The organism is Lederbergia citrisecunda (assembly GCF_018343695.1).
GTDB classification, from domain to species: Bacteria; Bacillota; Bacilli; order Bacillales; family Bacillaceae_C; genus Lederbergia; species Lederbergia citrisecunda.
Genome location: NZ_JAGYPJ010000001.1, coordinates 2,195,152 through 2,252,822 on the forward strand (window position 1 = coordinate 2,195,152; position 57,671 = coordinate 2,252,822).

At 36.8% G+C, this 57,671-nt stretch carries 56 protein-coding genes and 2 riboswitches (2 of these 58 only partly in view); of the genes, 21 read left to right on the plus strand and 35 right to left on the minus strand.

Annotated features, from left to right (window positions below):
- On the minus strand, nucleotides 1–559 hold the 5' portion of the coding sequence (locus KHA93_RS11055; RefSeq protein WP_213110771.1) for a DinB family protein. It extends 146 nt beyond the left edge of the window; 559 of the gene's 705 nt are visible here — the first part of the coding sequence; the start codon lies at nucleotides 557–559; the stop codon falls past the left edge of the window.
- 387 nt (nucleotides 560–946) lie between these two features.
- On the opposite strand from KHA93_RS11055, the gene KHA93_RS11060 reads away from it, so the two are divergent.
- Nucleotides 947–1,459: a GNAT family N-acetyltransferase gene (locus KHA93_RS11060; RefSeq protein ID WP_213110772.1), complete on the plus strand. Its 513-nt coding sequence runs from the start codon at nucleotides 947–949 to the stop codon at nucleotides 1,457–1,459.
- 250 nt (nucleotides 1,460–1,709) lie between these two features.
- On the opposite strand, the gene KHA93_RS23500 is transcribed toward KHA93_RS11060, so the two are convergent.
- The 3 genes from KHA93_RS23500 to KHA93_RS11070 form a co-directional block, all read right to left on the minus strand.
- Nucleotides 1,710–1,838: a hypothetical protein gene (locus KHA93_RS23500; protein ID WP_267917279.1), complete on the minus strand. Its 129-nt coding sequence runs from the start codon at nucleotides 1,836–1,838 to the stop codon at nucleotides 1,710–1,712.
- A gap of 62 nt (nucleotides 1,839–1,900) precedes the next feature.
- On the minus strand, nucleotides 1,901–2,095 hold the full coding sequence (locus KHA93_RS11065; RefSeq protein WP_213110773.1) for an EamA family transporter: 195 nt from the start codon (nucleotides 2,093–2,095) through the stop codon (nucleotides 1,901–1,903).
- 178 nt (nucleotides 2,096–2,273) lie between these two features.
- Nucleotides 2,274–2,711, minus strand: coding sequence for a DUF86 domain-containing protein (locus KHA93_RS11070; protein ID WP_213110774.1), 438 nt, complete (start codon nucleotides 2,709–2,711; stop codon nucleotides 2,274–2,276).
- Nucleotides 2,712–2,844: 133 nt separating this feature from the next.
- On the opposite strand from KHA93_RS11070, the gene KHA93_RS11075 reads away from it, so the two are divergent.
- The gene (locus tag KHA93_RS11075; RefSeq protein ID WP_213110775.1) at nucleotides 2,845–3,159 is read left to right on the plus strand and encodes a cytosolic protein; all 315 of its coding nucleotides are present in this window, start codon (nucleotides 2,845–2,847) and stop codon (nucleotides 3,157–3,159) included.
- A 370-nt stretch (nucleotides 3,160–3,529) separates the two neighbouring features.
- On the opposite strand, the gene KHA93_RS11080 is transcribed toward KHA93_RS11075, so the two are convergent.
- Nucleotides 3,530–3,805, minus strand: a complete 276-nt coding sequence (locus KHA93_RS11080; protein WP_213110776.1) for a YutD family protein — start codon at nucleotides 3,803–3,805, stop codon at nucleotides 3,530–3,532.
- A gap of 110 nt (nucleotides 3,806–3,915) precedes the next feature.
- Between KHA93_RS11080 and KHA93_RS11085 the strand changes: the two genes are divergently transcribed.
- Together KHA93_RS11085 and KHA93_RS11090 are read left to right on the plus strand one after the other, a co-directional pair.
- Nucleotides 3,916–4,593 (plus strand): YhcN/YlaJ family sporulation lipoprotein, encoded by a 678-nt coding sequence (locus tag KHA93_RS11085; protein WP_233711128.1) that lies wholly within the window; start codon nucleotides 3,916–3,918, stop codon nucleotides 4,591–4,593.
- Between the two features lie 69 nt (nucleotides 4,594–4,662).
- Nucleotides 4,663–5,640, plus strand: a complete 978-nt coding sequence (locus tag KHA93_RS11090) for a M23 family metallopeptidase (protein WP_213110777.1) — start codon at nucleotides 4,663–4,665, stop codon at nucleotides 5,638–5,640.
- A gap of 222 nt (nucleotides 5,641–5,862) precedes the next feature.
- Here the strand turns inward: KHA93_RS11090 and KHA93_RS11095 are convergent, their stop codons facing one another.
- The 8 genes from KHA93_RS11095 to KHA93_RS11130 form a co-directional block, all read right to left on the minus strand.
- Nucleotides 5,863–5,979 (minus strand): methionine/alanine import family NSS transporter small subunit, encoded by a 117-nt coding sequence (locus KHA93_RS11095; RefSeq protein WP_213110778.1) that lies wholly within the window; start codon nucleotides 5,977–5,979, stop codon nucleotides 5,863–5,865.
- Nucleotides 5,979–7,499: a sodium-dependent transporter gene (locus KHA93_RS11100; RefSeq protein ID WP_213110779.1), complete on the minus strand. Its 1,521-nt coding sequence runs from the start codon at nucleotides 7,497–7,499 to the stop codon at nucleotides 5,979–5,981. Before KHA93_RS11100 ends, KHA93_RS11095 begins: the two co-directional genes overlap by 1 nt.
- A 229-nt stretch (nucleotides 7,500–7,728) precedes the next feature.
- On the minus strand, nucleotides 7,729–9,297 hold the full coding sequence (locus KHA93_RS11105; RefSeq protein WP_213110780.1) for a Na+/H+ antiporter NhaC family protein: 1,569 nt from the start codon (nucleotides 9,295–9,297) through the stop codon (nucleotides 7,729–7,731).
- Nucleotides 9,298–9,370: 73 nt separating this feature from the next.
- Nucleotides 9,371–9,556: riboswitch (Lysine riboswitch) on the minus strand.
- A gap of 69 nt (nucleotides 9,557–9,625) precedes the next feature.
- Entirely contained in the window at nucleotides 9,626–10,375 is a 750-nt protein-coding gene (gene yunB / locus KHA93_RS11110) for a sporulation protein YunB (protein ID WP_213110781.1), read from the minus strand.
- Nucleotides 10,376–10,552: 177 nt separating this feature from the next.
- Complete coding sequence (locus tag KHA93_RS11115) at nucleotides 10,553–10,855, minus strand: YunC family protein (RefSeq protein ID WP_213110782.1); 303 nt, start codon at nucleotides 10,853–10,855, stop codon at nucleotides 10,553–10,555.
- 66 nt (nucleotides 10,856–10,921) lie between these two features.
- Nucleotides 10,922–12,283: a bifunctional metallophosphatase/5'-nucleotidase gene (locus KHA93_RS11120; RefSeq protein ID WP_213110783.1), complete on the minus strand. Its 1,362-nt coding sequence runs from the start codon at nucleotides 12,281–12,283 to the stop codon at nucleotides 10,922–10,924.
- Nucleotides 12,284–12,634: 351 nt separating this feature from the next.
- Complete coding sequence (locus tag KHA93_RS11125) at nucleotides 12,635–13,480, minus strand: DUF72 domain-containing protein (RefSeq protein ID WP_213110784.1); 846 nt, start codon at nucleotides 13,478–13,480, stop codon at nucleotides 12,635–12,637.
- Nucleotides 13,481–13,609: 129 nt separating this feature from the next.
- Nucleotides 13,610–17,692, minus strand: coding sequence for a carbohydrate binding domain-containing protein (locus KHA93_RS11130; protein WP_213110785.1), 4,083 nt, complete (start codon nucleotides 17,690–17,692; stop codon nucleotides 13,610–13,612).
- A 282-nt stretch (nucleotides 17,693–17,974) separates the two neighbouring features.
- Here KHA93_RS11130 and KHA93_RS11135 point away from each other — a divergent pair, with 282 nt between their 5' ends.
- The 5 genes from KHA93_RS11135 to KHA93_RS11155 all read left to right on the plus strand — a co-directional run bounded on the left by KHA93_RS11135 (nucleotide 17,975) and on the right by KHA93_RS11155 (nucleotide 21,921).
- Nucleotides 17,975–19,021: an ABC transporter ATP-binding protein gene (locus KHA93_RS11135; protein WP_213110786.1), complete on the plus strand. Its 1,047-nt coding sequence runs from the start codon at nucleotides 17,975–17,977 to the stop codon at nucleotides 19,019–19,021.
- The gene (locus KHA93_RS11140; RefSeq protein ID WP_213110787.1) at nucleotides 19,002–19,799 is read left to right on the plus strand and encodes an ABC transporter permease; all 798 of its coding nucleotides are present in this window, start codon (nucleotides 19,002–19,004) and stop codon (nucleotides 19,797–19,799) included. Before KHA93_RS11135 ends, KHA93_RS11140 begins: the two co-directional genes overlap by 20 nt.
- 12 nt (nucleotides 19,800–19,811) lie before the next feature.
- Nucleotides 19,812–20,609 carry an ABC transporter permease gene (locus KHA93_RS11145; protein WP_213110788.1) on the plus strand — a complete coding sequence of 266 codons (798 nt, stop codon included), beginning with the start codon at nucleotides 19,812–19,814 and terminating at the stop codon, nucleotides 20,607–20,609.
- 103 nt (nucleotides 20,610–20,712) lie between these two features.
- Nucleotides 20,713–20,808, plus strand: coding sequence for a putative holin-like toxin (locus tag KHA93_RS23505; protein WP_349772279.1), 96 nt, complete (start codon nucleotides 20,713–20,715; stop codon nucleotides 20,806–20,808).
- Nucleotides 20,809–21,402: 594 nt separating this feature from the next.
- Nucleotides 21,403–21,921, plus strand: coding sequence for a GrpB family protein (locus tag KHA93_RS11155; protein WP_213110789.1), 519 nt, complete (start codon nucleotides 21,403–21,405; stop codon nucleotides 21,919–21,921).
- A 171-nt stretch (nucleotides 21,922–22,092) separates the two neighbouring features.
- Here KHA93_RS11155 and sufB read toward each other — a convergent pair whose 3' ends face one another.
- From sufB to KHA93_RS11240, 18 genes are all read right to left on the minus strand, one after another.
- Nucleotides 22,093–23,490 (minus strand): Fe-S cluster assembly protein SufB, encoded by a 1,398-nt coding sequence (sufB, locus tag KHA93_RS11160; protein ID WP_213110790.1) that lies wholly within the window; start codon nucleotides 23,488–23,490, stop codon nucleotides 22,093–22,095.
- Between the two features lie 22 nt (nucleotides 23,491–23,512).
- Entirely contained in the window at nucleotides 23,513–23,947 is a 435-nt protein-coding gene (gene sufU, locus KHA93_RS11165) for a Fe-S cluster assembly sulfur transfer protein SufU (protein WP_213110791.1), read from the minus strand.
- Nucleotides 23,937–25,166, minus strand: coding sequence for a cysteine desulfurase (locus KHA93_RS11170; protein ID WP_213110792.1), 1,230 nt, complete (start codon nucleotides 25,164–25,166; stop codon nucleotides 23,937–23,939). The genes sufU and KHA93_RS11170 overlap by 11 nt, the downstream gene beginning before the upstream one ends.
- The gene (gene sufD / locus KHA93_RS11175) at nucleotides 25,166–26,476 is read right to left on the minus strand and encodes a Fe-S cluster assembly protein SufD (protein WP_213110793.1); all 1,311 of its coding nucleotides are present in this window, start codon (nucleotides 26,474–26,476) and stop codon (nucleotides 25,166–25,168) included. The genes KHA93_RS11170 and sufD overlap by 1 nt, the downstream gene beginning before the upstream one ends.
- 17 nt (nucleotides 26,477–26,493) lie before the next feature.
- Nucleotides 26,494–27,279, minus strand: coding sequence for a Fe-S cluster assembly ATPase SufC (sufC, locus tag KHA93_RS11180; RefSeq protein ID WP_213112885.1), 786 nt, complete (start codon nucleotides 27,277–27,279; stop codon nucleotides 26,494–26,496).
- A gap of 204 nt (nucleotides 27,280–27,483) precedes the next feature.
- Entirely contained in the window at nucleotides 27,484–27,636 is a 153-nt protein-coding gene (locus KHA93_RS23945) for a YuzK family famiily protein (RefSeq protein ID WP_490710549.1), read from the minus strand.
- A 310-nt stretch (nucleotides 27,637–27,946) separates the two neighbouring features.
- Entirely contained in the window at nucleotides 27,947–28,480 is a 534-nt protein-coding gene (locus tag KHA93_RS11185) for a hypothetical protein (protein WP_213110794.1), read from the minus strand.
- Between the two features lie 203 nt (nucleotides 28,481–28,683).
- The gene (locus KHA93_RS11190) at nucleotides 28,684–29,343 is read right to left on the minus strand and encodes a methionine ABC transporter permease (RefSeq protein WP_213110795.1); all 660 of its coding nucleotides are present in this window, start codon (nucleotides 29,341–29,343) and stop codon (nucleotides 28,684–28,686) included.
- Complete coding sequence (locus tag KHA93_RS11195) at nucleotides 29,333–30,361, minus strand: methionine ABC transporter ATP-binding protein (protein ID WP_213110796.1); 1,029 nt, start codon at nucleotides 30,359–30,361, stop codon at nucleotides 29,333–29,335. Before KHA93_RS11195 ends, KHA93_RS11190 begins: the two co-directional genes overlap by 11 nt.
- Before the next feature lie 135 nt (nucleotides 30,362–30,496).
- Nucleotides 30,497–31,324, minus strand: coding sequence for a MetQ/NlpA family ABC transporter substrate-binding protein (locus KHA93_RS11200; protein WP_213110797.1), 828 nt, complete (start codon nucleotides 31,322–31,324; stop codon nucleotides 30,497–30,499).
- A gap of 69 nt (nucleotides 31,325–31,393) precedes the next feature.
- On the minus strand, nucleotides 31,394–32,533 hold the full coding sequence (gene solA / locus KHA93_RS11205; RefSeq protein WP_213110798.1) for an N-methyl-L-tryptophan oxidase: 1,140 nt from the start codon (nucleotides 32,531–32,533) through the stop codon (nucleotides 31,394–31,396).
- 104 nt (nucleotides 32,534–32,637) lie between these two features.
- Nucleotides 32,638–32,744: riboswitch (SAM riboswitch) on the minus strand.
- Nucleotides 32,745–32,866: 122 nt separating this feature from the next.
- Nucleotides 32,867–33,175 carry a thioredoxin family protein gene (locus tag KHA93_RS11210; RefSeq protein WP_213110799.1) on the minus strand — a complete coding sequence of 103 codons (309 nt, stop codon included), beginning with the start codon at nucleotides 33,173–33,175 and terminating at the stop codon, nucleotides 32,867–32,869.
- A gap of 71 nt (nucleotides 33,176–33,246) precedes the next feature.
- Nucleotides 33,247–33,630 carry a glycine cleavage system protein GcvH gene (gcvH, locus tag KHA93_RS11215; RefSeq protein ID WP_213110800.1) on the minus strand — a complete coding sequence of 128 codons (384 nt, stop codon included), beginning with the start codon at nucleotides 33,628–33,630 and terminating at the stop codon, nucleotides 33,247–33,249.
- Nucleotides 33,631–33,702: 72 nt separating this feature from the next.
- Nucleotides 33,703–34,062: an arsenate reductase family protein gene (locus KHA93_RS11220; RefSeq protein WP_213110801.1), complete on the minus strand. Its 360-nt coding sequence runs from the start codon at nucleotides 34,060–34,062 to the stop codon at nucleotides 33,703–33,705.
- Between the two features lie 143 nt (nucleotides 34,063–34,205).
- A complete protein-coding gene (locus tag KHA93_RS11225; RefSeq protein WP_213110802.1) occupies nucleotides 34,206–35,990 on the minus strand; it encodes an acyl-CoA dehydrogenase FadE in 1,785 nt (594 codons plus the stop codon).
- 21 nt (nucleotides 35,991–36,011) lie between these two features.
- Nucleotides 36,012–37,187 carry an acetyl-CoA C-acetyltransferase gene (locus KHA93_RS11230; RefSeq protein ID WP_213110803.1) on the minus strand — a complete coding sequence of 392 codons (1,176 nt, stop codon included), beginning with the start codon at nucleotides 37,185–37,187 and terminating at the stop codon, nucleotides 36,012–36,014.
- 20 nt (nucleotides 37,188–37,207) lie between these two features.
- Entirely contained in the window at nucleotides 37,208–39,592 is a 2,385-nt protein-coding gene (locus KHA93_RS11235) for a 3-hydroxyacyl-CoA dehydrogenase/enoyl-CoA hydratase family protein (protein WP_213110804.1), read from the minus strand.
- A gap of 132 nt (nucleotides 39,593–39,724) precedes the next feature.
- Nucleotides 39,725–40,642 carry a proline dehydrogenase family protein gene (locus KHA93_RS11240; protein ID WP_213110805.1) on the minus strand — a complete coding sequence of 306 codons (918 nt, stop codon included), beginning with the start codon at nucleotides 40,640–40,642 and terminating at the stop codon, nucleotides 39,725–39,727.
- Nucleotides 40,643–40,767: 125 nt separating this feature from the next.
- Here KHA93_RS11240 and KHA93_RS11245 point away from each other — a divergent pair, with 125 nt between their 5' ends.
- The 5 genes from KHA93_RS11245 to KHA93_RS11265 all read left to right on the plus strand — a co-directional run bounded on the left by KHA93_RS11245 (nucleotide 40,768) and on the right by KHA93_RS11265 (nucleotide 45,285).
- Nucleotides 40,768–41,067, plus strand: coding sequence for a hypothetical protein (locus tag KHA93_RS11245; protein ID WP_213110806.1), 300 nt, complete (start codon nucleotides 40,768–40,770; stop codon nucleotides 41,065–41,067).
- 15 nt (nucleotides 41,068–41,082) lie between these two features.
- A complete protein-coding gene (locus KHA93_RS11250; protein WP_213110807.1) occupies nucleotides 41,083–41,418 on the plus strand; it encodes a spore coat protein in 336 nt (111 codons plus the stop codon).
- 193 nt (nucleotides 41,419–41,611) lie between these two features.
- Nucleotides 41,612–43,123: a spore germination protein gene (locus tag KHA93_RS11255; RefSeq protein ID WP_213110808.1), complete on the plus strand. Its 1,512-nt coding sequence runs from the start codon at nucleotides 41,612–41,614 to the stop codon at nucleotides 43,121–43,123.
- A gap of 21 nt (nucleotides 43,124–43,144) precedes the next feature.
- Nucleotides 43,145–44,227, plus strand: a complete 1,083-nt coding sequence (locus KHA93_RS11260; RefSeq protein WP_213110809.1) for a GerAB/ArcD/ProY family transporter — start codon at nucleotides 43,145–43,147, stop codon at nucleotides 44,225–44,227.
- Nucleotides 44,224–45,285, plus strand: coding sequence for a Ger(x)C family spore germination protein (locus KHA93_RS11265; protein ID WP_213110810.1), 1,062 nt, complete (start codon nucleotides 44,224–44,226; stop codon nucleotides 45,283–45,285). The genes KHA93_RS11260 and KHA93_RS11265 overlap by 4 nt, the downstream gene beginning before the upstream one ends.
- 22 nt (nucleotides 45,286–45,307) lie before the next feature.
- Here the strand turns inward: KHA93_RS11265 and KHA93_RS11270 are convergent, their stop codons facing one another.
- A complete protein-coding gene (locus tag KHA93_RS11270) occupies nucleotides 45,308–46,474 on the minus strand; it encodes an FtsW/RodA/SpoVE family cell cycle protein (protein ID WP_213110811.1) in 1,167 nt (388 codons plus the stop codon).
- A gap of 212 nt (nucleotides 46,475–46,686) precedes the next feature.
- Between KHA93_RS11270 and KHA93_RS11275 the strand changes: the two genes are divergently transcribed.
- From KHA93_RS11275 to opp4C, 7 genes are all read left to right on the plus strand, one after another.
- Complete coding sequence (locus KHA93_RS11275) at nucleotides 46,687–47,004, plus strand: thioredoxin family protein (protein ID WP_213110812.1); 318 nt, start codon at nucleotides 46,687–46,689, stop codon at nucleotides 47,002–47,004.
- A gap of 385 nt (nucleotides 47,005–47,389) precedes the next feature.
- Complete coding sequence (locus tag KHA93_RS11280) at nucleotides 47,390–47,536, plus strand: lmo0937 family membrane protein (RefSeq protein ID WP_213110813.1); 147 nt, start codon at nucleotides 47,390–47,392, stop codon at nucleotides 47,534–47,536.
- Nucleotides 47,537–47,974: 438 nt separating this feature from the next.
- Complete coding sequence (locus tag KHA93_RS11285) at nucleotides 47,975–48,958, plus strand: ABC transporter ATP-binding protein (protein WP_213110814.1); 984 nt, start codon at nucleotides 47,975–47,977, stop codon at nucleotides 48,956–48,958.
- Entirely contained in the window at nucleotides 48,955–49,983 is a 1,029-nt protein-coding gene (locus KHA93_RS11290) for an ABC transporter ATP-binding protein (RefSeq protein ID WP_213110815.1), read from the plus strand. Before KHA93_RS11285 ends, KHA93_RS11290 begins: the two co-directional genes overlap by 4 nt.
- Nucleotides 49,984–50,075: 92 nt before the next feature.
- Complete coding sequence (locus tag KHA93_RS11295; protein ID WP_213110816.1) at nucleotides 50,076–51,749, plus strand: peptide-binding protein; 1,674 nt, start codon at nucleotides 50,076–50,078, stop codon at nucleotides 51,747–51,749.
- Between the two features lie 131 nt (nucleotides 51,750–51,880).
- The gene (locus KHA93_RS11300) at nucleotides 51,881–52,831 is read left to right on the plus strand and encodes an ABC transporter permease (protein ID WP_213110817.1); all 951 of its coding nucleotides are present in this window, start codon (nucleotides 51,881–51,883) and stop codon (nucleotides 52,829–52,831) included.
- 12 nt (nucleotides 52,832–52,843) lie between these two features.
- Nucleotides 52,844–53,743 (plus strand): oligopeptide ABC transporter permease, encoded by a 900-nt coding sequence (gene opp4C, locus KHA93_RS11305; RefSeq protein WP_213110818.1) that lies wholly within the window; start codon nucleotides 52,844–52,846, stop codon nucleotides 53,741–53,743.
- A 117-nt stretch (nucleotides 53,744–53,860) separates the two neighbouring features.
- Here the strand turns inward: opp4C and KHA93_RS11310 are convergent, their stop codons facing one another.
- The 3 genes from KHA93_RS11310 to KHA93_RS11320 all read right to left on the minus strand — a co-directional run.
- Nucleotides 53,861–54,430 carry a DUF7010 family protein gene (locus tag KHA93_RS11310; protein ID WP_213110819.1) on the minus strand — a complete coding sequence of 190 codons (570 nt, stop codon included), beginning with the start codon at nucleotides 54,428–54,430 and terminating at the stop codon, nucleotides 53,861–53,863.
- A gap of 127 nt (nucleotides 54,431–54,557) precedes the next feature.
- Complete coding sequence (locus KHA93_RS11315) at nucleotides 54,558–56,381, minus strand: ABC transporter ATP-binding protein (RefSeq protein WP_233711511.1); 1,824 nt, start codon at nucleotides 56,379–56,381, stop codon at nucleotides 54,558–54,560.
- Between the two features lie 17 nt (nucleotides 56,382–56,398).
- Nucleotides 56,399–57,671, minus strand: the 3' portion of a protein-coding gene (locus tag KHA93_RS11320) for an ABC transporter ATP-binding protein (RefSeq protein ID WP_213110821.1). Its footprint extends 446 nt past the window's final position; the window shows 1,273 of its 1,719 coding nt (coding positions 447–1,719); the start codon falls outside the window, past its right edge — the gene reads right to left on this strand; its stop codon occupies nucleotides 56,399–56,401.

The window sequence follows — 57,671 nt, forward strand, 5'->3', positions numbered from 1 at the left end:
TTTGAGAAACAGCATTTTCTTCAAATAGTCGTTTTATTCTATTTTGTTCAACTTTTCCCTTGAATTGCCCAGGTTGCAAAGAAGATACAACTTGACGAGTTCTTTTACCAACCGCTGTTCTATAGGCTTTTAAGGAATTAATATCGATTTTTGAACTCATTAAGGCAATCTCCTTTTCGCTCATATCATTGCCTGAATGGGTAAATCCTATATTCATTTTTTCGAGCCAATTCTCAGCAAAAAGAACTTGTTGTTCATTAGAAAGTAAAATATTCATAGTCATATCTTCAATTCGGGTAATATGCCATAAATGCCAAGCAATCGAATTTTTTGTATCAGGATTTGGTACTGGATACTGTCTAAAGGTGGTTTCATCCAAATTCTTCAACATTTCATCTTCCAGTGTTACTAAAGGAGTTTCACTGATAGAGGATGAATGTAACAAAGAATGCTGAGATAAAAATAATTGAATTGCTCGTGTGTGTTCAGCACGTTTTAATATAATCTCTGATAAAATCTTATGATTTTCATTCCAAGTCTTTCGTAGTTTTATATCCATTAAAATCAACCCCAATATTGTTCTTTATACATTCTTCGATTCAATCGCTTCCAAATCCTTCTTTCAAAATATTATTCTGTAACCTGCTCCGTTCAAAATAAGAGAACTCGATCCCTTTGTGGGAAAATACTCGTTAGTCAATCTATAATCTAGCTTAATAAGCATTCTGGCCAGCATGATAAGAAATATGGCATAATTGATCGTCAACACTTATTCTTGATTGAATCTGAGAGTTCTTCAAAGTATTCTTTTCTCCAATTAGAAATGCTTCTTTACAACACATTTCACTATCAATCGTTAAACTCCTTCTTCCTCTTTTGGATAGAAGCAGGAAAAAATGCACTTTTCTCGAATATATCTTTTTGGACATAAGACAGGAGGAACTATATGAACATTAAAACAGAACGATTACTCATTAGAAACTTTGAACCTAATGATTGGAAGTCTCTTTATGAGTACACTTCAAATCCTGAAGTAATGCACTACCTTCCAGAAGCTGTGTTTTCTGAGGAGGACGCCAAAAACTTCATCGAAAAAAACATTGGTGAAAGGGCTGAAAAATTTCCTGTTGTTCTTCTTGAGGAAGATAAGTTGATTGGACATATTGTCTTTTTTAAATATTTTGGAGAACACACTTATGAAATTGGCTGGGTATTTAACCCTGAATATTATAATAAAGGATATGCATCTGAAGCTGCGTATGCAGTGTTGAAATACGGATTTGAAACAATGAAACTACATCGCATAATAGCTACTTGCCAGCCTGAAAACACAGGTTCTTACAGAGTCATGGAAAAAATCGGTATGCGCAGGGAAGGATTTTTTAAAAAATGTATCCCTCATGGACATGAGTGGTGGGATGAATATTATTATGCCATTTTGGCTGAGGAATGGGTTTAAGGAAGGAGTTCAATTCACTAATGAATTGAACTCCTTCTTTATATTTATTCATTATAAATATTATCCATTAAAAGGAATTCCGTCTTCACTCACATACTCCGTTTGTATTATGAGGTCTATTATATAAAGGATTTATTATGAATTTCTTAATTGGCTGAATTACTAAAAACTTTGATGCAACACTAGTGATTTAATATACAAAAAGCCAAACGCACTTTCCTATGAAGCACGTTTGGCTACATGAAACATTCTATTGCTCAGAATTCTGCCGGTTTCTCGGCTGGATTGCTTTTTCCAATTCTTCCGCAGCAATTGTTCGTTTTACATTGTCACTATTCGGTTTTCCTTTTTGGCTATAGCCCTTGTCTCGTTTGCTCAATGTTAACTTCTCCCTTCTAATTGGATTCACCTAGTAAGATGGATTAAGAAGTCCAAGCTTATTCATTTACTTATTAGACAACACTCGCTCATAGTTTTTTTAACTCTCGTGATTGGCTTGTATAGTAAGACTGATCCCATTGCAATAGTGACAAAAGGTTCTAAATTAGATAAAATAGACGCTTTTGCCGCATCTACATGTCGTATATTTTGATTCCAAATAAGCATAGCTATCTCATGTACAACAACGGCTGTCATTATGATTATTATGTCGAGAGTGTACCCAGAATATAAAGACTAATTACGATATTTTCCTACCTAAATTTTGTCCAACCTTCTAATAAATGAACAAAAAGAAACAGTCCAAATCATATTCAAATTGGACTGCTAATTAGTGCATTATTAAATAAATTAAATAAGTTAACCGTTCTTCCTTTTAGTTTTTAAAAGCTGATACTGGACCAAGTTCATTCGTTAAATACTCACGAACATTGTTAGGAAAGGTTTGAAGTTTATTAATTGAAGATGATACTACATTTTTTAAAGAGTCATGGTCGACATTTATATATTGTTGGACGAGCATTTTCCGAAATGAAATAAATTCCTTAAGCACAAGTGACAATTCCTCACTTACCACTTTTTCATCCGTCAAAATATCTACAATATCCTCATAACTGCCCGGATCCCTCATAATAAATCCATCAATCATAGCATTTCCAGTATCGAGGATTGCCTCAATGATTGTATGTACTCCCCGCTCTAAAGCACTTTTTTCAATTTGAGATTCCCAACTATTATTATTTTGAATCAGCTCTATTTGTTTTTCCATAAAAAGTAATGTTCCTTCAATTTTTTCCCTATCTACAAAATACATAGGCTGATGCCTCCACTCGATTTAATCATCATTATCTTAACAAACTTCATGGCATATCGTCCAATAAGGAAAAATTTGATACGGATTTAATGATCGTAACAGGATATTATATAAATTAAAAAGGAGGAGTAACATGGATAATGACCGTACTAAAACTAATAACCAAGATAAACATGACCCTCCGTATACAGACGTTTCTAACGTTGTGACTGGAAGAAATTATATTATTCCTGAAGACCTTCCTGAAGGAGCTTACGGGGCTCCAAGGGGTAAAGATACACCAGTAGAAAACAAATCGACCCCTTGGGAAAAAGGACAACGTTCTTATAGTGCATTTAACTATGAGTTTAAATCCATGCATGAAGATAACCCACGTAAAGCACCGGGTGCTCATAATACACATGACAACCCTGAAAGTGAAACACAACCTCCATATGAAGATAGTTAGTATAAAACAGGTGTCCCAGACAATTCCGGGACACCTGTAATGGTTTAGAAAATACGAAGGTAATATGTTTAATTACAAAAGTTTGCCTCGTTCAGCGTGATCGACTAGCTAACTGCTTGTCCTCATCCTTACGATAAGTTACGGCCGAATAAGGAATCTCGACTAAAACCGCCACGTCCTGTAGCGACGTCGATGGACAGGCGCTTTCGCTTTTCTTTGTCTAGCTCCAACGCCTATCGACTAGCAAACTTCTTGTCCTTCTCCCTACGATAAGTCAACATCGATTCGCCTTGACAGGCTCACCGTGTTTCCTTTATCTCAGTCAAAGGCACCGAAGTTTGTACGTCGATGGGCAGGCGTTTACGCTTTTCTATTTATCCATTTTTTTTAAGACGAAATAGGAACAGCCAAAATTGCAGTACTCATATAAATACTCTGGTAAAGTCCCAATTTTTGTATCAAATGATGCTTTTTGATTTTGATCAGAAAAAAAACCTTTTAGCCTTAGCTGTCCGTATCCCCAGTCTCCAACAATGTAATCATATTTCGATAAAACATCACTAAAGCGAGCACGAAAAGCTTCTTCATTATACCCGTCTTTATATTCATTGACTAACTCATATTGACAGTTATTGATAATAATCATTTTTCCCTCCGAGTTTCAAATAGTTATATAAATTATAGCTTAATCCCCAACAATTACTAAGAAAAAAATATAATTTCCTGCACATTCTATTAAAAGAGGAGGTGTATGAAATGAAATACAAATTCATTCCAGTTATTTTTATAAGCATGATGTTAGTTGGCTGCGGAGTAAATAATAAAAGAACTGCCGAAGATAATCAACTTTACAATAAAAGTGGAAACTCCATTAATGTTGCTCAACATGGTGAAAACTATAATCGAAATCAGCAGGATAATGATTTATTCGGATATGTACGCCAGGTCAAAAGCCCGTTACCTGTTGGAGAAAGTCACAGCACAAAGCCAATACAAGGAATTAATCGAGAGCAAACAGCTGATGATATAGCAAGAATATTAGTCATGCTGCCAGGTATTGAGGACGCAAGTGTTCTTGTAACAGACCAAGAAGTTTTGATTGCCTATTTAACAAATGAAAAACGTAGTGACGAACGCTTTGAAATTGCAGACCAAGTGAAAAAGACAGCGATGAATGTTGTCCCTCGCTGGTACCATGTCTACGTAACCGATGATCCTAATTTACGGCAAAATGTCGAAAATATTGCTTCCATGAATGCCCGTTCAACCAGTAAAGATAAAACAGTACGTGATACGGTCAAATTAATGTTAGAGCGTTCTCCACAAGGAAGAAATTTAAATAATGGTGAAAATCCAAATGGCGAAGCGATAGGTGAAAAAAATCATCATTTAGATCGTACAAATTACAGGCAGCAGTTTGAAAATAAGAAATAATATATGGATGCTTGGCCTGATTATCATATGGCCAAGCTTCATTAATTGTTTTGAAAAGAGGTAAATTCGATGAAAAAACTCTTTCCAGTCATTTTTCTGTTCTTTTTCCTACCTTTTCATACTGTAGAAGCTAAGGAATTATCTCAAAAAGAAATTTACGATAAGAGAATGCAATTATATAAAAAGACCGAAGCTGCTACCAGTGTTCCATGGTATTATATTGCCGCAATTGATCAGTTTGAGCGTAGTATCCGATACGTAAGAAAAGATTTACCAAAGCCCGATGATATAACTGGATATTATGTATCACCTGAAAATTGGGTTGGACCCTTAAATCCAGATATAAAGGATACTAACCCTATCACTATCACATTTTTTAACGGACTCGGACTCGATGGAAATGGAGATGGGAAGGTAAACCGAACGAATGGAGAAGACCTTTTATATACGTTAGCCAACTATTTGTCCCAGTACGGGGTCAACGATCGAGCATTCCGTATTGCTGTCTGGGAGTATTATAAACGGGACCAAAACGTCAGATCAATCATGACGAATGCTAAAATTTATCGTAAATTTAATCGAATAGACCTAGATGAAAAAGCATTCCCGGTTCCTAAAGGTAACAATCATACGTATAAAAATACTTGGGGAGATCGAAGAGGATGGGGTGGCAGAAGAATCCATGAAGGAACGGATATTTTTGCAGGATATGGAACTCCAGTTAGAGCTGTCGCATTTGGAGTAGTTGAGCTAAAAGGATGGAATAAATACGGAGGTTGGAGGGTTGGTATCCGCGATTTAAATAATACGTACCATTACTATGCACATTTAAATGGCTTCTCAAAAAATTTAAAAATAGGTGATATTGTGTCTCCAGGTCAAATAATCGGGAGTGTTGGTAGCTCTGGATATGGGCCACCAGGAACATCTGGAAAATTCCCACCCCACTTACATTTTGGTATGTATAAAGACAATGGTCTTAATGAATGGCCATTTGATCCATATCCACATTTAAAATTGTGGGAACGAGAAGAACGATCTAAATAAAAAAAAACGTAAGCGCCTGCTCATCGACATAGAATCCAACAGAACGTGATGCCATAGTCGCCGTTCCTCTTTTTGACTTTGACAGAAGTTAAAAAAATGTAATGAGGCCACCTATGTAAATGAATGTTCACTTATCATAGGAGAAGTTTTAAACCAATATGTACTGTAACTACACATAAATAAGTAAAGCTTCGGGTTTTTGATTACCCGAAGCTTTATAAATTAGAACTTTCTTTTTGCTTCTCTTGCTTTAGAAATTGCAAGAGCAATACTTGCAGCTAAACCTCCCCAAATAATGACGACTCCAATAATCATCATGGTAATTGCGCTACCTGTCATTATGAAACCTCCTTCTTCTCTTCGAAAGCAGGTTGTTCAAGGGCATGCCCTTTCCACGGCTTCAAGGTAATCAAGACACCAACTAGAATCGCTCCAACTGCGACTGTCCAACCATATTTGAATAGGAATTCACGTGGGTAATCACCGCCACCGTATTCACTAGTTAAGTTTTGACGTAAGTTATCAAACATCATATATCCTAGTACAACCGGTGTGATGATGGAAAGACTAATTCTCCACCATGCCCCTAGTCTAATATCGGATACTGAATCAGCGTGAGCTTGAAGTGGTTTAAGTTGCTTCGCAAACCAAGCAATGAAAATAACTTCAAATAACCCCGCCATCGCTACACCGAATTGGTTAATAAAATAATCCGCAACATCCAGAAGATTCAGACCATTTTGGGTAGAAAATGTTAGAGAAACAATTGCCGTTACCCCACCGCCAAATATAACGGCTTTTGTCCGACTAATATTAAATTTCTCTTGTATACCAGCAATATACGTTTCGACAATAGAAATGAGGGACGTTAAACCTGCTAGTGTTAAGGAAACGAAGAACAGTATACCGAATATCTCGTTAAATGCCGGCAGTTGATTGATAATGGTCGGGAAAATAGAAAATGCTAGAATAACTCCGCCTTTTACAACCTCATTCACTGGTACACCTTGCTGGGCAGCCATAAAACCTAATGCAGCAAATACACCAAATCCCGCAAGTAATTCAAATCCTGAGTTCGCAAAGCCTGTAACAAAAGCACTATTCGTAATATCGGACTTCTTCGGCAAATAACTTGAATAAGTAATCATAATTGCAAAACCAATTGATAAACTGAAGAAGATTTGTCCATATGCCGCTACCCAAACTTTTCCATCCAAGATTGTGGACCAGTCAGGTTTAAAGAATTGATTTAAACCTTCCATTGCACCATCAAGAGTGACTGCTCGTATACAGATAATTAAAAATAAAACTACAAGTAAAGGAATCATAATTTTATTTCCCATTTCAATTCCTTTTTTGACACCGGCAAAAAGAATCCCAAGTACAATCAGCCACACAAGAATAAGAGGGAATAGTACTCCCGGAACGAAACTTCCCATCGTGTCAGTACCGCCAACTTTTAAGTAATTTCCAATTAAAAATTGAGTTGTATCCGTTCCCCATTCAAGCTTAAACGAAAAATACGTGTAGGCTAGCGCCCAGGCAATGATGACTGCATAGTATGTGGCAATGACAAAGGAAATACAGATTTGCCACCAACCAATCCATTCTCCGCCTTTTTTTATTCTTGCCAACGACAAAGGTGAAGAACCCCTATACTTATGCCCAATTGCGAACTCTAGAATCAATAGCGGGATACCAGCCGTAAGCAATGCGAATAAATACGGAAGAAAGAACGCTCCTCCTCCATTATCATAAGCCACCGCTGGAAAACGCCAAATATTTCCGAGTCCAATCGCAGAACCAACAGCCGCAAAAATAAAACCGGCTCTCGAACCGAACTGCGCGCGATTCTCCATTTAATTTCCCCTTTCCCTTCCCATTCGGAAGATTTTATTTTTTCAGACTATTTATGATTCTAAAAATATTATAACGAGATAAGCCCAACTTGTCAAAACCTAAAATATTTAGGTTTTATCAGGTTTTATCAGCTTTTGTCAAATTTTCTTTCTACAATATCTCCATCAAAATTATTATATTACTATAATAAAAAAGGATGAGTAACCTTTATTTACTCATCCCTCCAAATTATTGTTGGAAACTTAATTTCTTATTTCTACTTAAAAAAATAAACAATACAATTAACAAAATCATAATTGTAATCAAACCTAAAATCGTACTATCTGATATCCCTATCACTAAATATCCAACCGCAGTTATCCCTCCAGATACTAACGCATATGGAAGCTGGGTCATGACATGGTCCATGTGATTGCAAGCTGCACCAGTCGAAGAAAGTATCGTCGTATCTGAAATAGGAGAACAATGATCACCCATAACAGCACCTGCTAAAACAGCTGCAAGTGCAGGTAATAGTAGTGACATATCTGTCACAGAAACAATTTGGCCAGCAATAGGAAGCAATATTCCAAATGATCCCCATGAAGTTCCCGTGGCAAAAGCCATCCCTGCCGCCCCAATAAATAAAATGAATGGCAGATAGGCAGGATTCATTTGTGACTTCTCAACTAAGCTTCCTAGATACAAACCTGTGCCTAATTCATCAATTAACATTATAATCGCCCAAGCAAATAATAATATTAAGACTGCTGGCATCATTGACTTAATCCCAACCTTAATTCCTTTGAAAAGAAGTCTACCTTCAACCGAGCGATACATAAAATATTGTCGGAAAAATAAACCGATCGTGGTAAACAATCCTAATAAACCACCGATTACAAGCGCTTCAGACACATCAGCATTTCCAAATATCTCTATTAATGTTACTTTGCCTTCAGTTGCACCTACACCGCTCCAAATAATTGCTCCTAATGTACCAACAAAAAGCGCAATAATCGGCCATATTAAGTCGCCGACTTTCCCTTTATCGCTAACCGGTAAATCTTCCCTCACTTCACCTTGTATCTTTTTATTCGGATCATATGGTATCCCTGATGAAATCGCCCGCTCTTCATGTATTTTCATACTTCCAAAATCAATATTTCTCCACGCAATGATAAAAACCATCGCCAAAGTCGTCCATACATACAAGTTCATCGGAATCATTCTGATAAAAGCAGTAAAAGCGGAAATATCTGTCACTTGATGATTTATTAAAACTGTACCAATGATCCCAATGATAAATGCACCCCAACTGGAGATCGGTGAAACAACACATACTGGTGCTGAAGTAGAATCAATGATATACGCGAGCTTCGCTCTAGATACTCGATGACGATCTGTAATGGGACGAGCAACTTGCCCGACAGCAAGTGCATTAAAATAATCATCAATAAAAATAATGATTCCAAAAATCGCAGCAAGGATTTGAGCTCCCGCACGATTTTTCACCTTTGTCATCGCCCATTCTCCAAAGGCCCTGCTTCCTCCACAAATATTGATAAGAGCCGTAATCACACCTAGTAAAAACAAGAATAATAGAATATATAAATTCCAAGTATTTAAAGATCCATCTTCAATAAAAATTCCTTTTACCGCACTCCATAATATAGCCGTACCTTCAGAAACATTGCCTTTTGACAACAGCAATGCCGAAACTACTATTCCGGCTCCTAATGAGAGCAGCACTCTTTTTGTAATGATTACCATTACTATCGCTAAGATAGGCGGTAGCAAAGATAAAATTGAATTCTCCATAAAATCCTCCCCAAAATAAAAAGAGCAATGATAGAGACCTATCATTACTCTTGTAATGTAAAGTTCCTCCATCGCGATCTGTAGCTCCCCATACTTTGTTTTATTTACTAAGTATGAGAGTGTTACTCTTCTTCAAAGCAACACCAGCGAAAACTCTTTGACAAAAAATCCTCGCTTCGGCAAAAGAACCTTTCGAAATGTGATCATTGTTGTCATCCTTACACATTCTACTCATCTCTTTTGCGCCTCTACCTCATCCGATTTTGATAAGGTTATTTAGTTAAAAACACCTTTTTTACTATAACATTTCCCCATTCCATTGACAATGTTAATTAGGATTTGTCGGAAATTGGATGGATGGGTTTGTAGTTCCATTTCCATTATAAAAATCAGGTACGTCCAGTGGAAATAGCCCGATTGCAAGTGGAACCTCTTGTTTAACAATTGTTTTTTCGGTTCCAAAAGGAATAATAATTTGGACACTTACTTCAATCGGAATAAAGACGGTTACAAATATATTATTGATTGGATATTGCTCTACCTTAGATTCAACACTCGAACGGACACTTCCTACTGCAGTAAACCTAATTGGAATTCTCGGCCCTAAGTTCCCTAATAGAGCATTTTTGGTCGCTTGCCCTAATGGAAAGGAGTATACAATTCCCTCTCCTTCACTTGATTTACCATAATCAATTTGTATGCCTGTTTCCGCCTGTAGCGCTTCCAGATTACCTTTTTCAGCCTGCTTTAAATTTTTTTGAATTGCCCTCGATAAATCTGCCTGTGTTTGGTTAATAATATCTGTTTTATATTTTACCGCTCCACTCGGCAAGATTTCTGCAATATCATTAATATCTTTTACATTCGGTAAAATCTCCTCAACAGCTTTACTGATGACCATCGGCGCAATTTTATTTGTTTGCGATTCCGCATAGGTTATTAATGTTGGTTTTATCCCAATATTTACAATCCAAAGCCCTAATGCAGTGGAAAATATGAAAAACATAAATGATAAAAGCATAACGTAACGAAACGGCAAAGGGCCACGCCGTATCTTTCTAACTCGAAATACAGCCAAAAAAAATCCCCCCTTAAAGCAAATGTATGCTAAAGTGGGGCAAGTTAGGGCAGGTTTTTTTTGGAAAAGCGAATGCACCTTACCTTATTACGGAAAAACGGGAAATCGCTTATCTACGATACTCCCGTCCATAACTTTTACAAATGAACTAAACATAAAATTCATTTGGACTAGATGTTAAACCATTTTCAATAATGCTTCCGTACCAATCATACCTACATGAATCCCTAATTTTTCTGCAGCTCGCGTTACTGATTCCAATGGTGCATTCATTAATTGTTCGATCGTTTTTACGCCAACAGCCCTACCAGCAATTATTTCACGATGACCTAATCGATCATTTAACAAAGCCACGTCGAGTGCTCCACACATGATATAGCCTTTATCATTTGATATTGTCAGTAACGTTGTCTTTGGCAGTAAAACAGATGTAGCAATAAACGTATGTCCTTCTATTGTCAAAGGTTCCAGAGAAACCATTTCATCCACTCCTCCCAATACTCATATGTATGAATGGAGGTAGAAATAGTTTACTGTGGATATCGGTCAATCATTCATTCGTTTTAATTTCCATTCCATAATATCGCGAAGAAATTCGGGCATAAAATAGTTCTTCACTTCAGAGCGTCTTATTTCCGGAAAAAACTTTCCAAACGTAAACATATCGGTTGTTCCAAGTGTATACGTTTTTTCAGGATCGATCGGGAATCCCTTGATCAAAACCTGTTGTTCTTTCTTATCTACTACAACTCCATAATGAACGAACGCCCCCATAACAGATCCCCTGAAACCTAATCCAATTACTCCAAGATCTATCCATTCTTCATCTTCCGCATGAAAGAGAACTTCTTTTAACTCTGCACCTGTCAGTTCAACTGTACACGGGTTGATAGGATGTGGCAGCATTTGATGAATATCGTATTTCGTCACATCTCCTATTTGAAGAGACGTAAGAATTAATCCTGAATTAATAAGAGTACAATCCGGATTACACCATTCATGGATAGCCTCACAAAGGAGATTGGCCAATGGCGAAGGTTTATCCCATGAGTATTCTAGAGAATTATGTAGCTGTGTCACTGTTTCATCCAATTGCTTTTTCCCGATATTTTCAAGTTCTTGTACAAATCTTTGTTCATCTTTTTCAGATGGAAGGGATGCAGTTTCAAAAAGCCTAGGCAGGATCTTTACAGGTTTTTTTATTAAATCAACCTCTATATACCCGATAAAACGGCCATATTTCCCAGCCGCCGCCATCATTGTATTATGAGCCTTTTGCCCCTCATGAAAAAAGTGATGAGTATGAGCACCAATTATTAAATCGATTTGAGGGAATAACTCCGCCATTTTTTCATCATCATGGATTCCTAAATGAGAAAGAACGATGATCATATCTGTTTCATCTTTCAATCTATTTAGCTGTATTTCAAGTTCTGTGAAAGGCTCCGTAAGCTCCCAGCCAAGTAAATGATAAAGTTTTTGATAATAAGTAGTAACCGCAGTAACACCAATTTTTTGGCCGTGCTTCGTTTCATAAATAACATATGGGTGCACCCAATCAGGTCTTTTGTATTCGGGAAGATATAAATTCGCCACTACCACATCAAAATTCGCTTCTTGATATAGAGAATCTAGATCGTGGAAAGGAAGTGTAATTCCTTCATTATTTCCGATCGTTATGGCGGTATATTGGCTTTCATTTAGTAATGCTGTATTTCCTTTCCCCATTGAGCCTTCTGTAAATGGGTGCCAGCGATCCATAAAATCTCCGCAATCGAAAATAAATACATCTTCCCCTTTTGATTCGTGGAAAACTTTTCTCTTTGCCAAGAAGGATTGGATTTTTGGCCAGTTTTCAAAATGGCTATGGAGGTCATTTGTATGATAAATGTGAATTTTTTCTTTCACGGATACACTTCCTAACGATTCCTTAAAAATTCCAATCTATTTGGTTTCTATTATAAATGTGGGTATTTGGGAACCAAATTCGTGATTATTAAATTTCCCAACGCATCTTTGTGTGAATCATCATCATTTGGAATACGGATTTTGACTTTAACTCGAACACTTGCGAGAAGGAATTGTGACATCATCCTGGTTTCGTTCTCGAATCAAACTCTTGCGAGTACGAATTGTGACATTTTCCCGTTTTCCTTCTCGAATAAAGACTCTTGCGAGTACGAATTGTGCCATTTTCCTGTTTTCCTTCTCGAATCAGAATCATTTTTTTCTATAGTTATTATAAAAAGTACTGCAAATTTAAAATAAATCAAGCTGCTTTGATGCCAATCCCGTATACTCAATTCCAAGTAGCTCTATAAACTGTTTAGCGTTATCCGCTGCGTCACCGCCAGAGTTATTGTTGAAAAGAACATATAAATCTTTCGTTTCTTTTTGTAATTGAACAATCCATTTTTTCCATTCTAGCAGTTCTTCCTTATTATAGCGATATAAATAACGTACTTCTCTCCAATTATTCCCATTAGGCTTCATCCAAGCGGCAACATTACGACCATGGAAACGGACTAAGGTTTTTTCCTTTTTTGTAGCATGCAATATCGTCGGGACTGAACCCAAACCAACTTGTGGTTCGTCACAAATGCTATGGATCCATCCCTCTTCCTCCATAAATCGAAGTGTACTTTCTTTGTATTGGGGGTAAAACCATGTTTGATTGCGGAATTCCAGAGCAATTGGAATATCCTGCATTTTATCCCGGCAATATCGTAAGTAAGAAACATTTTCTTTTGTGCAGTCAAACCAAGGAGGGAATTGAAACAATACCATTGCCAATTTTCCACTATCTAAAAATGGTTTGATTGATAAAAGGAATGCTTCAAACATTTCATCTTTATTGGCAAAAGGAATCTCGCCCCTTTGATGACCAGTCATACCTTGGTAAGCTTTCACAACGAATCGAAAGCCATCAGGTGTATCATGGACCCATTTTGTACTATTTTTTTCAGGTTGAATCGCATAAAAGGAAGTATCCACTTCAACAGTTGGAAAATGGGCCGCATATTCCTTTAACTTATCACGTGCTGAAATTCCGTGGCTGTAAAGTGTATCGTGGTCTCCCCATCCAGTTACGCCAACATAAATCATGCGCTCACCAACTTTATTTAAAAAGTGATATTAAAAATGTATCAAACTTTTTGATATAAATGAAGGAATATGGGCTGCACTAAGGCCTATCAACGTAAAAAGACGGCTACGAGAGCCGCCTTCTATCCATTATTTCTTTTTATTAGATGGATCTTGAGCAAAAACCGCAAAGGAACTAAAATGATTTGTATTAACTACAACTCGTCCATCTTGATAGTTTCCTCCGAGTTTTGTCCAATTATCTTTTCCGCTCTTGGAAGAGTAAACACTGAGCTCGACGTTCTCTTTATCCACCTTTAAGGACAACGTGACATTTAGGTCACCAAACTCAGACATCGTATGACCGCCTTGCTTCAATTCCAAATTGTAGACTGAACTTACAGCCCCAATAACCGTTTTTTCTTTCTTTATACTTATTTCTACTTTTCCTTTTTCATTTTTAAATATTTGTGATGGAATGGACAGCATTACATCATTGTTCAAATTCACTTGAACCTTTGCTGATTTTTCTTTTAAAAGCTCTACTTGCCGCTCACTAAGACGAACAAACGTATTGTCCTTATTGTTAGCTATGTTGACAGCAACTGTTCCTTCATTCTTCAATTCATCTAAAAGACTTTCGAAACCAGCATCGGAGATTACCGCATTATTCCCATTCATTTGGAAGTCTGCTTCAACTTCATCCTTCTTTTCCTCTGGAGGATCTGTTGGATCTGTCGGATCACCGTCTTTTACTTCCTCAACTCTTACAAGCTTTACATTATCAATGATGATCGTATATGGAACAGGTGGTTCAATATCCGTTGAATTCCTTCCTAAACCGAACATGAATTGCTTTATGCCATCTTCTTGAACGTCAACAATCACTTCATATGTTTTCATTTCTTTCGTAACATTAAACGTTTTGATTCCTGATCCAGCAAGCTCTACATAAACAGGTCTTGCTTGCTCTAAACTCATATCAAATTGGATTTTGTACGTTCCACTCGGAACATTGAGATTCTGTAAAAGTTGAATGTCATACCAATTCCAGCCGACTTGTTTTACATTAGCGTGGAGCCTTCCGTTTTCAACTGAAAAATCTGCTAAACCTGCCCATTGAACATAGTTACCCATGTTAAAAATATTCCAGCCCTCAACTAGTTGGTCTGGTGCTATTCCAAATTCTTTCGTTGTGTCAAATGTTCCGTCAATGATTAAGTTTTCCCCTACTTCCTTCCACTTTTTCTCTTCTGGTGGATCCGTTGGGTCTACTGGTTCTTCATTATCGCTTTCTCCAAGCGCTTCCCTTGCTCCCTTTACTTCCAGCCTTACATTATCAATGTAGACCTCATGTTGATTCGATATTTGCTGTCCAGCCACATTACCAAGTAGAAATTGAAATGTAGTCATATCATCCTTCGTCATCTTAAATTCATAAGAATATGTTTTTACCGAACTAGTCAACTGAACATTCTCATTAAAATAACGATGGTAGGAAGGGGCTCCGTTATCAATGACTACTTCTAGTAATCTATCGATTGTGGATCTTGCATCGAACGAAACAACGTATGTCTTACCTTCCATTAAGGCAAGTTCTGGCTGATACAATTGTACGTCCCAAGGGTTCACTCCTACATTTTGTACTACAACCTTTGCTTCACCATTTGCTGCTTCCATCGTTGCCCTGGAATTTCCGTCATAATCTCCTTGAACATGTCGATTCCAACTAGATAAACCATTTGAAAAGTCTCCATTTTTAAGTGGGAAATGCTTTTCTCTTTGTCCTTTTATTTCAAGACGGACATTGTCAATGAAAACATCGTGTGCTTCGTTTATGGCCGGACCACCTACAATATTTCCAAGTAAATATTTAAGGCCAACCGCTTCATCCGTATTCATTTTGAACTCAAATTCGAATGTTTTCATCGTATTATTCAACTGAATTTTTTCATTAAAAAATCTAGTGTATGATGAGTTTTCAACTACTACCTCCATTAATCGATCCACAGTTGACCTAGCATCAAATTGGACAACATACGTATTTCCTTTTTTCAGATTCATTACTTCTTGGATCAACATAATGTCCCATGGATTATTACCTACATTTCGAATCGAAAACTTAGATTGGCCATCTTCCACTTGAAGAGTACCAGATGAACTTGAATCACCGTAATCCCCTTGAATATGCTTCGTCCAATGTTCTAATCCATTTGAAAAATCACCATTTTTTAACGGAAAAATATTATTCAATGTTAATTGATCATTTTTGTTCGTTAAGCGAATTAGTTTTACGTCATCCAGGAATACATTGCTATTATTTCCTCCGAGGAAGAAGACTAATTGCCCTTTAATATCCGTTATATCTGGCATTGTGAAGCGAACAGATTTTTCTTCCATAGTTGTCGTTAATCGTATCTTCTGATTTCCAGAAAAATTAACCGTTCCATCTTCACTCAAAAATGCCACTTGCATCTCTCTATCAGAGTTAGCCCTAGCTTTAAATGTCAATTGATATTCATCATTACTAAGTAAATTTATACCTTTCTGGATAACTCTGATTGCTTGCTCACTGCTGCCACCATCTGTGATATTAATCTCTAATTCTCTTTTAACAGAATCAACCGAAGCTTCTGAAACAGCACCATCTGTATAGAAATTCCAATACGTCATTCGATCGATTCTACCTTGATCAAATGTTCCGTTGTACACATGATTCCCACTGCTTAACGGTTTTTTTGGCGCTTCTTCGTTGTATGGATCTATAGGATCGATTTCTTCAAGAACGACATTACCAATCCAAACTGGATTTGCATTAAGACCCATATTAAATTCAAGCCTTGCTGCTACATCTGTATCATGCTGCATCTGAAATTTCATTTCATAAGATTGAACGCTATCTGTTAACGCAAAATCTGGAGTAGGTGCATAAGCCGTATAACCTCTCTCTGGTCCTCCGCCAAATTTAACATTTACATTTCGATTTGCGTTAGATTTTGCATCGAAACTTAGCTTATACCATCTACCTTTGCCCAGCGTAATATTTTGAATAAGCTGTACAGAATAGGTTTGGTTACCAGCCTGATTTATATTGATTTTCGCAAAAGGATTTCCATCAATATTTTCAACACTCGCTGTTCCATTTCCATTAAAATCATTCATATACGCTAAATTCCAATTTGTATAATCCCACTTATTTTCTAATTCTGAACTATTCGTTATCGACGTAAAGCCATTTTCATAAGCATTATCGTAAATATAGTTCCCATTGATAGCTTTTTTTGCATTACTGGGAAGCTCCTCTACATCAAATCCAGGCTCAACAGGCTCTAAATAATCTCTCCCTGTTAGTTCATAAACTCTAACATAATCGACCTCAACCTGCCCTGGGAATGTAGTGCTTCCATCAGGATTTCCATCAAAATGGCCACCAATCGCCAGATTTAAAATGATAAAAAACTCCTGATCAAATGGGGCTGGATATGAATATTTCGCAGCATTTCCGGTACCAATTGAACTCCAATTATTAAGCTTTTGATAGAGCTCCCCGTTTACATACCAGCGGATTTCACCAGGCTCCCATTCAACACTGTACACATTAAAATCGGTAACATCTTTACCGTCTTCAAAATTATAGTCTTTTGCCGTGTATGAATTATTTGGCCACCCTCCGCCATAGTGAATGGCTCCGCCAACTGATTTCGGTTTACTACCCTTGCCTTCCATAATATCTAGTTCACCTGAAGCTGCCCAACCACCATATACATCATCTTCTGGCATCATCCAAAATGCCGGCCAAAATCCTTTCCCTTTTGGTAATTTCATTTTCGCCTCAATTTTTCCGTACTTTTTACTAAACTTGCCTCGGGAAAGGATTTTTCCAGATGTATATTGATACGTACCTCTACTATCAGAAACGGTTTCCTTCCGGCCTTCTAAAATTAATTTTCCATTTTCAACTTTTACATTATTTTCATGGTAATATTGGAGTTCGTTGTTTCCCCAACCCGGATTCCAAGAACCGTCGGGATTTTCAAATCCATTCCCAATATCGATCGACCATTTTGAAGTATCAAGCTCCTCACCGTCGAAATTATCTTCCCAAACTAATGACCATTCTGACTCTTCACCTGGAGGTTCTTTACTTATTTCATCGGCCTTTGCATTAAAACTGAAAAAGTTCGAAAAGAACAATAAAAATACCATCGCTAAACTCCACCACTTTTTTGACATCCGTTTACCTCCAATCAAAAATAGTAAAAATGACACAATGAGAAAATCCTTCTAAATATCCGTCCCCTCCTTCCTTATATTTATTGGAATAGTTCTCGGAGATACCATACATTAATTATTCCTTGTTAAATAATAGAATCCTTCCAACTTTCAGAAAATGGGTCTAATATCATAGTAATAATTGATTAGTTGCAAAATTAAAAGGGTTTCTACTACTTTTATAGAAGATTAATAAAACTCATGTTTTTTGGTGAAATTTGTAAATGGAGGGGAGTTAATGTCATGAATTTAATTGAAGTAAAGGGATTAACGAAACAATTTCGTCATCCTATTAAAGATCCTGGTCTAAAAGGAGCGATTAAGCATTTATTTACGCAAAAATATACTGAAAAACTAGCAGTAAATGATATCAATCTATCTGTTAAGGAAGGAGAAGCAATCGCTTATGTAGGTCCAAATGGAGCCGGAAAATCCACAACGATCAAAATGCTGACTGGGATTCTTGTCCCCACTTCAGGAACCGTTACCGTAGATGGGCTTACTCCTTATAAAAATCGAATGGAAAATGCTCAAAAGATAGGAGTTGTTTTTGGTCAGCGCACTCAGTTATGGTGGGACCTTCCTGTCATTGAATCTTTTTCTCTATTAAAAGATATTTACGAAATTCCAGAAGCTATTTATCAAGAGAATCTTAACCGATTTAAAGATTTACTAGGACTGGATGAATTTCTTCATTTATCAGCAAGAAAAATATCTTTAGGTCAAAGAATGAGAGCCGATCTCGCTGCTGCATTGTTACATAATCCAAAGATTGTATACTTAGATGAACCAACAATTGGCTTAGATATCGCTGTAAAAGAACGAATTCGTGCGTTTATTAAAGAAATCAACCGAGAAAAAGGAACGACCATTATTTTAACGACTCATGATTTGGATGATATTGAAGATATTTGTGAAAGGCTCGTTATTATTGATCATGGACGCGTAATTTACGACGGAGAGCTTCAAGCTGTAAAAGATGCATTTGTAAAAGAAAGAACGATTCATTTCCAAATGAAGGAGGCCATCGCCTCTCTAACTTCTCTAATAGATGGATTACCAGGCGTTATCTTAGAAAATGTTTCAGGTCAACAATTTTCGGTCCGTTTTAATCGTTTTGATATTTCAGCTGGTGAAATAGCTTCATACGTGATGCAACATGGCGAAGTAATCGACTTTCGCATTGATGAGCCTAAAATCGAACAAGTCATTAGAAAAGTGTATGACGGGAAACTCGATTTAAACAGTGGCAAGGAGGAGGCGTCTCGTCTTGTTCCAGAAAAAGTATAGATCCATTGCTAAAATCACGATGCAAAACACTATGGCATATCGATTCAATTATTTCATCAGTTTAATTGCCAGTTTAATCTTTATTTTAGCGATGTTTTATTTATGGAAATCCATATACGCCGGGAGAACCGAATTAGCTGGGTTTACATGGGATCAAATGAAATCCTATTTATTTATTACCTTCCTTACGAACTCTTTAGTTTCATGGTATTCAGAAACAGGAATATCAAGAAAAATACTCGATGGCAGTGTAGCGATGGATCTCTTAAAGCCCCTTAATTTTCAAAAGGCACGATTGGCGGAAACACTAGGATCCAGTATAGTCGAAGGATTGATTGGAGCAATTTTAGTTACTATTTTCGTTATTCTTTTTGCTGGAGTAATAATTCCAGATCATGCACTAACATATGTACTTTTCGCTATTAGTCTAGTTGTATCGCTCACTTTAAAATTTAGTATCGTCTATATTTTTTCATTACTCTGTTTTTGGACGACGAGTGCCGTGGGGATTGCCTGGTCACGCGCAGCCATTACGAATCTATTTTCAGGAGCTCTAATACCATTAACCTTTTTTCCTGATTGGTTAAAGGCGTTAGCGAGCATTTTGCCATTTCAGGGAATTGTCTTTATTCCCGCTTCTATTTACTTAGGAAAAATCCAAGGTGTTGAAGCAATTCAAATGGTATGTTTGCAACTATTTTGGGTGATCGTCTTATGGATGGTAGGAAAAGTCATGTGGAATTGGGCCGTCCGTCAAGTAACGATTCACGGCGGGTAAGGAGGAGTGCTTATGAGACTAAAAAAATCATTATTAATCTATTTCCGCCTAATCAACCAGCATCTAAAAGCAATTTTAGAATATCAGGCAGACTTTTTAATTACATTAGTAGCAGCAATGCTAACGCAAATTCTTGGCTTTATTTTCCTCTGGGTCGTATACCAACAAATTCCTGAGATTAATGGCTGGAGTTTTTGGGAGGTTGCTTTTATTTATGCGATGATCTTTTTTACTGAGGGATTTGCTTCCTTATTTTTTGATGGTATTTGGTCTATAAGCAGATTTGTAAATCGCGGTGAAATGGATCGATTGCTAGTTAGGCCGGTATCTCCTATCCTTCAAGTTTTAGGGTCTGCGGTCGGAATGAATGGAGTTGGCAATATTTTTATCGGAGCCGTCATTATTTCTCAAGCACTCCGACACATCACCATTAATTGGTCAGTAGGAATGGTCGTTATGGCATTCATTCTACTAATCTCGGCTATAATAATCCGTGTTTCTATTTATTTGGCGGCTTGTTCGTCTGTCTTTTGGACTCACAGCCCAGGAAACGCCTTTGGGAACATGGTTCATACAGTGAGTGATTTTGCAAAATACCCGATAACAATCTATTCATTAGGAGTCCAAGCTCTAGTAGCGGTAATAGTCCCATACGCTTTTATTAGCTTTTTTCCAGCGGCGCTGTTATTTGGAAAAATGGATTGGAGCTACTTCGGTTATTTAACTCCTTTGGTTGCGATATATTGTGCAGGAATGGCGACATTTATTTTCAATCGTGGGTTGCGGCGATATGAAAGTGCGGGTAATTAATCTGTTCTAATAAAAAAGCACACCCCAATAATGGATTGAGCCATGGTATAATATTCCTTGTACAACATAACTTGGGTGGGAATTAGGCACCTCCGGAAAGGAGGTGTTGCCTATCGAAACTTTTCAAACGATTATCGTTATGCTGGCGTTCGGAACCTTTATCCTTTCGTTACTAACGTATGTTGAGAAAAGAAAATAACCCGCCTAGGTTAGCGCCATTGGGTCGGGTCACTTCTTCAACTATTTTTGGAGGTTTCCCATCCAAGTGTTGTACTGAGGACGGTTTCGCGCACCGTCCTTATTTTATTGTAATAATAACACAGACATTTTATGACTGCAAGATATTGGAAATCCACGGCTAGATAGAAAATTCCACTTACTAATTGTATATCCAAGTGTTCGTGTCTTTGATTATTGATACACTCAACAACTAGAACAATTCCATTCTGTGACATTTTTTTCTCTCCAAAGTTATCCTCTCTTTCCTTTTTCGATAAATATGATTTAAAACCCATCTCAAAATAAACTGTCTCCGTTAGCATAATAAGAAATGAAAATTTCATTTCTTATTATGATCAAACTATTTTACAAATTTATGTTGAAAACACTCCACTACTTTTTAATTCCCTCTTAATAAACTATCTTTTTTTATATCCTAAAGAATATTATCATTTCAGCTTAATTGTATTAAAAAAACTATAAATACCATTGACAATGCATGAAGTATATTATAATCTGGCATAATGCAAAAAATTGATAATAGAAGAAAAATTCAAAGAATGGAGTGTGTTAATTGATTATTAGAGTTGTAGATTATGATCATGATTGGAGCAAAGAATATCAAAAAGAAGAACGGTCTATTAAGATGATTCTTCAAGAAGAATTGGTGAATAGTTTTCATATTGGAAGTACTTCAGTTCAAGGTCTAAAAGCAAAACCAATAATTGATATTTTACTTGTAGTCAATGATATTAATAAATTGGACTCATTTTCTAACCATTTTCAAAACATTGGATATGAAGTTATGGGGGAATTCGGGATTTCTGGAAGAAGGTATTTCCGTAAAGGTGGAGATAATCGTACTCACCAAATTCACGCTTTTCAATACAACAATATTGAAGAAATTGAAAGGCACTTAGCATTTAGAGATTATCTTCGCGAACACCAAGAAGTTTGCTTACAGTATGGGCAATTAAAGACCAAACTCGCTGAACAGTATCCAAATGATATTGAAGGCTATGGAGATGGGAAAGACTATTTTGTCAAAAGTGTTGAAAAAGACGCTTTAAAATGGTATTGGACTGTCCGTTAATATTGTATTTTGATTTATAAAAAAACAGATCTACATTACTGCTGAAACTTACCGTGATATTACAGAAAAAATAGAAGAAGACGAACATCAAAAGTTCGCCTCCTTTGAATCGGCAAAAAAATTCGCCATAAATTAAACCCTGATGAAACTTGCATCAGGGTTTAAAAATAATTATCCGATACTACCTTCCATTTCGAACTTGATAAGTCGGTTCATTTCAACCGCATATTCCATTGGAAGTTCTTTTGTGAATGGTTCGATGAAGCCCATAACGATCATTTCAGTCGCTTCTTGTTCACCGATTCCACGGCTCATTAAATAGAAGAGTTGTTCTTCAGACACTTTCGAAACTCTCGCTTCATGCTCCAATGAGATATTATCATTCAAAATCTCATTGTATGGAATCGTATCAGAAGTTGATTTATTATCAAGAATGATGGTGTCGCACTCAATCGTAGATTTAGCACCGTCCGCTTTACGTCCAAAATGAACGATACCACGATAAGTTACTTTTCCACCATGTTGTGAGATTGATTTAGATACAATACTTGAAGAAGTATTTGGAGCTAAGTGCATCATTTTTGCTCCTGCATCTTGGTGTTGACCTTTTCCTGCAAGTGCAATGGATAAAGTCATACCACGTGCACCTTCACCTTTTAACAATACGGCTGGGTATTTCATCGTTAGTTTGGATCCGATATTTCCATCAACCCATTCCATTGTCGCATTCGCTTCACAAACTGCACGTTTCGTAACGAGGTTGTATACGTTATTCGCCCAGTTCTGGATTGTAGTATAACGGCAATACGCATCTTTTTTAATGATAATTTCAACTACTGCACTATGAAGAGAATTTGTTGTATATACAGGAGCTGTACATCCTTCAACATAGTGTACAGAAGCACCCTCATCAACAATAATTAGTGTACGCTCGAATTGCCCCATATTTTCTGAATTGATTCGGAAATAAGCTTGTAGCGGTGTATCTACCTTAATGCCAGGAGGTACGTAAATAAACGATCCACCGGACCAAACTGCAGAGTTCAATGCAGCGAACTTATTGTCAGTTGGTGGAATAACTGTTGCCCAGTGCTCACGGAAAATATCTTCATTTTCCTTTAAAGCGGAATCTGTATCTTTAAAAACAATCCCCATATCTTCAAGGTCTTGCTTCATGTTATGATACACAACTTCGGATTCGTATTGAGCAGAAACACCTGCAAGATATTTTTGTTCTGCCTCTGGAATACCTAGTTTGTCAAAAGTTTGTTTGATTTCTTCTGGAACTTCATCCCACGTACGTTCTGTTTGCTCAGACGGTTTAACGTAATACGTAATCTCGTCAAAGTTTAGTGAGTTTAAATCTCCACCCCATTGCGGCATTGGCATTTTATAAAAATGCTCAAGTGCTTTTAAGCGGAAATCTAGCATCCATTGTGGTTCTTGCTTCATTTTTGAGATTTCCTCAACGATTTCTCTCGTTAATCCGCGCTCAGAACGGAAAATGGAGACGTCACGATCTCGGAAGCCATATTTGTAATCACCGATTTCTGGTGCTTTTTTAGCCATTCTTCATTCCTCCATTCTATTATTATTGCTCATGCAACCCTTTTTCCATTGCTTTCCATGCTAGAGTTGCACATTTGATACGTGCAGGAAACTTTGAAACACCCTGCAACGCTTCGATATCACCTAGGTCTAGGTTTTCATCATCGTAGTCTTTTCCTTGAATCATGTCGGAGAAAATATGCGAAAGTTTAGTTGCTGTCTCGACGTCCTGCCCAATGATCGTTTGCGTCATCATCGACGCAGACGCCATCGAGATGGAACACCCTTCACCTTCGAACTTCGCATCTGTTACCTTTCCGTCCTCCACCTTCATTGTAAGATGGATCCGGTCTCCACATGTCGGATTATTCATATCGACAGTCAGGTTCCCATCACCCAGGCTGCCTTTATTGCGCGGGTTTTTATAATGATCCATAATCACTTGACGGTAGAGTGCATCTAGGTTATTAAAAGACATTCGTGAAATACTCCTTTGTTTTGACAAGCCCATCAACAAGCCTATCAATGTCTTGTTCCGTGTTGTATAAATAAAAGCTTGCTCTCGCCGTTGAAGAAACGTTCAACCATTTCATCAGTGGCTGGGCACAATGATGCCCCGCTCGAATTGCAATTCCTTCAGAGTCTAAAACTGTTGCTACATCATGTGGATGTACATCTTCTAAATTAAACGTAATTACGCCTACTCGGTTTTCTGCCTCTTTCGGTCCATAAATCGTAAGACCTTCAATGGAGGACATTTTTTCAAGTGCGTAAGCTGCTAGTCGATGTTCATGTTCTAAAATATTTTCCGGACCGATTTCATTTAAGAAATCAATCGCTGCACCAAGTCCGATTGCACCTGCAATGATCGGGGTTCCTGCTTCAAATTTCCACGGAAGCTCTTTCCACGTCGATTCTTGCAGACCAACAAAATCAATCATTTCTCCACCAAACTCAATTGGCTCCATCTTTTCAAGATGCTCTCTTTTTCCATATAATACGCCGATTCCTGTTGGACCACACATTTTATGTCCGGAAAAAGCGAAGAAATCACAGTTTAAATCACGGACGTCTATTTTCATATGAGGAGCAGCTTGGGCACCGTCTACAACCATAACCGCACCATTCTCATGGGCTATTTTAGCTAACTCTTTTATTGGATTTATGACTCCAAGTACATTAGAAACGTACATGATTGAAACAATTTTCGTTTTTGAACTTATGGTCTCGCGTGCATCTTCAAGACTAATTGAACCATCTTCTTGAAGTGGTAAATATTTTAGTCTCGCACCAGTGCGCTTCGCTAACTGCTGCCACGGGATAATATTACTATGATGTTCCATATACGAAATGACAATCTCATCATCTTCTCTGAGATTTTCCATTCCAAAACTTATTGCAACTGTATTTAGAGCAGTAGTCGTTCCTCGAGTAAAAATGATTTCTTCTATTGAAGCAGCATTGATGAATTTTCTTACCTTTTCACGAGCAGCTTCATATCGATCAGTTGCCCTCGTTCCAAGTGTATGAACCCCACGGTGAACGTTAGAATTATATTCACGATAGTATTCATCTAACACTTCAATTACCTGTACAGGCTTTTGTGAGGTCGCAGCGCTGTCCAGATATACGAGTGGATGCCCGTTTACTTCCTGGTCAAGAATTGGAAAAAGTTTGCGAACCTCATAATTGTTCATTATCTTAGTTTCCTTTCGATAATGTCTGTAAGCTGTTGTTTTACAGCTTCAATTGGAAGATTTTCTACAACTGGTGCCAAGAAACCGTGAATGATCAATACTTCTGCTTCGGCACGTGTAATCCCTCTGCTCATTAAATAGTAGAGTTGGAGTTCATCCACACGGCCTACAGATGCCGCGTGTCCTGCAACTACATCATCTTCATCGATTAATAAAATTGGGTTTGCATCTCCACGAGCTTTTTCACTTAACATTAATACACGAGATTCTTGTTCAGCATTTGCTCCTGAAGCACCTTTTTCAATTTTACCAATTCCATTAAATATAGAAGAGGCAGCATCTTTCATGACACCGTGCTTTAAAATATGTCCAGTTGAATTTTTTCCGAAATGGACGATACTTGTCGTAAAGTTCTGAGTTTGTTGTCCTCTACCGACAACAACCGTTTTAGCATCACTGCTTGAACCATCGCCGATTAAGTTTGTAATATTTTCAAAGATGGTATTGCCATCATTCATCATACCAAGAGCCCAATCAACTGTAGCATCTCTGCCTGTTATACCACGACGGTTTACATAAGTTGTAGAACCTTTTGCTAATGTGTCAACTGCACCAAAGACGATTTTCGCATTATTATTAGCAATGACTTCCGCTACAATATTTGCGATCCCATTTACTTCTTCATTCGTTGAAATATAGTTTTCCACATATGTGACAGAACTATTATCATCTGCAACAATAAGTACGTGGTTAAACATTGCAGCGTCTTTATCATCAAAAATAAAAACAGCTTGAACTGGATCTTTTACATCAACGTTTTTAGGAATATAGAGGAACGCGCCGCCATTTAACAAAGCAGCATGAAAAGCAGTGAGTTTATGCTCATCGACTTTTACAGCATTTTTCATAAAATATTTTTGAACGAGCTCAGGATATTCTTTAGCGGCAGTGATAATATCCGTAAAAATTACACCTTGTTGCTTCAAATCTTCTGAAATAGAAAGATAGGCTGGAGTTTGATTATGTTGAATATATAGATTTTGATTCGTTTTCTCTATATTTACATATGATTTTGCAGCTTCAGGCAGTTCATCTAGTGATTGGAATTTAGTTCCCTCAGATTGATGCTTTGTGAAATCTGTAAAATTCCAATTATTTATTCTTGTTTTATCCGGTTTCGGCAGAGCTTTTTCATCTGCTAAAGCGATAGCCTCGAGTCTCAACTCGGTAAGCCATTCAGGTTCGCCTTTTTCAGATGAAAAAGAACGGATATAATCCTGATCTATTGTCATTTTCGTATCGATTGTCATTATGATCCTCCTTACGCTTATGCTTCCTGACCAACTGTTTCATCTTCAATTCCAAGTTCAGCTTTGATCCAGTCATAACCTTCTGCTTCCAAGCGTTGAGCAAGTTCTGGTCCGCCAGATTTTACAATACGACCTTGCATCATCACATGGACATGGTCAGGAGTAATATAGTTAAGAAGGCGTTGATAGTGAGTAATGATTAAGCAACCGAAGTCACTTGAACGCATTTCGTTAATACCTTTAGATACAATTTTTAATGCATCTATATCAAGACCTGAGTCAATTTCATCTAAAATAGCAATTTGAGGTTGAAGCATCATCAATTGTAAAATTTCATTACGCTTCTTTTCCCCACCTGAGAATCCTTCATTTAAATAGCGTTGAGCCATATTTGGATCCATTTCAAGCAATTCCATCGTGTTATCCATTTCACGGATAAATTTCATTAATGAAATTTCTTTTCCTTCTTCGCGACGAGCATTGATAGATGTGCGAAGGAAGTCAGAATTTGTCACTCCACTAATTTCACTTGGATATTGCATAGCAAGGAACAAGCCTGCACGAGCACGCTCATCAACTTCCATTTCTAATACATCTTCGCCATCAAGCGTGATGGAACCACTTGTTACTTCATATTTTGGATGCCCCATAATAGCAGAAGATAATGTTGATTTACCTGTACCATTTGGACCCATGATAGCGTGGATTTCTCCACCTTTTATTTCAAGGTTTACACCTTTTAATATCTCCTTATCTTCAATTGACACATGAAGATCCTTAATTGTTAATGTTGAAGCCATGATCATACCTCCGTATAAACAAGTGATTTTCTTATTTTGATGAGTTCATTCTCAATTTATTCTCATTCTTATCTTATATCATATTAAAATTATTATCAACTAGATGGGATTCTCAACTTGACTGCGTGAATCACCACAATTTTAAAGGGCCGACGTAAATTACGTCCGCCCTTTGATTTACCGCATTTCTTCATTATTATATAGAAATCAAGAATGAATTTTTCGCTCCAAATCCGATCTTAATCTTTGAGAAAGAACATACTCTTTTTCACGTTTTTTCTCAATTATCACTCTTACTTGATGTTGACGTTTATACGTTTCGTACCCCACTCCGTGTGCACCGTACATCGCTTTTTCCATACCATTTGTGTACTGAATATTTAAGGTATTAATAAAAAACCAATCCTTTCATTTGTTCAGACCTGGTGTCTAAAAATGACTACACTCTTTTTCACATTCCCAATTATATATGAAAAAAACATGCTAGAAAACAAAAAAATTGAAGAAAAAAGTGAACAAATGTCGACGGGTGAGTGCATTGGATATGATGGTAATAATAAATAACGATATGTAAATCTGATTATAAAGTACTACGTTTTATTAAGGATCTTATTGTATCGTGTTCAAAGCCAATCAGTAGGGATTTGCGGAATTTCAACCAACGTTTTATCTAAAGTTGAGGTGTAGGAAGGACAAGATTCAAATCGTTGGAAGTTTTGTCCAACATGAAGTGGATGAGGGACATAATCCGCAGTTCGCTGAGCTTTTTGTCCATCAAGAGACGGATGATGGACATAATTCGTAATTCACCGAACGTTTTGTCAAACAAGAGGCGGTTAATGGACATAATTCGTAATTCACCGAACACTTTGTCCAACAAGAGACGGTTAATGGACATAATTCGTAATTCATCGAACGTTTTGTCCAACAAGAGACGGGTGATGGACATAATTCGTAATTCATCGAACGCTTTGTCCAACAAGAGGCGGTTAATGGACATAATTCGTAATTCACCGAACGCTTTGTCCAACAAGAGACGGTTAATGGACATAATTCGTAATTCACCGAACGTTTTGTCCAACAAAAGGCGGTTAATGGACAAAATTCGTAATTCACCGAACGTTTTGTCCAACAAGAGGCGGTTAATGCACAAAGTCCATATTTCGCAGAACTTTTTGTCCATCAAGAGACGAATGATGGACATAATTCGTAATTCATTGAACTCTTTGTCCAGCAAGAGACAGATGAAGCACAGAACTGCGCCAATTTCCTTCAATATTTCAATTGAAGGCTTAGCAAATTCCTAAGAACAAGCATATCAATTAAACTAGATGGAATCTGTCTTTACTAGACTATGTTCTTGCCTTATCGATATAAAAATTCCGAGCAAATGTGCCCGGAATTTAATTAATTTCTTCTAATTTTTTTTGCAAACCAGTTTCCAAGTGATTGAACTAATTGCACCATGATGATTAATGTAATAACGGTGATGATCATGATTTCGGTTTTAAACTGGTTATATCCATACGTTATCGCCAAATCTCCAATTCCACCCGCTCCAACTGCACCTGCCATTGCAGATGCACCAATCAAACCGATTGTTGCGACAGTTAAAGCGAGAACAATAGAGGCTAAAGCTTCTGGAAGTAAAAAGCGCCAAATTGTTTGCCAAGGGGTTGCTCCCATTGCTTGTGCTAATTCAATTGTTCCTTTATCAACTTCCAATAATGAGTTTTCAATTAGTCTTCCAATATAAAAAGCCGTATATAGAACAAGTGGGACAATAGCTGCAGTTGTACCAATAGATGTGCCGACGATAAAACGGGTAAATGGAATAATTGCCACTAATAGAATAATGAATGGAATGGATCTAAATATGTTAATGACTACGTTCAGTACATTATAGATTGTTTTATTTTCTAAAATGGCACCTTCTCTTGTAACGACTAGCGTAACACCTATCGGGATACCAATGATAATAGATATAATAAGTCCAATCCCTACCATATAAAATGTTTGATATAAGGCTTTAAAAAACTCTGGCCAAAACCAAGGCTCAAAGTGCATCGGTAGTTACCTCCCTTACAATCGCCGCTTGATCTTTCATATATTGAACAGCTCGTTCAATTTCTTCAGAATCCCCCTGTATGTTCACCAACAAGTTTCCGAACGGAATTCCTTGCAATTCAGTGAGCATTCCATGAAATACATTCAAATCAACTGGGAATTTTTTTGCAGTGTCAGATAATAGAGGTGCGCTTGTGGAAAGCCCTTTAAAGATGACTCGATACGTTTTTCCTGATTTAGCCTTAATCAATTCCTTAATAGAATCAGGAGTTGCATCATTTAGTACCGTTCTGACAAAACTTCTGGCAATCTCTGTTTTAGGTTCGGTAAACACATCGATGACCGATCCTTGTTCAACAATTTTCCCACCTTCAATAACAGCAACTTTATCGCAAACATCTCGAATAACATTCATTTCATGTGTAATCATTAAAATAGTGAGGTCAAATTCTTCCCTTACTTTCCTTAATAATTCCAACACAGATTCTGTTGTACTTGGGTCAAGCGCAGACGTAGCTTCATCACATAAAAGAATATCCGGATCTGTTGCAAGTGCACGTGCAATCCCGACCCTTTGCTTCTGACCTCCAGATAACTGTTCAGGATAATGATTCATTCTGTCTTCTAATCCAACAAAGGATAACAATTCAGTAACTTTCTTCTTAATATATTCTTTTGACTTCCCTTCCAAAATAAGCGGCATTGCTACGTTTTGGAAAATGGTTTTCGAGTGCAATAAGTTATAGTTTTGAAAGATCATGCCAATTTTCTTTCTTTGCTCCCGTAATTCCTTCGGTGATAAAGTTAGTAAATCAACATCATTAATCAATACTTTTCCAGATGTAGGCCGTTCTAATAAATTGACACATCTAATCAATGTACTTTTACCTGCACCACTAAAACCGACTACTCCAAATATTTCACCTTTATTCACAGTGAGATTGATCCCTTGTAAGGCTACGACTTGTTTCTCTTTATGTTTCCCATACACTTTATGAACATCTTGAAATACAAGCATATGTTTTCTCCTTAATCCTTAAAATATTTTCAGCAAGCACTACGATTTTACATGAAAAATATAAAAATATCACTAATTACATATAACATTAGCCTGTTTTATAGAAAACAGGCTAATGTTATATGGGTCACGCTATTAGTTTTGTTTATAGTCATCTAAGAATGAAATCGGCTCTCTTACAGGAACAGCAGCACCGTTAAATTCTTTTTCAATGAAGCTTTTCACTTCATCTGTATGGTAGATGTCAACAATTTTCTTTAATGTTTCATCATCTTTACGTTTTGCTTGAGCTGCGATGATATTGACGTAAGCTTTATTGCTTGAATCTTCTCTGAAAACAGGATCGTTTGTTGGATTTAGACCTGCATTAATTGCCATGTCAGAGTTAATAATAGAAGCAGTTGCATCGTCAAGACCGCGAGCTGTTTGTCCAGCATCAACAGTAGTGATTTTTAAGTTTTTAGGATTTTCGGCAATATTTTCTACCCCACCAGTGCCATCAAATCCCTCTTTCAATGTAATAACACCAGCTTTTTGTAGTAGTAAAAGGGCTCTTCCTAAGTTTGTTGGGTCTTTAGGAATAACAATTTGATCCCCATCTTTTAATTCGCTAATATCTTTAATTTTTTTGGAGTAAATTCCCATTGGCCAAATATTTGTTGTTCCAATCGCAGCTAAATCAAGTTTACGGTCTTCTTTAAAGCTATCAAAATAAACAATTGTTTGGAATGCATTAATATCAATTTCTCCGCTATCTACAGCAAGGTTTGGTTGAACATAATCATCGAATTTTACAATTTCAATTTTTATGTCTTGTTTTTCAGCTAGTTCTTTTACAAGGTTCCAAGTTGGAACTTCTGATGTAGTTGTACCTACTTTAATGACATCTGATTTACCATTCGATCCACATGCAGATAATACTAAAGTTAATCCAAGTAATATTACAGCAATTAATTTTTTCATTATGATATCCCTCATTCTATTTTTTTTTGTTAAATTTACGTGACTTAGTAATTGTCCTTACTTTGCTTCTTATTTATTAAAACGACTTGGGTCAAACATACTAATCTCTAATGTCGGTGTTTTATCTGTTGCTATCTCTGCCGCAATTTTCCCCATGATTGGGGCGAACTTGAATCCATGTCCCGCCATTGGCCCGAGTAGTGTGACATTTGGCAATCCTGGCGCTGGTCCAAGGATAAAATGTTCATCCGGTGTATTCGTATAAAAGCATGTTTTTGCTTTTACCGGAACTGGAATAAGATCCGGGAAGTACTCTTTCACTTTTTCGGTAACAGGATCTACATCTGACTCGTGAATTTCTCTATCTACTTCATCAGGATGATTCACAATTTGTCCTCCATGATGAAGGGCGACTTTGACTGTCTTTCCATCAACAGTAGGGAATCCATAAAATCCAATTCCATCTTTCATTCTCGAGAAAATAGGGAATTTTTCTGATGTGAATTGCTCCGGATTGTTTGCTTCATACCATACTAAAACTTGTCGTTCCAAAGAAAGCGGTAATTTTAAATCTGGAAGAAGGTGTGAAGTCCATCCACCTGAAGAAACAATAACCTTTTTTGCTCTAAACTGTTTATCTTCGCAAAAAATTGTAACCCCATCTTCATCTGCTTGAATACTTTTTACTGGGCTGTCTGTAAAGACCGTACCACCTAATTCCTCTCCACGGTTAACGGCTATTTCAATAGATAGCTCAGGCTTAAGATAGCCAGCATATTCTTCAAAGATCGCTACTTGATTTTCTTTGAAATTAATTTGCGGATATACTTTTTTAGCCTCAGTTCCCGAATATTTTTTATGGGGAAGGTTAAAAGTATGGACGCTTTCCTCAACGGTTTTGATGAAAATATCGTCCTTTGGTCCAAACATCGTACCACCGTTTTCGGTGTATAACTCTGCGCCTGTTTCCGCTTCTAGTTCTCTCCAAAGTGATCTCGCTTCTTTAAGTAAAGGAACGTATTCAACACCTTCGCCATAAGCAGTTCGAAAAATCCTAGTTTCTCCATGACCTGCCCCTTTATCATGACCAGGTCTATAGCGGTCAAAGCCGACAACATTGACTCCCATTCGAGCCAATTGCCAAAAAGCGAAGCTTCCCATAGAACCTAAGCCAATTACAGCTACATCCCATTCTAACTGCTTACTCATGTTTTTCACCTCGCTGTAAAATATCATTTGGAGAAGGTACTTTATAAATAAAAATGCCTTCCTGCAATAATGAGCAGAAAGGCATAAATAAATTAAAATCCTTCCCCTCATCTTTCAAAGCTATAACGCTTTGTGTGAATTGGCACCTTTTCACATACGTGATGGTTGCCGGGCTTCATCGGGCACATCCCTCCACCTCTCTTGATAAGAGTTAAAGATATAAAGTTGTAAGGTATGAAAGTCATATTATCATAGGGTATTTTACTAGTCAACTAAAAAAACGAAAAAACTCCTAGAAATTTTGTCGAAATTTTGTATATTATAGGACAAAAGTCAGGAGTAGCTTGATATCAATTCGTGTAAATAAGGCACAGATTTAAATGCATATATTTTTTCTTGAACCTTGCCTTCCTTCAAAATCAATAAACAAGGAACACTTTCTATTGAAAAGTTTTTAGCGAGTTCTGGTACATAATTTAAATCAGCTTTTCCAAATAAAAGATTAGGAAACATTTGCTCCACGACTCCAAGCATCTTTCCTGCGACTTGACAAGTTCCGCAAAGTGGGGTGTAAAAATAAAGCATGGTTGTTTCATGTTGATCGATCATTACCATGATATCTTCTTTAGTTACATCTTTCATAAATGATTTCCATCCTTTAATTAGAAAAATGCACCTTAGCAATCAGCCTTGGTGCATCTTTATTATAAAATTTATTCTTCACTAGTCATTTTTTCATATTCATCTGCGGACATCAGATTGTCCAATTCACTTAAATCAGATGGTTCAATGACAATCATCCAAGCTTTTTCGTATGGAGATTCGTTTACGAATTCTGGGCTGTCATCCAGATCTTCGTTTACTGCAACAACTTTTCCACTAAGTGGGGCATAAAGTTCGGAAACCGTTTTAACAGATTCTACACTTCCGAAAGGCTCGTCTGCAGTAACCTCGTCTCCTACTTCTGGAAGTTCAACGAAAACAATATCTCCTAATTCTGATTGTGCAAAGTCAGTAATTCCAATTCGAATTTTTCCTTCTTCTACTTTTACCCACTCATGTTCTTCAGAATATCGCAATTCTTTTGGTGTATTCATCTAGATCCCTCCATGATATTATCCTATTATTAATGTACAAAAACACTTTGGTAAAATCAAGAAATCGTTCTATTATTTCAACCAAGTCTTTTCATATTCATCTTCTTTAAATCCAACTGTAACGTCATGGCCATCCGTTATTAAAGGACGCTTTATAAGCATTCCGTCACTGACAAGTATATCTAATAGTTCCTTTTCAGTTGCGGTCCCTATTTTATCTTTCAATCCAAGCTCCCGATATTTATTTCCACTCGTATTGAAAAATTTCTTCAGCTCAAAATGACTGCTTTTATAAATGTTCTCCATTTCCTCACTAGATGGAGGATTTTCAACGATATGTATTTCATTGTAATCAATTTGGTGTTCATCCAACCATTTTTTTGCTTGACGGCAAGTTCCGCATTTTGGATAGCAATAAAAGCTTAAAACCAATCTTCATTTCCCTCCTAATTAACCATTGTACTGATTATAACATAAAAATGATTATTATATTAACCATTCTATGTTCGGAAATGTAGTAAACTCCACAAAAAGGAGAGTATCGTTCTTACTCCGATACTCTCCTATATTCTCACTTATACTACAAATCTTTCAGTTTCAATTAATCGTTCAGATGCTTCGCGTTTTTTAGAGATAACATTAATAGGTGTATGGCGAATCAATTTCCTTAATGCTGAATTCATCATTCTGAACATATCGCCTTCCTCTATCGCTGCAAGAGATTCTCTTGCTAGTTGTTCAACTTTTACGATAGAGTCTTGGCAGAAAATTTGTGTATAGAGAAGTTTTTGTGTGCTTTTTTCTAGTCCAACTTTACTTATTGATTTTTCAGTGCGAAGCATGGCTGATTCCATTGAATATGCAAAAGATACAATATCTGCAAGTTTCGCTAAAATTTCTTGTTCCTTTTCCAGTGCCTGCCCGAATTTTTGTGCAGCAAGCCCAGCAATCATTAGGGCTACTTTTTTCGTTCCTCTAATTAAATGTTTTTCTTGTTCAAGTGGAGCATCACTTGGTTCCTCAGGCATTAACATCATCAATTCTTCTTGCAAGTTTTGCGCTTTTTCAAATAGTGGAAGCTCCCCTTTAAACGCTTTCCGTAGAAAAGTGCCTGGAACAAGCAATCGATTAATTTCATTTGTTCCTTCAAAAATACGATTTATCCGTGAATCACGATATGCTCTTTCTATTTCATATTCTTGCATATAGCCGTAGCCGCCATGGATTTGAACTCCTTCATCTACAACATGGTCGAGAACTTCAGATGCAAAAACTTTATTCAATGAGCATTCAATCGCATATTCTGCAATAGAGCTTGCTACATCCGTACCATTTTTAATTTGTTCTTCCGTCAGGTTGCTCATGCGATCTTCAAACAAGCCTACTGTACGATAAACAGAGCTTTCAGCCGCATACAATTCCGCTCCAAGTGTTCCGAACTTTTCCTTTGTTAGATTGAATTGTGATATTGGTGTTTTAAATTGCTTACGTTGATTTGCATATTGAAGCGTAATTTCAAGTGCCCTCTTTGAACCACCTACAGCCCCAACTCCAAGCTTATAACGCCCAATATTTAAAATGTTGAATGCTATACGGTGTCCTTTGCCTACTTCACCTAGCAAATTCTCAACAGGTACTTGTGCATCTTCTAAAATAAGAGTACGTGTTGATGAACTTTTGATTCCCATTTTCTTTTCTTCCGCACCAGTCGAAACCCCAGGAAAATCACGTTCGATTATAAAGGCGGAAAAATGTTCACCATTAATTTTCGCATAAACGATAAATACATCGGCAAAGGCGGAGTTAGTAATCCATTGCTTTTCTCCATTTAATATATAATGCGTTCCTGCTTCATTTAATTTTGCATTAGTTTTGGCTCCAAGTGCGTCTGACCCAGATCCAGGTTCAGTTAATGCGTAAGCAGCTAATTTTTCTCCTGTGGCAAGTACAGGCAAGTACTTTTTCTTTTGTTCCTCATTACCAAAGAGAACAATTGGAAGGGAGCCAATTCCTACGTGTGCCCCGTGAGAAATGGAAAATCCCCCCGCTCTTGACATCGCTTCGGAAATTAGGGATGAACTCACTTTATCAAGTCCCAATCCACCGTACTCTTCTGGTACATCAGCCCCCAACAAACCTAGCTCACCTGCTTGCTTTAATAAATCAACCGAATGGTTAAACTCTTGATTTTCTAATTTTTCTACAAGAGGTAAAACCTCGTTAACGACAAAGTCTTCACTCGTTTTATAAATCATTTTTTGTTCATCAGTGTAGTCTTCAGGTGTGAACATTTGGTCAGCAGAAATATCTTCGATTAAGAAAACTCCACCTTTAATCAGCTTCTCTGTTTTACTTTCCATCGATTTTCCCTCCCGATTGATCTAAATCAGCTCAAATACTCCTGCCGCTCCCATGCCTCCACCTATACACATCGTCACCACACCAAATTGAACATTTCTGCGCTTCATTTCATGAGCAAGCGTGAGTGTTAACTTAGTTCCAGTGCAGCCAAGTGGGTGTCCAAGGGCTATCGCGCCACCGTTCACATTCACAATTTCCTCATCTAATCCTAACTGACGGATGACTTGTATGGATTGAGAAGCAAATGCTTCATTTAATTCAAAAAGACCAATATCAGACAGCTCTAACCCTGCCATTTTTAAAGCTTTTGGAACTGCTTCGACTGGACCGACTCCCATAATTTCAGGTGCAACTCCTGCAACTGCAAACGATCGGAATTTTACTATTGGAGAGAATCCTAAAGAATTCGCTTTTTCTCGATCCATAACCATCACCGCTGCAGCACCATCACTCGTTTGCGATGCATTCCCAGCAGTAACTGTACCATTGATGGAAAAGGCTGGACGAAGAGTTGAAAGGACTTCCATATTTGTGTTAGGGCGAACACCTTCATCCATCGCAAATTCAATATTCTTTTCCACGAGCTTGTTATCTTCATTTACGGTACGAGATACAACATGCACAGGAACGATTTCTTCATCGAATTTCCCCTCAGCAATCGCCCGCGCAGCTTTTTGATGACTTTTGACCGCAAATGCATCTTGATCTTCACGTGTAATATTGAATCTTTTTGCCACTTCTTCAGCCGTATGTCCCATTCCCATATAATATTCCGGCATGTTTTCAGCAATTTCGATGTTCGGCCGAACGACGTGGCCCATCATCGGAACAAGACTCATAGATTCCGCTCCACCGGCAATAATCGTGTCAGCGTTCCCTAGCATTATTCTTTCTGCTGCATATGCGATCGACTGCAAACCGGATGAACAGTATCGATTGATCGTAATCGCAGGAACTGTGTTCGGAAGTCCTGCGAGCACTCCGATATACCTTGCCATGTTCATACCTTGCTCCGCTTCAGGCATGGCACAGCCGATTATTAAATCATCGATATTCCCTTCATAATCGCCTGCTCGTTTCAGTGTTTCTTTAACAGCAATTGCCCCTAAATCATCTGGACGCATATGAGCAAGTGTTCCTTTTTTTGCTCTTCCTACAGGTGTCCTTGCTCCTGCAACAATGACAGCTCCCCGCATGGTATCCCCACTTTCATTTTTTAGTTTCTTAGTGGTTTTCCTTTCACAAGCATATACTGCATACGTTGTTGAGATTTCGGCTCAGCTATTAAACTTAAAAATGCTTTTCGCTCTAAATCTAGTAAATATTGTTCATCCACTTCTGTTCCAAAAGGCAGTTTGCCTCCCGCAATGACATACGCAAGTTTTTTCGCAATTTTCATATCATGATCAGAAATATAGCCTGATAGATGCATAGCTTCTGCTCCAAGTAAAAGTGTTGCGTATCCTGTTTCACCTGTAACAGGGATTTTTTTACGAGTTGGTGGTTGATACCCTTGTTCATTCAATTTAAGGACAGCTTGTTTTGCATCATATAATAGATGATCTCCATTGACACTAATGCCGTCATGATCATTTAAGAAATGATTTTCCTTTCCTTCCTCTGCAGAAGTAGTTACCTTTGCCATTGCAATAGTTTCAAAAACACGATTTGCCACTTTTTGTAGATCAATTTCCACTCCGTCTGGCATTTCGTTTAACAACTTCAAATACAGTTCCTTGTTTCCCCCACCACCTGGAATTAGTCCGACTCCTGTTTCGACGAGCCCAATATATGTTTCCATCGACGCTTGAATGTGCGAGCAAGGTAGACACACTTCAGCTCCTCCACCAAGAGTCATACCAAAGGGTGCAGCCACAACTGGTTTTTTGCTGTATTTAATTCTCATCATTGCTTGCTGGAATTGACGTACAACCATATCAATTTCATAAATATCATCGTCTTGAGCGGTCATTAAGATCATGGCAAGGTTGGCGCCTACACAGAAGTTTTTGCCTTGATTCCCAATCACTAGCCCTTTATAATGCTTTTCTGTTTCATCAATGGCATAATTAATCATCTGGATAATATCAAATCCAATGGCATTATTCGGTGACTGGAACTCTAGTAAAAGTACGCCATCTCCCAAGTCTATTAAATTAGCACCGCTATTTTTCTTAAGTACTTTTCCTTCTTTTTTTAATAGATTCAAGTCGATTTCTTTCGTATTTCTTACTATTTCTTTATATTCGCCGTTTGAAAAATATAACTGGCGTCCGTCTTGCTCTTTATAAAAGGATGAATGCCCTGCTTCGAGCATCTCTTTTACCCATAATGGAACTTGAATACCTTGCTCCTCCATTTTCCGAACTGATTTTTCAACCCCGATAGCATCCCATGTTTCAAAAGGTCCTAATCTCCAGCCAAAGCCCCATTTCATTGCATGATCAATCGATACAATTGTATCTGCTATTTCACCTAAAAGTTCAGCAGAAATGGCCAGAACCGGAGCCATTATATCCCAAAGCAGTTTTCCAGCTTTGTCTTCTGAGAATACAAGCGCTTTCATTTTTTGTGCTGTCCCTTTTGCTTGCTTTGCCATTTCAATACCAGGTGTCTTTAAGCTTTTTTGGGGTTCGTATTCAAAGTTTTCCGGATTCAATTCCAAAATGTCTTTCCCTTTTTTCAAATAAAACCCTTGACCAGATTTACTGCCGAGCCAACCATTTTTATGCATTTTTATCATAAATTCTGGTACTTTAAAAACTTGCTTTTCATCACCTTCAACTTGCTCATAAACATTATTCGCAACATGGATAAATGTGTCGAGGCCAACAACGTCCAAAGTACGGAAAGTGGCACTTTTGGGACGACCTATTAATGTACCGGTAATTGAGTCCACTTCGCCAATACTGAATCCACCTTTTAACATTTCGCGTACAGTCACAAGCAAACCATAAGTACCAATTCGGTTCGCAATAAAATTCGGGGTGTCCTTTGCGATGACGACACCTTTACCTAAAACATTCTCACTATATTGATGCATATATGTTAGAACATCGGGATTTGTCTTTTCAGTTGGGATGATTTCCAATAACTTCAAATAACGAGGAGGGTTAAAAAAATGTGTACCTAAAAAGTGTTTTTGGAAATCTTCCGATCGTCCTTCTGCCATTGCATTAACGGATATTCCTGATGTGTTGGAGCTAACGATTGAGCCTTCCTTCCTATATTTATCGATTAGTTCAAACACTTTTCTTTTAACATCGAGGTTTTCTACGACTACTTCAATGATCCAATCAACTTCTGATAATTTTTCTACATCATCTTCAAGATTGCCAGTATGGATATACGATAAGTGTTCTTTATGTGTAAGAGGTGCTGGCTTTTGTTTCAACAGTCTTGTAAGCGCTGAATTTACCATACGATTCCGTACTGTCTTATCTTCCAATGACAGCCCTTTTGCCATTTCTTCCTTTGTTAATTCTTTAGGAACAATATCAAGCAATAAAACTGGAATGCCAACATTTGCGAGATGTGCTGCGATTCCTGAACCCATTACTCCAGAACCGATTACAGCAGCCTTTTTTATGCTGAATGCCAAAAGTAACTCCCCCTCTAACTTTTTTTGAATGAATACTCATTCATTTTTTCGGTAAAAAAATTACTCACGAATGAGTATATAATTATTATTAATATATCGAAAATATTCTTTATGTGCAATCTTTTAATCTATTTATTTTTTGAAAATTCCTTTTAATACAAATGCGACGTTTGCGGGCCTTTCTGCCAGTCTGCGCATGAAATATCCATACCAGTCCGTTCCATATGGGACATACACTCTCATATTGTATCCTTCTTGAACGAGATCGAGCTGTCGTTCGGACCTAATTCCATAAAGCATTTGAAATTCAAATAAGTCGCCTCCTATTTTATGCTGTGATACAAATTGTTTTGTATATTCAATAATCGCATCATCATGAGTCGCGATAGCAGTAAAATGACCGTTTAATATATGTGTAGAAATCAATTTTTTAAAGTTTTCATCAACATCTTCTTTTAAAGGAAAGGCAACCTCAGCTGATTCTTTATAGGCACCTTTTACAAGCCGTAAATTTGGGGAAAAATCATCAAGATGGTGTAAATCTTTTTCGGTACGATACAAATAAGCTTGTAAAACCGTCCCAATATTATCGTATTCCGATTTAAGCATCTTAAAGATTCGCAAAGTCTTTTCACATCTAGAATAGTCTTCCATATCAATCGTAACGAACACATTATTTTCAACCGCTGCGTCCATAATTCTGCGCATATTATGGAGGACGACCTTATCAGATATATCTAGCCCCATTGACGTAAGCTTCAATGATAATTGGGAATTAAGTCCTTCTCTTCGAATAGCTTGAATAGCCTTGATTGAATTCTCGGTCATTTCATACGCTTCTTTTTCACTATCTACAAACTCTCCTAAATAATCGATCGTGACAGATAATCCTTTTTTATTTAACACTTTAATAACCTTTATAGCTTCTTCAATTGTCTCTCCTGCCACAAACTTGGATGCCCCAAAACGAAGTCCGTATTTCTTTGCCAAATTGGTTAGAAATCTGTTTTTTGATAAAAATAAAAAGAAAGCACGCATCGTTTTCTCCATTGTTTATTTCTCCCCTAAAATTCGTTGTTGTAACCGCTTTTATTTTATCATTTTTTATTCGGTACATAAAAAGAAATTGGACAGGCATGATAAAAGAATGAAGAAAAAATGAGGAGGTAAAAGAAATGCAAAACCAACAGATGAATCAGCAAATGCAAAATCAGCAAAATATGATGCAGCAAAATCAACAACAAATCATGCAACAACCACCACATGTTATTACGACAAAGGATTTAAACTATATAAATGATATGTTGGCATGGAATTTACTTGTAATGAAGAAAGCACATTTTGCTGCTACCCAATGTCAAGATCAACAAATCAAAACTCAAATAGATGCTTGTGGTCAAATGCATCAACGACATTATATGAAAATTCTTGGACATTTAGAGGAAAAACAACAAAACAATTCTATTATGCAATAATATAGGAGGTCCACGATGCAAAATCAAAATAAAATCCAAAATCCGTCAACACAAGTTCCAAAAACACCACAAATGAACGATCGAGACTTTTTAAATGACATGCTTTCCACTGAAAAATATATGACACAATCTTATACAACAGCTCTTCATGAAGCGAGCCATAAACATTTATACGATGATTTATTATTAATCTTTAATGAAACACAACAAATGCAACGAGAACTATACAATCTCATGTTTCAAAAAGGCTGGTATAAGATGGAGGCACAGGATACACAAAAGATCCAACAATCTTATCAGCAACATTCAGGATACACAAATCAATTCCCATATAATGGCCAATTACAATGATCGTGAGAGATGCAAGCAATGCTGTTTGCATCTCTTTTTGTGTCCAGCTGTATGTTTTAAAATCTAGAGATTTAAAGCACAAACTAAAATTTGCATATCCCCCCGTTCAAACCTTTTCCGCTTTTCTTTTTAGCATAATTTATTCGTGCAAGGGCACAAATAAATTAGTGAATAATTCGGAAGGGATGGTTAAATGGATATTTTTTCAAAAAAGCAAAAGAAGATCTCTACTAATAACGTTAACCCGGTAACATCCCTTCCTGAAGTCATTGAACAATTAGCAAAATCAAAGGATTTTAAGCAATCGAAGGCAATCAATGAACTGACAAACACATCATTTCAAGTTTCATTTATTTCTACTTTAATTGATAACAAAATAATCCAGAAGGATCTAATGCCTTACTTATTATATGGGAAATTTCATACTCTTAAAGATTTAAAATATTTGATTCCATCACGCGAATGCCATATTTCATCCGATCCTGCCGATATCGAAGAAAAATTAATGACAGGATGTATGATGATTAGGATCGACCCCAATGATAAAACTGTTGCATTATTACCTGCAGCGGCTGAAGTTGGACGCGAAATTTCCCCATCTGAAGTAGAGTTTACCGTTGGTGGACCAAAAGAAAGCTTCGTAGAGGCTATTGAAAAGAACCTTAACTTAATTAGAATAAGACTGCCTATTAAAGAGCTTGTTATTGATGAAGTTTTAGTTGGAACATTGACAAAAACAAGGGTCGCTATCATTTATATCGACGGTCTTACAAGAATGCAAGATGTAAACACCATTACACAAAGAATAAAGGATATCCATTTTGACCAAATTCAAGATAGTTCTTTTATTGAAGAAATGATAGCAGACAATAAAAATTCTCCATTTCCTCAACTACTAAATAGTGAAAGACCTTTAAAAGTCATAACATCACTTACTGAAGGAAAGGTTGCTGCAATCGTCGATGGATCCCCTTTTGCCATTATGGGGCCATCTTCCATTATGTCTTTTTTCAGTTCTGCGGAAGATTATTTAATGAATTGGATAGTTGCTTCTTTTATCCGGCTTCTAAGAATAATAGGAGTAGTTGGTTCGATTTTTGCTACTCCGATGTATGTAGCCATATTAACGTATCACCCGCAAATCATTCCTAAAGATTTGCTTCCTGCGCTTATAAGCTCAAGACAACACGTCCCCTTTCCTCCTTTTTTAGAAGCATTGTTCTTAGAGATTACAATTGAACTCCTTCGGGAAGCAGGGGCACGCCTACCAACAAAAGTTGGACAAACAATTGGCATCGTAGGCGGTATTGTTCTTGGGACAGCATCAGTTGAAGCAGGTCTGACAAGTAATGTACTCTTAATTCTTGTTTCAATTGCTGCACTGGCGTCTTTTACGACGCCAGTATATAAAATTAGTACGACAATCCGATTAATCCGCTTCCCATTTTTACTTTCTGCCCAATTATGGGGCTTTCTAGGAATTGCCGTTAATTCCTGCATCATATTGGCACATCTTATCCAACTGAAATCACTTGGCCGACCTTATTTAGAACCGCTTTATCCGCCAAGGCTAACTGACTTAAAGGATTCTTTCATAAGATTTCCTTTTTACTATGAAAGATTACGTCCAGGTTATTTACAAAGTGAAAAACCTGTACGTTTTCAATCAAAAAAACCAAAAAAATATAAAGATATTGATGAATGATTTAAGTGGGAGGCCATTTTAATGGACAGTACTTTAAAGGGAAAGCAAGTTGCTCCGTATCTCGTCTTTTTCCTCGTCCATTCTATGCAAGTTGGAGTCGGCGTCCTTGGTTTCCAACGGCAAATATCCAATATTGCAGGATATGATTCCTGGATTGCTGTCTTGATTGCATGCATCTTATCGCATGTCGTACTATTTTTAATTTATAAAATTGCAGAAATGGGAAAGGGTGATTTGAATGAAACCCATTCCTATCTATTTGGTAAAGTAGTTGGCGGCCTATTCAATCTTATTTTCGCAAGTTATTTTATCGCCCTTATCATTTCCATAATGCGTTCCTATATTGAAATTTTGCAAATTTGGCTTTTTCCAGATTTAAACGTTTTTTGGTTTGCCTTTATCTTCCTACTTTTAGCGATTTATATTGTGAATGGTGGTTTAAGGTCTGTTACAGGTATTGCTTTTTTTAGCGTTGTCGTTCCTTTTTATTTATTTTTTATGTTTCTATTTGCCGTACCGTATTCGGATTATAGTGATTTTCTTCCATTATTTCACCATTCCTTTAAAGATATTTTAAGAGCAACGTGGAAAATGTCGTTTCTTTACATCGGATACGAAACATTGCTTTATTATTATCCATTTATTCAGAATCCAAAAAAATCGAAACTTTGGGCACATCTTGGATTGATATTAACTTGCATCATTTATTTATATATTACATTTATTTCATTTGGATATTACAGTGAACCTCAGCTCCAACATATTATTTGGGCGACATTATCAATTTGGAAAATAGTAAAGTTTTCATTTATGTGGAGGTTTGAATATATCGGAATCGCAACATGGTTTATTGTCATACTCCCCATTATTTGCATACCACTTTGGTGTGCCAGTAGAATCATGAAAAAAACATTAAATATCACTCAACGAAGCGGCATGATCTGGTTATCAACAGTAATCTTAGTTATTGTTCCACTTTTTCAAACAAGATTGCAAATCGTTTCATTAGTTAATCATATCAATCAAGTAGGTCTTATTATCAATTTCTTTTATATCCCACTATTATTTTTGATCTTACTAATTGTTAAGAAGGTGAAGAAATGAAAAAGTCTATTCTAATCCTGTTTTTGTTCTCCCCCTTGTTATCGGGATGCGTCCAAACAAGTATTCTCGATGATTTAACACTGACCAATGCAGGAGGAATAGACTATATCGATGGCAATAAAATAAAAATCACTGCTATCTATTCTTTATATAATGCGGAAAAAGAAGCAGAAGACGAAAATATAACCGTGACAATTAACCATCGCGCTGGCATTCTCGATCATTTATCCAGGGAAGCACAGTGGCCAGTTATAACAAGTGAATTAGATGTATTCGTCATTGATATGAAGACAGCAGAAAGAGGAATATTTCCAATAATTGATACGTTACAAAGAGACGCGAGCATAGGTTCTCGTGTTTACTTAGCCATATCAGAGGGATCAGCGAATGAATTACTTTTAGGAAAATATAAGCCTGACGGATCAGCCAAATATATCTCGTCGATGATTGAAAATAATATAAAGCATCGGAATATCCCGAATACAAACTTACATTTATTTTCTTCCGACTTTTTTCAAGAGGCGAAAGGTTCCTATCTCCCTGTACTTAAAAAAGTGTCAGAAGATAAAGTAGAATTAGATGGACTTGCGATTTTTCATAAAGATAAACTTGTATATAAACTTCCAGTCAATGATATGTTTTACTTCAAAATATTAGTCGATCAACACCTTAGAGGAACTTTAGTGGTACAAGTAGATCATAAAGGAGCCACTATTGAAAATATTAAATCTAGTTCATCCATCAAGACAGATCTGAATGCAATGACAGTTGATATTAAATATGAAATGATAGGAACGATAACAAAATATACTGGAAAAAAACTAAACAGGTCCAAAACAAATAAAATTGCAAAAAAACTTGAAGAGAAAATAAATAGTAAAATTAAGAAGAATCTTACAGATTTTCAAGATATGGGAATTGACCCGGTGGGAATCGAACGTAAATTTAGACAACAACATAGGGACTTTAACGAAAAAAAATGGAAAGAAAATTATAAAAATGTAAAGTTCAATGTCCATTCAAAAGTTACTATTACGGAATCGGGAACATTAGAATAGGCTGCCCCTACGGACAGCCTTCTTAATCATCGGAAAACATATATTTTTTATAATGGTAGCGTATCGATAGAATCACACCGACCGCCATCATATTTCCAAGCAATGCACTTCCCCCATAGCTAATAAATGGAAGTGGAATCCCCGTAATAGGCACCAAGCCTATTGTCATGCCAATATTTTCAAATACGTGGAACGCAATCATAGCTACTACGCCTGCACAAATATATGAATAAAAAGGGTTTTTTGTTTCAATTCCCGTTTTCGTAATTTGATAGATAAGCATAAAAAATAAACTAATTACAATACTTCCGCCAATAAACCCAAATTCTTCACCAATTGTACTAAAAATAAAGTCAGAATGGGCTTCCGGCATATACACTTCGCCATGCCTGTATCCTTTTCCAGTTGTTTGACCTGACCCAACCGCAAGAAGGGATTTCACTAACTGAAAACTTTCATCTGATCGATATGAATATGGATCCAACCATGAATAAATTCGTTTATATTGATGATCTGCCAATATTCCTTTCAAAAGTTCATGTTGAAAAATCATTATATAAAGTACGACTCCAAGTAAAACGGCCATTGAGGAAAAAAGTGGGAATAATAATTTCCACGATATACCTGATACAAGAATGATTGCTAATAAAATACACCCGAATACGAGTGCAGTTCCTAAATCTGGTTGTTTAAGGATGACAGCAGCAGGAACGGCCGTAATGATACCTAATTTTATTAATAACCAAAAATCTGTTTTTACTGTTTTGTTAATAAATTTTACGTTATGGCTAGCTGTTACTTTTGCAAGCATGATAATTGTAAAAACCTTCATGAATTCTGATGGCTGAATGGCACCTACCTTTGGTATGATAATCCAGCTTTTTGCGCCATTTCTAATCCAATCATCAGGAACTGGAGCGAGGTATAAGCCGATTAATGAAAGCAAGCAGATACCATATGTATACCATGCTATTTTCTTCATCTGCTCTGAATCCAATTGCACAATTACAATTATAGCTATCGTACTTATGACGTACCACATGACTTGTTGCAAAACAAAATTCGTAGCGCCATATTGTTCGTATTTTTGGGCACTAAATATTGTAATTAAACTGAACATCGTCAATAACATTAATGATAAAATAATACCGTAATCTATTTTAGGAATTGGTTTTTTTTGAGAAGTCATCACTTCGTCTCCTCTTTTTAGTATGTAAAAGAAATCAATTAGGTTTTGTTGTTTAGCTCAGCACCTAAGAATAATCCTTAGTCATCTTAACATTATACTGAATGAAACAAAATATAAAAAGAAGCAATTTGTGGTTTTCATAATATTGACGAAATGCTTGAAAATTGAATTGCTCGTTCAGACCTTATAAGATAATAATAGGAGGGATATATATGGAAGAAATTAAAAGTAAAGATCAATTTGAAGATGTTGTTTCTAACAGCGAGCCTGTGATTGTAAAGTTTGAGGCAGGGTGGTGCCCGGATTGTAAACGAATGGATATGTTTATCGGGGATATCGTCGAAGCAAATCAACAGTACACATGGTATCAGATCAACCGTGATAATTTCCCTGAAATTGCCGAAAAATATGCTGTCATGGGTATTCCAAGTTTACTTATTTTCCAAAACGGAGAAAAAACAGCTCATTTACACAGTGCTAACGCAAAATCACCAGAACAAGTAAATGAATTTCTTGAAAGTGTTAAATAAATGATTTTGAAGGCCAGGTCATCTATCGAGATACCTGGCTTTTTTATTCTCTCGTGTTTATTTTTAAGTTTATTGTAAATGTTGCTGAGGCATAATAAGGGAATTGCAGTTGCTGTACTGGCTGATATAAACTGCCAATTGTTTGGATTGCTTTACTTGTGGCTGTTATAACAACTTGCATTTATTTCTCTTACCTCATATAGTTCATGTGAATCTAATTGATTGCTGATTTTCACCTCCGACATTATTCTCCATCAATAAAATTTATAAATACTAACATTATTCTCCATCTTATATTCCAATAGCACATGAAGTTTTAATAAGAAATACTTTGGGTAACTTAAATGTAAGCTCCAAAATACTGAAAGCGAAAGGATTTTGATTTATGCTTTGGACTATTATCGGAATATTAGTAGTACTATGGTTATTAGGATTTATTGCAAAAATTGGGGGCGCACTCATTCATATATTACTTATCGTCGCTCTCGTACTTTTCGTCTTCAACCTCATAGCAGGTAAAAGAGCGAAATAATTAAGCCGTTCCTATATTGGAGCGGCTTTTAAAATTTATGGTTGTTTTGCATAATTATGTAAATTATTTTATAATTACTTTCCTGTTCGCCTCAAAATTCACAACAGCCAAAAGCTACTTTAAACAGTAACAAACTTTGTATAATAGTACATACGAATTGCTATATTTTACCTAATAAGCATAATTCTTTCATACAAAAATAATAAATAAGTATACGTATAACTATATTAAATTTAAAAAAAGTTATTGTATTCGTAAATAATCTGTAATAATATACATATGAGAAACAACATTTTACTGAAAACTTTAATATATTGGAATAATAGTTTTTTTATTGAAAACGATTTATTTTATTGAGCAATTTTTATATCTATTATACAATCTATTAATATCGTGATTTATAGTTAAATAGTCTTAGTACAAGGAAGGTGACTTTATTTGACTACATTATTGGAAGTCAAAAATTTAAAGACACATTTTTTCAATAGAAAAAAAGTAATCCCAGCTGTTGACGGCGTTGATATAAAAATCAACAAAGGTGAAACTGTCGCCCTAGTTGGTGAATCGGGATCAGGAAAAAGTATTACCTCTCTTTCCATTATGAAATTAATCCCAAGTCCTCCTGGAAAAATTGTAGACGGGGAAATCTTATTTAATGGAACAGATCTAGCAAAATTGTCAGAAAACGAAATGTGTAAAGTTCGAGGTAATGATATCTCTATGATTTTCCAAGAGCCGATGACATCGTTAAACCCTGTTTTAACGATTGGTGAGCAAATTACAGAGGTCCTCATTTACCATAAAAAGATGTCTAAAAAAGAAGCTACACATAAAGCAATCGACTTATTAAAAATGGTAGGATTTTCTCGTGCTGAAGAAATTATTCATGACTATCCGCATCGTCTATCCGGTGGTATGAGACAACGTGTCATGATTGCTATCGCAATGAGCTGTGATCCAAAATTACTTATTGCAGATGAGCCTACTACTGCACTAGACGTAACCATTCAAGCACAAATTTTAGATTTGATGAAAGAGTTAAGTAAAAAGACAAATACATCTATTTTAATTATTACCCATGATTTAGGTGTGGTTTCTGACATCGCTGATAAAGTGCTTGTTATGTATTGTGGTCAAGTAGTGGAAGAAGCATCTGTAGAAGATCTTTTTGACGAACCGCTACACCCTTATGCAGTTGGTTTAATGGAGTCCATTCCATCACTTGATGGAGACACAGAACGTTTACTCCCGATTAAAGGAAATGTACCTTCACCAGACAATTTCCCAAAAGGTTGCCGTTTTGCACCTCGTTGTCCACATGCTTTCGATCGTTGCCTCCAAGAAGTACCAAGCTTAATGTCCATTGATGGAAAACGATCAGTTCGCTGCTTTTTATACGACAAAGAGGAGGCTACAGTATGACAACTATCGCAGAGAATCAAACAAGCCTCTCCAACGACAAAAAGTCAGAATATTTGTTAGAGGTAAATAATTTAAAAAAACACTTTCCTATTAAAGCAGGAGTTCTCCAACGTACCGTTGGACATGTTAAAGCAGTAGATGGGGTTTCTCTCTATGTAAAAAAAGGAGAAACTCTCGGACTTGTTGGTGAATCGGGTTGTGGTAAATCAACTGCAGGTCGAACACTTATCCGGTTGTACGAACCGACAGATGGGAATATCATTTTTAAGAACCAAGATATTTCTAAAATGTCTGAAAAAGAATTACGTCGATCCGTACGTAAAAACATTCAAATGATTTTCCAAGATCCTTATGCTTCAATGAATCCAAGGAAAACATTGAAATCTATTTTAAGTGAACCATTGATCACTCATAAAATGTATGATCGTAAAGAACGTGATGAGAAGATAGCGGAATTACTCGATCGTGTTGGTTTTAATCCATCATTTATCAACCGCTATCCGCATGAATTTTCAGGTGGTCAACGTCAAAGAATCGGAATCGCTCGTGCTTTGACTTTAAATCCTGATTTAATCATTGCTGACGAGGCTGTTTCAGCCCTTGACGTATCCATTCAAGCACAAATTATTAACTTGATGAAAGATTTACAAGACGATTTTGGTCTTACTTATATATTCATTTCCCACGATTTGAGTGTCGTCCGTCATATTAGTGATCGTGTCGGCGTTATGTATCTTGGAAAAATGATGGAATTGGCTCCTAAATCTGATTTGTATGAAGAACCTTTGCATCCTTATACGCAAGCACTTCTTTCTGCTGTGCCTGTACCTAGAAAAAAAGGTGTTCCAGCACGCGAAAGAATTGTTTTAAAAGGAGAGCTACCTAGTCCAGCAAATCCGCCTACAGGATGTGTATTCCATACACGATGCCCAATGGCTATGGACATTTGTAGAAAAGTAGCCCCTAATTTTCAAGAGATAAAACCAGAACATTTTGTTGCTTGTCATTTATATCAAGATAAGTAACTAAATGAACACTTGAAAGGGGGAGATGCATTTTTATCTTTAGGTCGTTGTGAAATACTGTAAATTAAGTAAATTATTATGGGGGGAAAACAATGAAAAAACCTGCATGGCTTTTAGTAAGCATGATGCTTGTACTTTCCTTGTTTTTGGCTGCTTGTGGTGGCAATAATGCTGCTCCAGAAGACAATAACAAAGGAAATGACGCGGGTGGCGGTAAATCTGAAGAACCTGCAAAAGAAGAGGAAAAGCCAGTTGATGGCGGAGATTTAATTATTGGGTCAAATGGTAAACCAACTTTATTTAACCCATTATATTCAAACGACAGCGTAAGCTCTGACGTTGAAGCTCTTATTTATGACAGCCTAATTGGCTCAGACTTAGAATTCAATCCTACTACAGATGATGCAATGGCTGAAAGTGTAGAAGAATCAGAAGACGGTCTTACTTATACAGTTAAACTTCGCGACGGAATTAAATTCCATGACGGCGAGCCTTTAACTGCTGATGACGTTGTATTCACATACGATATTCCATTAAGCAAAGATTATGATGGTCCTCGTAAGTCTTATTTTGAAGCTTTAGATAGCGTTGAAAAAGTAGATGATTTAACTGTTAAATTCCACCTTAAGAAAGTGGATGTTCAGTTCCCTTCTGTTGGATTAAGCTTCGGAATTCTTCCTAAGCATATCCTCGGTGATGTTCCAATTGATAAACTTGGCGAAAACGAATTTAATACAAAGAAACCTATTGGATCTGGTCCTTTTAAATTCGTTGAAAACAAACCAGGTGAATATGTAAAAGTGGAAGCATTTGATGGCTACTATCAAGGTCGCCCACACTTAGATACTATTACAATGAAAATTGTTCCAGATGCAAACGCAATGTTAACTCAACTTCAAAACAGAGACATTGATTTCTGGGCTGGAGTTCCTCAATCTGATGTTGAAACAGTTGAAAGTTTTGCAGATTCTATTGGAATCAAACTTGAACATGGTCTTGCTCTTTCTTACTCTTTCTTAGGTTATAACTTACGTAATGACCTATTTAAAGATAAAGAAGTTCGTCAAGCCATTACTCATGCAATCGATCGTCAACAAATCGTTGATGAAATTATGGACGGAAAAGGTGAAGTTGCCGACGTTCCAGAAAGTCCATTAAGCTGGGCTTACAATCCTGATGTACCTAAATTTGGTTACGATCCTGAAAAAGCGAAGCAAATGCTTGCTGATGCAGGTTGGAAACCAGGTGCTGACGGCATCCTTGAAAAAGATGGAAAACGTTTCTCATTTGAAGTAAAAACAAACCAAGGTAACAAAGTACGTGAAGATATTACGGTTCTTCTTCAAGCTCAATTGAAAGAAGTTGGTATTGAAGTTAAACCTAAAATCGTTGAATTCAGTTCTTTAATTGCTGATCTTGATCCAGGTGTTTGGAACTTTGAAGCAATCGTTCTAGGTTGGAGCCTTGCAACAGATCCAGATCCAAGTGGTATTTTCGCTACTAAAGAAATCGAAGAAGGATTAAACTTCGGTGCTTACTCTAATCCAGAATTAGATAAATTAATGGATGAGCAATTACAACAAAGAGATAAAGAAAAACGTAAACAACAAATTGGAGAAATCCAAGCAGGTATTGCAGAAGATCAACCATATAGCTTCCTTTACTATCCAGAGGAATATCGTGCAATGCCAGCTGAGCTTCAAGGATATGAATTCCATGCTAAAAACTATATTTATCATCCAAACAAATGGTGGTTAAAGAAATAAGAAGTTCTGAAAAAAAGGGGAAATGGTTTGTCTTCTTCCCCTTTTTCTTTTGATTATTAACTCGAAAACTAATATACTGCTCCATAGCCGTATATATAAGATAGATGATTCAATCGGAAGGAGAATAGGCAATGATTTCCTATATTATTCGTCGAACGCTGATGGCCATACCATTATTGCTCGGTATCTCGATCTTATCATTTGCCATTATTCAATTAGCACCAGGAGACCCCACAACATTAATGATGGATCCAAGTTTAAAACCTGCGGATCAAGCAAAATTTAGAGAAAAATACGGCTTAGACGATCCTGTTCCTAAACAATATGTCGTATGGCTTGGTAAAATGGTTCAAGGCGATTTTGGAACTTCCATCATTGAACGAGGTGTTCCTGTCAGTGAAATGATTATGGCTCGTTTACCAAATACTTTATTACTCATGGGTGTATCCACTATACTTGCAATCCTCATCGCCGTACCTCTGGGCATATTTTCTGCCATGAGGCCATATACGATACGAGATTACACCGTAACTGTCACTTCTTTTCTCGGTGTAGCAACTCCGGGATTTTGGCTTGGTCTTATGATGATTATCCTTTTTGGATTGAAATTAAAATGGTTCCCAACTGGTGGCGTAGCGACACTTAATGCTCCATTTAGTATTTGGGATAGAATTCACCATTTAATCATGCCAGCATTTGTATTGGCTGCTGCTGATATGGCTGCTTTAACACGTTATACTCGATCAAGTATGCTTGACGTCCTTCAACAGGATTATATTCGGACTGCTAAATCAAAAGGTTTTAAAGAAAATAAAGTAGTATTAAAACACGGACTTAGAAATGGATTAATTCCGATTATTACAATTTTTGGCCTTATGATTCCATCTTTCATAAGTGGAGCAGCTATAACAGAAAACGTGTTTAGTTGGCCAGGCCTAGGTCGTTTGTTTATTGAATCGGCATTTACACGTGATTATCCAGTCATTATGGCGCTTACTGTCATTTCTGCAGTATTTGTCGTTATCGGAAATTTAGTAGCGGATATTCTATATGCAATTTTTGATCCGCGAATTGAGTATTAAGGGGGATTTAATATGACAACAAATTCTACAATAGATCAACTCGAATTAAATCCCAATCAACAAAAACCGGACACATTAACAAGAATTTTTTTCCGTAAATTTTTTAAAAATAAATTAGCGGTAATTGGTGCGATTATTTTAGTAATCATTATTCTTGCAGCCATTCTTGCACAATGGATTGCACCTCACGACTCTGAACTTGTGAACATGAAAGATAAATTGAAACCTCCAAGCTCTGAATATTGGCTTGGTACTGACCGCTTCGGGCGTGATATTTTCTCTCGTCTTCTATTTGGAGGGAGAATTTCCTTACTCGTTGCTTTTGGTTCAGTTGCTGGAGCGCTTATCATTGGTACGACCGTTGGTGCACTTGCCGGCTATTATGGCGGTATTATTGATGCCGTACTTATGAGATTCGTAGATATCGTTATCTCAATCCCAAGTTTATTTTTACTAATTACGATCGTAACGATTTTTGAACCAGGTTGGGATAAGTTGATCATCATTTTCGCTCTAACCTCATGGACAAGCACTGCGAGATTAGTTCGTGGAGAATTCTTATCGTTAAGGTCGAGAGAATTTGTACTCGCCTCAAGGACGATTGGAACGAGAGCATCCAAAATTATCTTTAGTCATATACTACCGAATGCTATGGGCCCTATCATCGTAGCAGCTACTCTATTAGTTGGTGGAGTTATTCTTTCTGAAGCAGCTTTGAGCTACCTTGGATTAGGAGTTCAACCTCCAACACCAAGCTGGGGCAATATGCTTCAAGACGCACAAAACTATACCGTACTATTAAAAGCTCCATGGTACCCTACATTTCCAGGCCTACTCATCTTGATTACCGTTTTATGCTTTAACTTCGTTGGTGATGGGTTACGTGATGCATTGGATCCTAAAGGTGACTGATCTTTAAAGCCAGGAATTTGTTCCTGGCTTTTTTATTATAATTGGCAGTCATAATCAACTTACCCAAGCCCATCATTTATCTCAATACGCTAGACGAAGCTTGTACATTTTTATTTTTCATATATGAAGTGAAGTATTATTATTAAACGTTTTCGTTTCCATTTTTAGAGCTAAGACCATTCCTACATACAAAGCCATCAGTATAAACGGAAGAGATAAAAATGCTTGATCAATTAGAACATAGCCAAAGATAAAGGAAACAAGAGCCATTGCGATTGTAAAAAACAAGTATGCTCGGCTTTTGTAAATCCATAAATATGGTAGAAAATGTGAAGCACCTAGAATGCCAATCACCATAGGGAGCCATTCATAATGTTTCATATAAACGACAATCCATATTGGCAAATAAAATGCTTGAATCCCCCCGATAATTCCACCAAGTACTCCTAGTGGGTTTTTTGATAGAATGTTAATCTTTTGCATAGTTCCTAATAAAATCGCCAATGGAAAAATACTACCCGTTGCTAATAAATATATTAATGCAAGATTTTGTCCATCTAGAAAAAAACCTAATATCCCCATAGACAACCAGTAAATTGCACCAGCAAGAAAAAATGGATGCCCCTTTTGAGCTTCATTAATTAAGTCCTTTTGTAGCTCTTCTAAGGTCATATCTCTATAATTCATTTTGCCCCCCATTGGTTCTTTTTACCTATTATACCAAATAAATGTCTGATTGGAAGAAATATTCCAATAATAAGATAAACCCACTGAGTATAAAAATAACTCAATGGGTTCTATATCAGGCAATTTCCTATCCAACATCTGCCTCATTAAATTGACTTCTATATAAATCTGCATAAAATCCATTTTGACGAATTAATTCATCGTGTGATCCTTTTTCGATTATATCGCCATCATTCATTACTAAAATAATGTCGGCGTCTCGAATCGTTGAAAGTCGATGAGCAATGACGAAGCTCGTGCGTCCGACCATAAGCTCATTCATTGCAAGCTGAATATTCATTTCTGTTCTCGTATCAACACTACTTGTCGCCTCATCTAAAATTAGAATTTTTGGATTCGCTAAAATCGCCCTTGCTATCGTCAATAATTGTCGCTGCCCTTGAGATATATTTGAAGCATCCTCTGTTAGAACTGTATCATATCCATCAGGCAATGTTCTTATGAAGTCATCTGCGTAGGCGTTCTTTGCTGCCTGTAAAATCTCATCGTCTGTTGCACCATCACGGCCATAAGCAATATTGTCTCGAATCGTTCCATTGAAAAGCCATGTGTCTTGCAATACCATTGCAAACATCGACCTCACCTGTTCTCGAGATAACTCACGAAGACTAATATGATCAATCGTTATATTGCCTTTATCTATCTCATAAAACTTCATTAATAAATTGATAATCGTAGTTTTTCCCGCTCCAGTTGGACCGACAATGGCGATTGTTTGCCCTGATGTTACATTTAAAGACAAATCCTTAATGACAGGCTTATCAAGCTCATATCCAAATTGAACATGATCGAATGAAATGTTTCCTCTAAGATTATCAAAATTAACCTGGTGAGGTTCTTCCACCCTCTCTTCTTCTTCATCCAACAATGCGAAAATCCTCTCCGCTGAGGCAAGAGCTGTCTGAATCATATTGGCAATTCCAGCAGCTTGAGCCATCGGTTGTGATAACTGTTGAGTATATTGAATAAAAGCTTGAACATCCCCTAAAAAGATACTTCTGTTTAATACGAGAATCCCACCGGCGATACTGACAAACACATACCCTATATTTCCGATAAATGTCATAAGAGGCATCATAATGCCACTAATAAACTGAGCTTTCCATCCAGATTCATATAATCTTTCGTTCATTTGGTCAAATTTTTCAATCGATGCTTTCTCTTGTCCAAAAGCTTTTACAACTTGATGACCCGAAAACATTTCTTCAATATGTCCATTTACATTCCCAAGTTCTTTTTGCTGGTTTACAAAATGTTTTTGTGAAAATGAAGCGATAAAGCGAATCGCGAACGCACCTAGTGGCAATGTCACAAGTGCAACCAGCGTTAGTAACGGACTGATCAGAAGCATCATAATGATAGTTCCGATAATCATAATTGCTGATGTTATTAATTGTGATAATGCTTGTTGAATGGAATTATTAATATTATCAATATCATTAATAACTCGGCTTAACACGTCCCCATGTGGATGCTGATCATAATAACGGAGAGGAAGTTTCGTCAGCTTTTCATTCACGGCTTGACGAAGTTCAGCAGTTGTCCTTTGTGAAACTCCAGCCATAATGTATTGTTGTAAATAGGCAAAAAGAGCGGATAATACGTATAATCCGATTAGTATCAACAGTAAATTGCTTAAAAACGGAAAGTCGATTCCCGTTCCTTTTGTTATACTCGCAAATATTGAAGTCGTTGCATTCCCGAGTAATTTAGGGCTAACGACATTAAATAATGTTGAAAAGATGGCTGCAATTGCGACTAATATTAATTGGTACTTTCGAGGCTTTAAATATCCTACTAGCCGCTTTAACGTCTTTTTGAATTCCTTTGGCTTTTCTCCATGCATCATATGAGGAGGTCCGCCCATACCATGTCTTCTAGGAGGAGCCATTCTTCTTTGGTTATTACTCATGCGCCCTCCTCCTCTGTCCGTTGTGATGATACTATCTCCTGATAAATTTTATTTTCTTCTAGTAATTCACGGTGTGTGCCAATCCCAGCTACTTTCCCTTCATTCACTACAATGATTTGATCTGCACTAATTACAGTACTAACACGTTGCGCAACTAGAATGATGGTCGCATCATCTGTTGTATTCTTCAGTGCAGCTCTTAATTTTGCATCAGTCTTATAATCCAAAGCGGAAAAGCTATCATCAAATAAATAGATTTCAGGCTTTCTAATTAGTGCACGGGCAATCGAAAGTCGCTGTTTTTGCCCACCAGACAAATTGGCTCCTGCTTGTTCTATATTTGCATGAATGCCATCTTCTTTTTCCATCACAAAATCTATTGCCTGGGCTGTTTCAAGAGCATCCTTAATCTCTTTCTCACTCGCATCTTCTTTTCCATACTGAAGATTATCCGTTATACTCCCACTAAATAAAGAAGCTTTTTGTGGAACATAACCAATCTTATTACGAAGGTCTTGCTGCGTCATTTCTTTAACATTAATCCCATCGATCAAGACGGCACCTTCTTCGACATCATAAAAACGAGCAATCAATTTTACGAGAGTCGATTTTCCAGATCCTGTACTACCAATAATTGCAGTTGTTTCTCCAGGCTGCGCCTTAAATGAAATATTCTCAAGTACCGGTTTTTCAGCACCTTCGTAACGAAAAGTTACATTTTGGAATTCAACAAATCCCTTCATATCCGAAATTTCTCTTGGATTTTCTGGGTCCTCTATTTCTGCCTTCATAGTTAATACTTCATTAATTCTTTTTACAGACGCCTGTGCGCGTGGAATCATAATGAACCCCATCGACAGCATGATTAAAGAGAATAATATCATCATCGCATATTGTAAAAACGCCATTAAATTCCCTACTTGCAGCAAACCATTATCAATTCGAATAGCACCAAACCAAACGATTGCAATACTCGTAAAATTCATGACAATCATCATAACAGGAAATATAAGCGCCATTAGCTTATTAACCTTAATCCCAGTATCACGAAAATCTTCATTTGCCATATTAAAGCGATTTTTCTCGAATTTCACTTTGTTAAAAGCCCGAACTACACGGATTCCGGTTAAATTTTCACGTACAATAAGATTAAGTTGATCGGTCTTTTTTTGTAAAGATACGAACAATGGAATTGCTTTTCTTGAAATAACAAAAATAAGCAATGCCAGAATTGGCAAAGCAGCCAAGAAAATAAGCGATAAGCTTGGG

What these genes read in the sequence shown, in the direction of transcription:
- KHA93_RS11060 (WP_213110772.1), top strand. Translation starts at nt 947, where the DNA reads ATGAACATTAAAACAGAACGATTACTCATTAGAAACTTTGAACCTAAT.
- KHA93_RS11065 (WP_213110773.1), bottom strand. Translation starts at nt 2,095, where the DNA reads ATGACAGCCGTTGTTGTACATGAGATAGCTATGCTTATTTGGAATCAA.
- KHA93_RS11070 (WP_213110774.1), bottom strand. Translation starts at nt 2,711, where the DNA reads ATGTATTTTGTAGATAGGGAAAAAATTGAAGGAACATTACTTTTTATG.
- KHA93_RS11075 (WP_213110775.1), top strand. Translation starts at nt 2,845, where the DNA reads ATGGATAATGACCGTACTAAAACTAATAACCAAGATAAACATGACCCT.
- KHA93_RS11080 (WP_213110776.1), bottom strand. Translation starts at nt 3,805, where the DNA reads ATGATTATTATCAATAACTGTCAATATGAGTTAGTCAATGAATATAAA.
- KHA93_RS11085 (WP_233711128.1), top strand. Translation starts at nt 3,916, where the DNA reads ATGAAATACAAATTCATTCCAGTTATTTTTATAAGCATGATGTTAGTT.
- KHA93_RS11090 (WP_213110777.1), top strand. Translation starts at nt 4,663, where the DNA reads ATGAAAAAACTCTTTCCAGTCATTTTTCTGTTCTTTTTCCTACCTTTT.
- KHA93_RS11095 (WP_213110778.1), bottom strand. Translation starts at nt 5,979, where the DNA reads ATGACAGGTAGCGCAATTACCATGATGATTATTGGAGTCGTCATTATT.
- KHA93_RS11100 (WP_213110779.1), bottom strand. Translation starts at nt 7,499, where the DNA reads ATGGAGAATCGCGCGCAGTTCGGTTCGAGAGCCGGTTTTATTTTTGCG.
- KHA93_RS11105 (WP_213110780.1), bottom strand. Translation starts at nt 9,297, where the DNA reads ATGGAGAATTCAATTTTATCTTTGCTACCGCCTATCTTAGCGATAGTA.
- KHA93_RS11115 (WP_213110782.1), bottom strand. Translation starts at nt 10,855, where the DNA reads ATGGTTTCTCTGGAACCTTTGACAATAGAAGGACATACGTTTATTGCT.
- KHA93_RS11125 (WP_213110784.1), bottom strand. Translation starts at nt 13,480, where the DNA reads ATGATTTATGTTGGCGTAACTGGATGGGGAGACCACGATACACTTTAC.
- KHA93_RS11130 (WP_213110785.1), bottom strand. Translation starts at nt 17,692, where the DNA reads ATGTCAAAAAAGTGGTGGAGTTTAGCGATGGTATTTTTATTGTTCTTT.
- KHA93_RS11135 (WP_213110786.1), top strand. Translation starts at nt 17,975, where the DNA reads ATGAATTTAATTGAAGTAAAGGGATTAACGAAACAATTTCGTCATCCT.
- KHA93_RS11145 (WP_213110788.1), top strand. Translation starts at nt 19,812, where the DNA reads ATGAGACTAAAAAAATCATTATTAATCTATTTCCGCCTAATCAACCAG.
- sufB (WP_213110790.1), bottom strand. Translation starts at nt 23,490, where the DNA reads ATGGCTAAAAAAGCACCAGAAATCGGTGATTACAAATATGGCTTCCGA.
- sufU (WP_213110791.1), bottom strand. Translation starts at nt 23,947, where the DNA reads ATGTCTTTTAATAACCTAGATGCACTCTACCGTCAAGTGATTATGGAT.
- KHA93_RS11170 (WP_213110792.1), bottom strand. Translation starts at nt 25,166, where the DNA reads ATGAACAATTATGAGGTTCGCAAACTTTTTCCAATTCTTGACCAGGAA.
- sufD (WP_213110793.1), bottom strand. Translation starts at nt 26,476, where the DNA reads ATGACAATCGATACGAAAATGACAATAGATCAGGATTATATCCGTTCT.
- KHA93_RS23945 (WP_490710549.1), bottom strand. Translation starts at nt 27,636, where the DNA reads ATGGAAAAAGCGATGTACGGTGCACACGGAGTGGGGTACGAAACGTAT.
- KHA93_RS11185 (WP_213110794.1), bottom strand. Translation starts at nt 28,480, where the DNA reads ATGTCCATCATTCGTCTCTTGATGGACAAAAAGTTCTGCGAAATATGG.
- KHA93_RS11190 (WP_213110795.1), bottom strand. Translation starts at nt 29,343, where the DNA reads ATGCACTTTGAGCCTTGGTTTTGGCCAGAGTTTTTTAAAGCCTTATAT.
- KHA93_RS11195 (WP_213110796.1), bottom strand. Translation starts at nt 30,361, where the DNA reads ATGCTTGTATTTCAAGATGTTCATAAAGTGTATGGGAAACATAAAGAG.
- KHA93_RS11200 (WP_213110797.1), bottom strand. Translation starts at nt 31,324, where the DNA reads ATGAAAAAATTAATTGCTGTAATATTACTTGGATTAACTTTAGTATTA.
- solA (WP_213110798.1), bottom strand. Translation starts at nt 32,533, where the DNA reads ATGAGTAAGCAGTTAGAATGGGATGTAGCTGTAATTGGCTTAGGTTCT.
- KHA93_RS11210 (WP_213110799.1), bottom strand. Translation starts at nt 33,175, where the DNA reads ATGAAAGATGTAACTAAAGAAGATATCATGGTAATGATCGATCAACAT.
- gcvH (WP_213110800.1), bottom strand. Translation starts at nt 33,630, where the DNA reads ATGAATACACCAAAAGAATTGCGATATTCTGAAGAACATGAGTGGGTA.
- KHA93_RS11225 (WP_213110802.1), bottom strand. Translation starts at nt 35,990, where the DNA reads ATGGAAAGTAAAACAGAGAAGCTGATTAAAGGTGGAGTTTTCTTAATC.
- KHA93_RS11230 (WP_213110803.1), bottom strand. Translation starts at nt 37,187, where the DNA reads ATGCGGGGAGCTGTCATTGTTGCAGGAGCAAGGACACCTGTAGGAAGA.
- KHA93_RS11240 (WP_213110805.1), bottom strand. Translation starts at nt 40,642, where the DNA reads ATGGAGAAAACGATGCGTGCTTTCTTTTTATTTTTATCAAAAAACAGA.
- KHA93_RS11245 (WP_213110806.1), top strand. Translation starts at nt 40,768, where the DNA reads ATGCAAAACCAACAGATGAATCAGCAAATGCAAAATCAGCAAAATATG.
- KHA93_RS11250 (WP_213110807.1), top strand. Translation starts at nt 41,083, where the DNA reads ATGCAAAATCAAAATAAAATCCAAAATCCGTCAACACAAGTTCCAAAA.
- KHA93_RS11255 (WP_213110808.1), top strand. Translation starts at nt 41,612, where the DNA reads ATGGATATTTTTTCAAAAAAGCAAAAGAAGATCTCTACTAATAACGTT.
- KHA93_RS11260 (WP_213110809.1), top strand. Translation starts at nt 43,145, where the DNA reads ATGGACAGTACTTTAAAGGGAAAGCAAGTTGCTCCGTATCTCGTCTTT.
- KHA93_RS11265 (WP_213110810.1), top strand. Translation starts at nt 44,224, where the DNA reads ATGAAAAAGTCTATTCTAATCCTGTTTTTGTTCTCCCCCTTGTTATCG.
- KHA93_RS11270 (WP_213110811.1), bottom strand. Translation starts at nt 46,474, where the DNA reads ATGACTTCTCAAAAAAAACCAATTCCTAAAATAGATTACGGTATTATT.
- KHA93_RS11275 (WP_213110812.1), top strand. Translation starts at nt 46,687, where the DNA reads ATGGAAGAAATTAAAAGTAAAGATCAATTTGAAGATGTTGTTTCTAAC.
- KHA93_RS11280 (WP_213110813.1), top strand. Translation starts at nt 47,390, where the DNA reads ATGCTTTGGACTATTATCGGAATATTAGTAGTACTATGGTTATTAGGA.
- KHA93_RS11290 (WP_213110815.1), top strand. Translation starts at nt 48,955, where the DNA reads ATGACAACTATCGCAGAGAATCAAACAAGCCTCTCCAACGACAAAAAG.
- KHA93_RS11295 (WP_213110816.1), top strand. Translation starts at nt 50,076, where the DNA reads ATGAAAAAACCTGCATGGCTTTTAGTAAGCATGATGCTTGTACTTTCC.
- KHA93_RS11300 (WP_213110817.1), top strand. Translation starts at nt 51,881, where the DNA reads ATGATTTCCTATATTATTCGTCGAACGCTGATGGCCATACCATTATTG.
- opp4C (WP_213110818.1), top strand. Translation starts at nt 52,844, where the DNA reads ATGACAACAAATTCTACAATAGATCAACTCGAATTAAATCCCAATCAA.
- KHA93_RS11310 (WP_213110819.1), bottom strand. Translation starts at nt 54,430, where the DNA reads ATGAATTATAGAGATATGACCTTAGAAGAGCTACAAAAGGACTTAATT.
- KHA93_RS11315 (WP_233711511.1), bottom strand. Translation starts at nt 56,381, where the DNA reads ATGGCTCCTCCTAGAAGACATGGTATGGGCGGACCTCCTCATATGATG.